Here is a 57,671-nt window from a genome sequence, read left to right on the forward strand (position 1 = left end):
AGAACAGTTGACCTTGGTCACTCTTCAGACGGCCCATCATGGATCGACCTCGCCGAGATTCGCGTCAACACAACGGAATCACGGTTCGTGACTTGTCTCGACTTTTGCAACAAAATCGGCCAGAAGGCGACTTACTGACATCGAGCGGCAGTATGACAATTGCGGGTAATTTGCCACGACGAGCTGTGCAGGAGGTCTATCGCAAAATCGTCACGCGGCCAGCCAGCGCAGGGAGCTGATCAGAAAGGGACCTGAAAGTTCAAGCCGCCGTACACGCCCTTGCCGTAGTTGCTATCCCGCACAAAGCCGAGCGAGACGCCCGTGTTCATACCAAGGATGGTAAACCCAGTAATGTGTCCGCCAAGGCGAACCTGGTTATAGGTCCAGCTGCCCGAGTAGGCTGCTTCGGGCCCCACGAAAACGTTGGGCGCGATTGCAATGCCCGTCTTGCCCTGCACGTAGTAGAACTCCGACGCCGTATTGTAGTGCGCCTGGACATAGACCATCGTTTGGTCGGTCGGCTTGCCGTAGAGAGAGGTTAGACTAGCCAAAAATCCCGTCTCAGTCGGCGGACTCTTTTAGGCGCTTCTAGAATGAATGAAAAGAAGACTCCTGTTCAGTCCGCCGCCTGATTTGGTATGCAGTCTAGCGCGGCTGGCTCGATCTGCACGAGAGCGGTACCTACGTGCGGCTGCTAACACTCGGCGGGATCTGCTGCCAGCCGTAGGAACCTAGCATCACTGCCCGGCTTCTGTCTCGCTAGCTCTCTCCGTCGAGCTGGCGGAGCGGCCCCGGCCCACCTTCCAGCCCCCATGAAGCCGGGGCCCATCTAACCTCCCCAGTGAGGCGGACTTACTTCTGGGTGTTCCGCTTATAAATACACGCTTTTGGAACAAACGAAGATTTATTAAAACCACAATCTGTTCTCGCCCGGAGAACTGCGGGCCCGCCAGCGAGAAGCCGCCCGCTAAGGCGGCCGTAGTTTGTTGAGCTTTTCTTTCATTAGTGAGGGGACACGATAGCCGCCAAGCTGAACGCCAGCACGCAGGCGGCAGCCAATGACCAGAAGGCTATTGCGGTCTCTTTGGGCATGAGGCGCCAACGTGAGCGCTGGTCGAGTTCCTACCGGCGGTTGGTCAACCGGTGGCGGTGTTGTGCAACTCAGCCGCCAAATCGGCTCTGAGTTGGTCCTCCAGCTCGCGGATATGCTTCGCCGTTGGGCCGTCCGGAAAGTCTTTCGCAAGCTGGCGACAGTGTGCCAGCTTCCGCTGAATTGCCAAGATATCCCGGTCGCTTTCCATGGGGTAAAACCGCCTTCGGACTGCCACCTTTCATATGCCAAATGGGACGGGCGACGGCTAAATCAAGCTCGCGGCAAGGCATCCTGCAAAAAGCCGGCCCCGGAGGATGTTTCCTGAGGCCGGAAGTTCTACGCGTCGCTCCGAGATATCCCCGGAGCTGGAGACGAATGCGCCCAGATTGCCGAATGTTCCCGACCCTCATGGGATAGCAGAGCCGGCGCCCTGATGCATGTTAAGCCTTCTGCCGATTGTGAAATAGATCACATTGCGAGCCGGGGATGCTGCGTTACGATCAACGCACCGGGGCTGGCTAAATATTTCACTTAGATCTTTTCACCCGGAACTTTTGACCGCGCTGGGCCGCAGCAGCAGTCCCCTGCTGCGGCCTTCGTGTTCACGGCGCTTAGCGATCAATCTGGCCGCCGTACTTTGTATCAATGAGTTCGGCGTCCTGTGCCATTGGAGAAGGTATTGTGCCCAAGCAAAATTGCCTGATCGTTCGTGCTGCCGGAAGACAACTAGATCTTTTGCGCGGCGAGGCCTCCCGCATCGCGAAAAGCAATAACGTCGATTGGTGGATCGATCGCGCGGAAGTCGGCACTCGCTTCTGCTTCGAGGATGCAAAGGCGAAAGAGTCATTCGCTCTCGCTTGTGACAACTTCGGTATTCCCCGCCAAGACGGTTAGCCCGCGGGCCATCTCACCCAGATCCAACATAAGAAAAGCCCGCCGGCTCCGGTAGCCGACGGGGTTCTCAATGCCCATGCGTACCGCGGTACTCGTCACCAATCCGCGATGGTCAATCGTACCGCGCTACCCATTGACGCCGGGTTACCAGGCGCTGGCAGTCGCGCGTTCGGCGCAGGAACGTCTAGCCTTGCACAATATTTCGTGCCGCCAATTCCTGGTCCAGCTCCTTCAAGCGAACGATTAGATTTTCAACGATCTCCATGCAATCGGAATGCCTCAACGAGTGCACGCCACGCGCTGCCAGCTCGCGCTCCAAGATAGTCGCCACGATGCTTTGGATGCTCACAAATCCCCCCGTAGAAAACATTGCCCCTCAAGGGAAAGGCCGCAGCGTGGTTCCAGCCCCCACTGCGGCCATCCCGGACAACTGCAAATAAATGAGTACTTAAATCTCCCCGGTGTTCTCACAGTAGAACACCCCGTTCCGAAAATGGACTCCGTACAACTACCGGAGGCGCCTTGCCACTTTAGAGCGAACATGGCACGACTGGCTTTCCAGCCCCCAATACTCCTGGCAGCCGATCCAATTGCGGATCAGAGCGCCGGGAATGCCAGCCTAAGGATCTAACAGAGATCGGCCCATCGCCAAACGCGCGTCGGACGATGGGCCGTCCCGGGTGGATGGTGCGGACCTGAACGGATCCAGGCAGCGCGCCACAGACCAATCTCAGAACCTCTCGCGTGGAGAGTCGTTCCCGTCAGACGGAGAGCACGGCGCCACGGTGCGTCACTTACCCTTGATTTTCTTGATTTGCAGGACGTATTCGTTTGCGAGATCAAGAAGCCGTTGAGCCGTACTTTGATCAGTGATTTGGCGAGCTAACCTTCGACATTGCTCCACCTTTGCCAGCAGCTGCAACTGTAGCTGCCAACGATCGTCCAGTGCTTGAACCATGCGGTGTTACTACACCTGCGCGGCACAGAGCGCACGAATGGATAGGCCCGTACTGCTACGGTCCCGCGCGGCAGTTCCAGCTTCAGGGCTCTGCCCTATGGTCCCACGCCTCTTCCAGAGCACGGAGGTCATCCAGCAATGCGGCCTCAAGTGCGCGAATATGTTGGCCGGTCAGACCGTCCGGGAATCTTTCAAGAGCTGCCGACAGCGCTCCAGCCGCTCTTCGATTGCCACTTTGTCCCGCTCGGTATCCACAGGATCGTATGACGACCGGAACGGCAAAGGTTCAACTTATGCAACTTTCAAATTCAAGCATTGATGTCAGACAGCTTAGCGCTGGAAGAGCCTCCCTACTGAGGCGGCGTTACTCTCGCAGCGGGCTTCTATGGCGCGAGCGTTTATCCGCCTCCTCAGCCATTTTCAACCAGATCAGCGGCAAGGCGTACTTGCGAAGCAAAAGACTGGTGTCACGAAGATCGCAAAGAAATTGAAGCGAACGCCGGGCGCGACGGCGGCTAAGGCATTTGTTCTTGGCTTGTCGCTAAGCACGCAATAGCGGGCACCTACTCGGTCATCCGACAGCGCTCTCGCTCCACGTAACCTCGATCTGATAGGATGCCGCGCGATGCGACGCGGGTTTCTGTGCGCCGTTGATCGGGCGCAGTATTTTCGTTAAGCATTTCCGACTATGCGGATATCATGTTTCGCGCGTTGGGGCAGTTGTTGTTGAGAGGTTCGGTGAGCGTGGGAGGCGCCGCTTTGACGACTCTCTGCATCGTCGGAGTCTTATGGTTGGCGGCAACGCACTTTCGGCCCAACAATCCAACTGTCGCCGAAACCATTGCCATCAAAAACGGTTGCATACCTAGCCGCTGCGGCACGAAAGTGAGCGCTGAGCACTAGCGGGGACAGCGATGCTCTCCGGGATCGAATACCCACACTGGTTGATGCTCGCCGGGGCCGTCCTCGTGCTGGCGGGATTGGTCGGATGGGCGTTTCAAAGAAAGCGCCGAGCGGCCGAAGTGCGAGAACCCGCGGCACGCGAAACTGATCAACCGGCCGTCGAGCGGGCGGCGAGTACCAAACTTCCATCAGAAGACCGAACCAACGCCAAGGTTAAACCCGTCCGCCGGCGGGACATGACCGGGTGAACACGCCTTGCTGCTCTATCCGGTCGTAACGAAACGTGCAGCCGTGCCTGAGCGCAGGCGAAGACTTAGGCCTCCGCAAGTGCGAGCCCACCTTTCCCGCCGAACGCGTGTTCGATATACCGGTCCCGAATTATCACCTGCTGGCGCGCGCCGATATCATCGAAAACGCTTGCCAGCCGGAGCAAGTAGTCTTCGCGCGTCTCCATGAACGCGTCGGGGATCAATTGCCGGCTTTCAGCGATTTGGCGGTGTCCAGATGCTTCTGCAACGTATCTATCTGGCCGGAAGCATATTCTCCGGCAGCATCCTTACTCCGTGACGCCTTCTTGTACTCGGCGATATCCTTTTGGTGGTCTGCGACCATGTGAGTCGCGAACATCTTATCGAAGCCCGCGCCGGACAGTTTCGACATCTTGTCATGGTCGGCTTTTTGCTTCGGATTTGGTCCGCTTGGTGAGTTCATTCCAAGTCCTTGGGCGGCATCTAAAGCCTTCTGGTTGGCGGCAGCGTGGTCCGTGGAAAGCATTCTGCCAAATGACTTGACGGCATCGCTTTGACCGTTCTGCTGGGCCAGCTCTCCCATGCTCACTTCAGCGAAATTGCCCTCGATTGCTTTCTTGAGGAACGTCTCGCTTTGCTTATCTTTCGCGGATGCGTTGGCAATTGAGAGCGCCATCAAGGTTGCTGTCCCGAGCGACACAAGCATTCTGTTCATCGGTAAACTCCTATTCTTTGCCGTGAACACGCCAATCCTGGAAGAGGTTCCAATCGAGCGCATGGCCCACGTTGCCTCTAACACTGCGGGCGCAGGTACGAGCGGCGAAGTGAACAGCGGCTCAAATCCTGGAGATGCGGAACGTCCGGCTGGTCCGATAACCGACCACGGGCGCCGGTCTGCTCGGTGCACCAGTCCTTCGAACGTATCCGGTCCCGCCCCCGTCTGCAGACCCGTCTCAATCGCCGCGACATCCTTGTGGGCCTAAGCGATCCACCGCCGAACGCCCCTCCTGGCATTCAGCTCGACGCCACGGTGCCGACCTATCTTTAGATCTCATTCCGTCGCAGTAAGGAGCGGTCAGCAGCAACTGGAACACGGCTCGAGCTGCCATCCTACGGGTCGGCTTCTCTCCGTTCCGACCAGGAGAACGTCACCGCCTGAAGCTGAGACAGACCACCGCCAGCCGCGACCGCGCCGGTGGATCCAAAGATCAAACCAGAGCGAAATCGCCAACGGTCACGGCGCGAGCACCCTGAAACAAGCACCTGGAAATAGACAGGACACATTACAAATCTGACAGACCAACTTTCGGCTAATGTCAGATTTCCAAGGCGTGATACCATTTGGAAATAGTTGAAGCTTAAAGCATCCGCCTCCTCGACGATCTTCGATAGTGATCTATATACATTACGACCGCCTCCGCGTCGCGCGCTCGCGATGCTTTCAACCTAATCCGCGCTGCTTCACCGAAAGCGTGAACTGAATGTCACATTCCTCTACCGACAAGATCGCGCTCTTCATCGATGGAGCCAATCTCTACGCGACGGCAAAAACTCTCGGCTTCGACATCGATTACAAGCGCCTGCTGAAGGAGTTTCAGAGCCGCGGGACGCTGCTTAGGGCGTTCTACTACACCGCGATCATCGAGGATCAGGAATACTCCTCGATCCGGCCGCTGATCGACTGGCTCGACTACAACGGCTACACCGTGGTCACCAAGGCGACCAAGGAGTTCATCGACGCCTCCGGCCGGCGCAAGGTCAAGGGCAACATGGACATCGAGCTCGCCGTGAACGCCATGGAGCTCGCCGAGCACATCGACCAGATGGTGCTGTTCTCGGGTGACGGCGACTTCCGGTCCCTGGTCGAGGCCGTTCAGCGCAGCGGCGTGCGGGTCACCGTGATTTCCACGATCGCGAGCCAGCCGCCGATGATCGCCGACGAGCTGCGCCGCCAGGCCGACGTCTTCACCGACCTCGTCGAGCTGCAGTCCAAGCTCGGCCGCGACCCGTCCGAACGCCCGGCCCTGCGTGATCGCGAACCGCGTGGAAACATGCCAAAATTCTTGCAAGAGCCGAAAGGGAACGACCCTGCCGGCTAGGCTGTTAGCGATCGCCGTCCACTTTGGTACTTAGGGCCTGTGAGCAGCGGGGCGATTCGTGCCTGGCATGATGTTCACTATGGCGGCCATTGCGCTGGGCGCCGATCGGATCGATAGTCACCCTGTTCGAAGTCTGTTCGAAGTTCGTGCGGCAGTGGATCGAAGGCGCTTCAATAGGCCAGCGTCGGGCAACTGAGGCGCCCTACTCTTTGTCCTCGGTCCAAGTTTGCTCACCGCACTGGCACTTGAACATGCGAACGATCCCCCCGGTCTGGGGATTGAGCATCTTCACCGCGAGGGCTGGCCTTTGGCCACAGTGGTTGCAGGGCTTAGTTGGATTTGGCCGATAGCTGGAAAAGACTTCGTTCTTAAAGTCGCGGTCCACGCTACTGCCCTCGCCGAGAGGACTCACTAAGTGCGAAAGTGCACACACGTTCCAATAGCCTAAGTTATAGGCGTTGCCAAAAGAGGGCAGGAGCGGAAATCCGGGGGCGTCTATTCCGGTGGCTGCAGGCCGGGGGATCTCAGCCATTCGCTCATGTGTGATCCGGTTTCGGCTTGGCGGGCTTTGCGGATCATGTCCTCCCGTGCGCTACCATGTGGAAGCGACTTAGCTTCCTCGCGGAGGCGCTTCGCTTCTTCGGCAAGCCGTGTTTCAAGTGGGGATGATTGCACGAGGCGGTGGCGCGATCCCATGGCTTTCTCTCCACGATGATACAACCGCCGATCAAACGCGAAAATTCCGGGCGGGTTCCCTCAAGCCGCTGTGATCGAACTTCGATATTTGGAGTCGCGCTTTGTTCTTTGGGACTAAATTCCTTGATCCATCCCAACCGTCGAGAACGCTCGAGAACAAGCCCGCCAGCCTAGACCGGCGGGCCTCCTGTTTATCGCCGGATGAAGCCATTTCGCACCCCGGCGAAATCTTCTTGAAACATAACAGGTCGAAGCTGACCGCATAAAATACGGGGATACCACATGCTCGTCCTGATGAACCTGATTTGGCGTCGGCTTGCCTACACAATGCTGATCGGTATGCGCTCTAGGCTCGTCCGGCAGTAAGGGTGAGGCGGCTTTCGTCAGGAGGCCACGACCATGGCCAAAAGAGATCGCTATAGCGCTCTGGTCCTTGGCTGCTGCAAGCGTAGTCGCATTCAGTATGGCAGCGCTCGATGCGGCCCACTAGAAGAGACACAGACCCGCGAGCGTGAACCTCGGCAGAAGTGGCGCCGACCGGAGCTGCCTGCTATCTCCCAGCGCCCCTCTCGCTCCCCAGCAAAGGCCCATGTCTCCGGCCAGACGTTTCACCGAAGCGATATACCTTCCAAGCGCGGTGGCTATTCGGTCGCGGTCGAGCCCGCGTTGACCATTTTGATCAGCGTCTGTACCTCGCCCTCTCTGCACCGCTTAGGTTTGTGATTTTGCATGCGCCACGGTCCTTCGCGCGCGAGAATAGCAAAACTGTTCCCGTTCTCGGAACTAAGTGCCCGCAAGATGGATTTCGGTTCCGCAGAAATTGTGTTTGCAAACGGGGCAAAGTTAGCGCAGGATTTTGTCACCGGGGCTGGCTGCATATTTTACTTTCGATTTGACCCGGGCTTTTTTGGCAATGCGCGGGCCGCAGCGGTTTAAACCTCCCGCTGCGGCCTTCGTATTTGCGGTGCGGCTGCCAGCATGAACCGGCACGCGATCAGCCACGAACCTTGTCGCGCCGGTTGCTAAGAACTTATGCGAGGCAATATCCAGACGATGCCACCCACTCCCGTTCGCATCCGTAAGCACGAAGCTGTGCCGTTAACCGGCAGCTATGAAGTCAATTTCGCCGATGGTCGGCCGAGCGTTTACTTCTATTGGGACGATATCGCGGGACGGCGGCTTGCACCGAGCCTATTGACCGGGGCAGAAGCGCTTGAACAGGCCCGGGCACTCGCAAGAGCGGAGCTCGCCCGCTATCGAGACCAGGAAGGATAGAAGAACGCAAGCTCGCGCGACTGGGGATTTTCCGGGTTGACCCAGCTAAGTGGAACCACAAGGAGCGGCGGCGTTTGAGTCATCGCCGGCTCGCCGCCTGAGCTGGCGGAGCGGCCCCGGCCTACCCCACCAGCCCCCCAAGCTGGGGCCGCCTCTCGGCCGTCCGTAGTATCGGAGTAAGTGTATGGGTTCCTCGCCCTCGATCGTGCCAACCGACCGTCTCGACCGAGACATTTACATCGTGTACATCGTGCTCGAAGACTTTGGCGCGCGCGCCGGCTGCGCCTGGCGCGAGACGGACGAACAGCAGACCGATCTCGAAACAGTGCTGCAAGGCCTCCTCTCCGGCCAGTATGTCTATCCGGTCCGTATCGTGTGCTTCAACGCGAGCGAAGGATGGTCGCGCGACGCCACCTCCGACATCGCCGACGCGCTGGCCCAGCGCGCGGTCGACAGCGATGACGAGGTCTCGGCCGCCCTGCAGGGCTTCATCAGCGCCAATGCCACCAGGCGCTTTGACGTACAGCTCGCGCCTGCCGTTGCGGGGAGCTGCGTGATGTTCCGGGAAGGCAAGCCGGAAGGCCCTGCGCCTCAAGGCGAGAGCAACCACTTCATCCGCTGCACGATCTGCGACAAGATGCTGGATATGCGCGACCTCGGTGACGTGCTCGACCATCTGCACGGGCAGGAGATCGAGGAAGAGCCCGCGGCGCATTGATGGAGGACCGGACGTGACATGCGCCCGCTGCGACGGCACCCACTGGGTTTGCGAATACCATCCCGACCGCCCCTGGGAGGGGCCAAAGGCCTGCGGCTGCGGCGGCGCCGGCGACCCCTGCCCGGCCTGCAACGATGCCGCGCCAGACGAGATGCCGCTGCCGTCCGGATTTGAAAACAGCATCACCAGCATCGACGTCATGCGCCCGCTGTTGAGGAACCAGGCTGGAAAGCCACGTCGGAAGCCGCCGAGCTAGGACGTTTACTCAGGAACGTCGGCTTACCGACGCAAAGCGCGCAAGTCCCCCACCTTAGCCGTGATCGGCGGCTCGAAGCGGATATTCGTATCGGCGGGATCTGGCTGGAGCGCGAGAAAGCGATCTTCGTTGCCGAAGAATCTAGGAACGCTGGCGAATTTCATGGTTTACTGAAGCATCACCGGCCGAGGCTTTGTCCGTAGGCGTCGGTGGCTGAGAGAGGTCGCGCTCCCGCCTGCATGTGCAAGGGAGTGATCATGCCGCACCGCAAGTTAATAGCGCGCCTACAGGCAGTCGGCAGTCTATTCGAACGCGATAAGGTTAGACTCGCGCGCATACCATACAAAGTGAAGTCCCTGGCTGATGGCGAATACGCCATGCGCGAGGGAGACAAGCCCAGCAGCTGCATCGTTGTGATCGACGGCTTTCTAGCTCGGCAAAGAGTGGTGAATGATCGAAATCAGATCTCGTCATTCTACCTGGCTGGGGACATGCCCGACTTGCCTACCCTGCATCTGCCGATTGCAGATTGTGATCTGTGCAGCGTAGGCAATTCGACGATAGCCGCTGTGTCTCATTCATCTCTCAGAGAGATGATGACCGAATCTCTCGGACTTACACACGCGTTTTGGCGCGAAACGCTGATACAGGCGGCCATCTATCGCGAATGGGTTGAGAATCTCGGAGCCCGCCAAGCCTTAGGTCGACTCGCGCATCTTCTGTGCGAGCTTACCACTCGCATGGAATTCGTTGGGCTGGCGGACAACGGCAGCTTCCGGATCCCGCTCACCCAGCAAGATGTTGCCGATGCATGTGGGCTTTCGATAGTTCACGTGAACAGGACGATCCAGGAACTCAGGGGTTTGGGCCTCATCGAATGGGAAAACCACACCGTTACTCTGCTCCGCGCCGACGAACTGCAAGCTGTAGCCGAGTTCAGCCCTGAATATCTGCATGAGTTGAACCCAAGCGCAGGATCAACTCTCAGCAAATCTGGCTCAGGGTTTTAGGAACGGCCGGGCATTTACTAACTTAGCGCCAAATGCCGCGTTTTCATTTCGACTATCATGAAGCGGAACGGGTCACTCTCGACGAGTTCGGCCAGGACATGCAGAGCGTTGTTGCAGCTCACAGGATGGCCATGGTTGCCCTGGGCGAGGCCGTGCGCGATTTTACCCTTGCTGCTCGTCCGGGCACCATCGCGATAGTCGTTAGGAATGACGGCGGCGTTCTCCTGACGGTCTCTGCCACTGTTGAGCAGACTGAAAGCTGGTGACCTTCGTGTCCCCCCCTTGCTTCGCCACCCTTTCGTCTGTTGGCCTAAGCCAAAGTCTGCGACCTCGGAGACCATCGGCTCATCGGCCGCTGTTGGCGGTCCGGACAACAGGCGGCCAGCCGCTTAATAGGTACATGGCCTAGCGTGCAAAAAGGACAGCGCCGCGCTCCTATCGCTTGCCGAAGGGTGTGATATCTTGTCGCCTAAAGTTTGACCGATATTTTTTGAAGACGCTGCCAATTTGTTGGTGCCCCGGTGGGGAGTTTTATTCATGCAAAGAGATTTAGCCGAAAAACGTGACGCGGCCAGTGCCGCTGAGGTGGATGAGTTCGCCTCCGAGCCTCGGGCGCCCAGCAGACCCGCAGCTGCAAACGATAACATTGAGGACGGCTCCTGGCTGCTCGTTCCATTTCCTGACGGCTGGTACGCGACGTGTTGAACATGGTCCAAGATCGGGACCTAGCTTCCGAGTGCGCCTAAAATTCCGCTCGGCACTGCGAAGTGGTTCTCCGCTCTTTTCCGCCGTGTCCTTGGCGAACTTGTCCTTACCGCCGATTTTGCGGTTTGATCTGCTTGTCGCCGCCCTTCCTCGTCTCCAGATGCACCGCCTCTAAGCCGCTTTCCGCTTTGCGACCAGCTTACCCCGTTGTGCCGCCGTCAGGTCGCGGCGGATCAGGTCTTCGTCCATCTCAGCGAGCCAAACGACCGCTGACTAACAAGAAGGCACATCGAAATTTGCCGAGAGCAGGAACACTATTCACCGGGGCGAGGTTTGTTTTTCATCGGAGGCTAAGGATCGCGGAGTTCTCTTCCATGGCCACCCAGATCGTAGGGGACAGCTCAGGCGACAGCAGACATTTCTTTGAGCAAGACGACCTCAACGGGCTCGCCGAGGCTGAGCGGCGCTTCAAGAAATTTACCGGCCAAGGATTTACCGCTGCCACTCGGACGCCGGCCGGCGATCTCAAGCTGATACGGTCATTTGATCCAACAGCGGAGGAAACGCTGTTCTATCCGCACTTAGTCGGCGGTTAGAACCGTTACAGCACCAAAGATGTTTTTGTTCGGACGTAACGTCGCCCAGGGCGCGCGTCTGCGTGCCCTCTATCGGAGCTTCAACGAGCAAAATGGCCCGGAAGCGCGTGCACGTCGTCTTTTGCGGGAATGGTTATCTCCAGAACAGCGCGCGCAATTTGATGCCAATGGCTTTTTTGAAGTCGCTGGTTCTCTTACTGGCCGTCGATACCGAATTTATCAGGGCACGATGAGTAATGTTTTGGAGCTGGATGAAAAACTGGAGCCTAAGGTGGGGTGGTGCTTCCTCCCCGAACGGGCGTTGGCGATTGGCGATGTGATGCTCGCCCAGAAGATCGCACTCGAAACTGACGGAGCCGCAGTTCTCGCGATCGCGAAGTCGTTTTCTCCGAGACTGCCGTTTGTGCCCCGAGCAGTAGGGCGCGGTCACTAGAGCTGATCATGGGCGGGGCCGTCGCTTGTGACGGCGGCGACCCCTCGCCGCGAAGGCGCCGTTACGCGAGACGAGGACGACTTCGCGACTGCATCCAGCGTCGGCTCCGCCAGCGGCAGGCGCAAGAACGTCCGTGCGTTAATGTTACTTAGGCTGCTTGCCGGCGTCTGATGGCTTTACTGATGGAGACCGCGAGGCGATCTCTCCAACCTTTTGTAGCGTACGTGCGAACTCAGACCGAAGATGTTGGGAGTGCGCGACGTCCCTCGGCTCTGACAGAAACGCGATCTTCACGAGGAAGCGGTTCAACAACGACGCTATTCGAAAATTGTCGGAATGTTGCGAACGCAGTCCGGTGAGTTGCCGACGCATCTCGACGAGATCAAGCGGTTCGTGGTCCGGCTGGCTTTTCAACGAAATGGCCTGCAATCGAACGAAGCGTCGCGTCGAATATGTTGGCGCGACGACTTCGCCATGGGTGGACCCGGACGGGAGCAATGTCCGATGCGCCAAGATAACCCGCGGAAGGCTCGCCGCAATCTAAGGTTCAAATTAAGCTTGATGTGCAGGCTGGAAGTTAATTCGGGAACCGGGAAAGCCGACCGAAGGTGCTGAACCGGTAAATCCTTAAGGAACGTCTAGGCCCGTGTCGGAATTCTTTGACTGAGCAACAGCTGCAAAAGTTCGATGCGCTGCCATATCTTCACGCTCGACGACTGGGGCAAGACGCTGGACGTGCAGGAGATCGAGTGCGGCAGCGCGGAAGAGGCTCTTCAGCTTGGCTCTGCCGGGGTGGCGAACCAACCGATCGAAGTGTGGTGTGGTCCACGGCGGCTCGGTCGCTTTGAGCCAGAGCGAAGGCAAGGGAGACCGCTGCCGCGCCTCCGCGCACTCTTAGCCTTGGCCGAGCGTCGCCTTCATGAAGGCGAGCAACACATCAGCCAGCAAGAGACGCTGATAAACCGACTCAAGCGCGAGGGGCGCGATCTTGCTCTCGCGTTGTCCGTCCTCGACACTCTGATTGAGACTCAAAAGGCTCATTTACAGGAGCGGGGTTTGATCGTTGCCGAAGTGGCAAAGCGAGTTGGATGAATATGCCCGCAATCACAGATCACGATCACGGCCAAACGCTCTCGACTGCCCTCTGTCCTGTACACCACCCGTCGGGCAGCCCGTCTTACGCCATGCCGCAGGCGACGACTGCCGGCCGTCTTACTGTGAGGATCGCCGATGTCGGATGCGCCAAGCCGGTAATCTTCGCTAACGATTGCTCTGTCGTTGGCGCCGCAATCAAAGCGAACGTCGCGTCGGGATAGCGCGTCCACACTTCGATGTCGTCTGCCGTTCAATGACGACGCTTCTTTCCGTCTGGATTGGGAATAACGTGGCTTGCGTCAGGCTCTTCAATGCCTTGATTTGATTTCGTCGGAGGAATTGCAACCGCACGGATCACCGGCACCACACTGGCAGCCGAGCTCTGCACTCCATGCCCGGTCCCGGTGGTTCTCGCAGACAAAGCCTAAGCCAAAGCAGATGGGACAGTTGGGATCGTCATGGCATGAAAAAGCGCGCGGGCCTTGCTCCAAAGATCGCAAGCATACCGCGCGCCTCGGTTACGCCGCCAATTCTTTGCGAACCGCGGCGGCCGAATTGCCTACCTTGTCGACGGCCTTCTGCAGCTCGTCGCTGGAGACAACCAAGCTCCCTGGTCCAATATTTGACCTCGAAGTCTTCATGCATGTTGATCTTGCTACGGTCGCGCTGGTCCCGTTTGGTGAGATTGTCGCTCATGTTCCTCCCCCATCGCCTGTACAAGCCGTTCATCGTCAAGAACGGTCAGCAGGTCATTGATCGTCTTCTCGCAGTCCCTCGGGCCAGGCTCGACATAGCGAGCCAGGATGGCTTGGGCTTTTTTTACCACTTGGGTTACGCGGTCCGGCATGCCGATACTCCACTCACTGGCAAGGAAAACGCCCGTAAGAACGGTGTGTTCCCAAAAGGAAGGCCTCCGGAAGGGCGGAGGCCTAGTCTGGGGAGGTTACATATAGCTTGGAAAACTTGACCTGCTTCGCCCCGTTCCTACCGCTGCGTATGAAGCTGGCGCCTCTGCGCTGATCGCTTAATCTGCGTTATAGGTGCGCTCGAGCAGGAGCCCTGCTTGGCCCCGTTGTGAGCTTGTCCTGCCTTTGGCAGCAATGGCGAGAGGCTTCAACAGAGCCCGTCTGCTTGGAGCGTTGGCGCTTCAAGGCCACCGCATCTTCATCGCTCACGCAGAGGTATCACTAGCCCGCGTGCTGAGGCGTCAAATGTACATCAGTTATTTCTTGGACAACCCTTTGAATGAACTGGCGCGCAGCAGGCCTTCAGAGGTGATGTCCCGGTATTCGATCTCGGCGTAGAACTTCGGATCGACCCACGTGGCCTTCGGCTTCTTGATGGGCTTTGTGAGCTTCTGCTTCGGGCTAACGACGGTATCCAGGGCCTTGCGGATCTCCGCCGACTTCGTCCGGCTCCAACCCGTGCCGACCTTCCCCATATACCGCAGCTCCTTGCCCTCCTGCTTGCCGAGGTAGAGCGCGGCGACGCCGGACGGGTCCTTGACGAAACCAACAACAGGGAATTTTTCGCGGTGCACCGTCTTGATCTTCTGCCAGGCCTCAACCCGCTCCGACCGGTACGGTGCGTCAACCCGCTTGGACACGATGCCCTCGTAGTTGAGCTTGCTCGCCGCCTCGAACAGCGCCTGCCCATCACCTTCGTGGTGCTCGCTGTAAAAAATGGGCGCTTCCAGCCCGTTTTCTTCTATCAGCTGCTTCAGCAGCTCCTTGCGGGCAAGCTGCGCATGTTTCCGAAGGTCTACGCCGTCCAGCCACAGGAGATCGAAGGCGAAGAAAACGAGGCGGTCCTGGTCGCCTCTGCCGAGGTCTGCCTGGAGTTCGGAGAAGTTGGTGCGCTCTTCGTGGATGACGACCACCTCACCATCGACAATGGCTTGCCCTTCGATGTCGAAGGCGCCCGCAATGACCGAGAACCGGTCGACCCAGTTATGGCCGTTCCTGGTGAAGGCCTTCCGGCTGTTGCCGTCGATGTGGAGCTGGATGCGGTAGCCGTCGTATTTGACTTCGTGAATCCACTGAGCCCCCGAAGGAGCTTTCATCTTCAGGGTCGCAAGCTGGGGACCGATAAAGCCCGGCATGGAAGCTCGCGGCTTCTTGGCCGGTGCTCGGGTACGCTTTGCCACTAACGCAACTCACAAAAAAGCCCGCCGTCGGTGGGGGGAGCCGACGGCGGGGCAGTCTACCTACCTTACTGAGGACTCTCCAACCGCGAGGCTCATGCGCCGTTCCCAGGCGCTCTCACATACAACCGCAATTGAGATTCTAGGTTGTATTTTCAACGTCAACGAGAACGGCCGCCGAACGGTTAGCGAACGCGGTGTGATACAGCGTTCTTCAGGAGGAACGCTCTCAGTACTGGGGCCTCTTCAAAAGCTCCGGCAACCGGGAGATTGCCTTTGCAATCCTTCTCGCCTCGTCTCGGGTAAGGAATTGCTCGGCATATTGATACCGGCTTGGTACCGGCGCCGGTGAAGGTGTTCGCGTTGGGGCACAGAGCAGACGGAGAAGCCGTTTGCGTCCTTCACGCGGAAACATTGCTCCTCCTCCACCGTCACCCACGGCGCCGGAAACCGCCGAAGGTTATCCATCACATCCTTCGGTTTGCCGGAGTGCCTCTTATCGGCTTGCCGGACGCATAGGTCGGGCGTTCCTTCGCCGCCCGCACCTGCCGGTCTCGCTCGGCGCAAAGGTCGTCAACCTTGCTCAGCATGCGCTGAAGCAGGGTCTCAGCCGAAGCGGCTGATACCCCGGCCCGTTGAAGCTGGAGGATTTCCTTGCGCTGGCGGCCGATCTGCGCGCGCATATGCCCGATTTCCGAGCGGAGATATTCGAGTGTGGGCATGAGCAAACCTGGGATGCTGCCCGAATAGAACGAACCAAGAACTCAGAGTCAAGCGCTGCTGAGCGGCCGCGCATCAGACCTTCAAGGTGGTTAACGTTACAAGACTCGGAAGACGTACTGCCTAGGGCCCACCCCGGGGGTGCAGCTGGGGGTCGGTCCGGGTAAATGGAAAATAGTTCAACAGATACAATGATGCATGGCGGAGAGAGTGGGATTCGAACCCACGGTACGGTTTCCCGCACACACGCTTTCCAAGCGTGCGCCTTAAGCCACTCGGCCATCTCTCCGGAGCGCACTCTCTTGAAGGGGCGCCGGTGATTTTGCAAGGGATCGCGGGGAAATCGGATGATTTTTCCGTAAGATATTGTACTTTATAGACAATATCAGGCGCCACGGCGACGCTTGGAACCGGCCGCCCGCTGAACCGGCGGCGGGTTTGGCGCGACGATTCACTCAAGACCGTCAAACACGTCCGGGGGCACCATGACCATCCGCAACACCATTGCCGCGCTGAGCCTGATTTGGGCCCTTGCCGCTGCCTTCGCCGGACCGGCCGCCGCCCAGGTCTGCACCCGGCACGGGGTTGATGTCAGCTGTGACGACGGACGGCGCGGGATGCTTTCGGGCGATGCCATCCTCTGGCCGGACGGCACGCGCTCGAGCGCGACGCCGCATCAAAGCGTCATCATCGGCCACAAGAGCTCAGTGCATGTCGGGCCCGGCGTGTTCGTCGGCCAGGGCAAGGGCATGGTGCCGCTCGACGATCCGAACGCGCCGAACAAGCGGCAGTGTGCGATTCTGGAGGGCGTGTCGTACTGCTATTGAGGCTGTCGTCTTCGCCCCTGCCCTCGCTGTAAAGAACGGGGGAGAAGAAGACTAGATCAACCGCACGCCTGAGATCGCCGACTTGAGCCAGCGCAGCGCTTGCGGCGGCTGGTTGGCGAGCGGCGCGACTGCAGCCTTCTCCGTCCGGCACTTCTCCAGTTCAGCGACGAAATCCGCCGACCATTGCTGGATGGTGTGGCCGCGCAGCTTCTTCATCATCGCATCCCAGCGCATCTTGCGCTCGGTGAGCGGCATCGCCGCCGCGACCGCGATCGCGCGCGCCATGCCGTCGATGTCATGCGGATTGACCAGCAGCGCGGCGTCGAGCTCGTTGGCCGCGCCGGCGAATTTCGACAGCACCAGCACGCCGGGATCAGCCGGATTTTGCGCAGCGACGTATTCCTTGGCGACAAGGTTCATGCCGTCGTGCAGCGGGGTCACCACGCCGATCTGCGCGGTGCGATAGAGGCCCGCGAGCACGGCCTGGCTAAAGCCCTTGTTGAGATAGCGGATCGGTGTCCAGTCGGCCTCGCCGTGGCGGCCGTTGACGTCGGACACGAGCCGCGCGACCTCGTTCTGCAAATTGCCATAGGCTTCGATGGCACCGCGCGAGGGATTTGCGATCTGTAGCAGCGAAATGCTGCGCGCAAAGTGCGGATGCTCGGTCCAGAGCCGATCGAACGCGCTGATGCGGTTGACGAGGCCCTTGGAATAGTCAAGCCGGTCGACGCCGATCGCGAGCCGCTCGCCGTTGAGACTGCGGCGCAGCCGCGACACGTCCGGATGCGACGCCGACTTCGCCGCGTATTGCGCGAACTTCTCGGCGTCGATGCCGATCGGAAACACCTCGCAGCGTGTTCGGCCATGCTGCGAGATCGCAACGCCGTCTTCGACGGCGAGGCCGAGTTCGCCCGCGACATAGCTGAGAAAATTCTGGCAATCGTCATTGGTCTGGAAGCCGATCAGGTCGTAGGCCAGCATCGCCGTGATCAGCTCACGATGATTGGGCACGCCCTGCATCACCGCGGCGACAGGCCATGGCGTATGGAGGAAGAAGCCGATCGGATCGTCGACGCCGAGATCCCGCAGCTCCGCACCGAGCGCGAGGAAATGATAATCCTGCACCCAGAACGCGGTTTGCGCTTTCCGGAAGCGCATCAAGGCGCGCGCCATGAAGGCGTTGACCTCGCGATAGCTGACATAGTCGTCGCGCGAGACGCGGATCAGATCGCTGCGCGAGTGCAGCGCCGGCCACAGCGCCGAATTGGCAAAGCCCTCGTAATAGCCGCCATAGTGCGCCGCCGGCAGGTCCAGCGTCGCAATCGCGCCCGAACCCAGTGCTTCGATCTCGGCAAACGGCTCCTTCTGATGACCGTCACGCACACGGCCCGAGGAACCCACCCAGATCGCGCCCGAATGTTCCACAACGGGTAGCAAGGCCGCCGCGAGACCGCCCGTCATGGGCTCATTGGGCTTGCCGCGCGCGACGCGATTCGAAACGACGACTAAGTTCACAGGTCGTCCCCTCCTGTTTCATTCCACCCCATTTAACTGCCGTTCATCAATATGGTTCCTGATCATCCTTTGCACCAATTGAAACCAAAATCGGGCGTGCGCGTTGGAACCGGTTTACCTCCAGGCAACCTGACGATTTCGCTACACAAAGCCGGATTTGGAACCGTGGCGCGCGCAGCATGAAGCGACGCGCTGGAGGAATTACGCACGCGATATGTGGCTCCGAGATGTCGGTGCCTTATTCCAACCTTGAGTCGTCGAGCAGCCGCGCAAGGAACGTGCGCACATCGTTCGGGGCGTCGAAGTGCCCGTTGACCCCCATAGCGCGGCGACCAACCGAAAAGGCGAGCCCATTCATGTCGGGCATGATCGCGAACACGGTTTCGTCGGTGACGTCATCACCGATGAAGATCGGACGGCGCCCCTTGAAAGGCTCGTGCTTCATCAACTCGCGCACGCCGGTCGCCTTGGTAAAACCGGAATGCTTGATCTCGCAAACGAACTTTCCGGGCAGCACCTCGATCGGCGCATTGGGCAGGTCGGCGCGGATCAGCGAAACGGCTTCGTAGATCGCTTTCTCCGCATGCGGCGCAAGGCGGTAGTGCAGCGCCAGCGAATAGCCCTTGTCTTCGAGCAGAATGCCGGGACTGAGCTTGGCCACCGCCGCGAGCCGCCGCTTCAGCTCCTTATCCAGCGGCGGCGCGCTGACGGCATCGGCTTCGTTGTCAATGGAAAGCCGCATCTCGGCGCCGTGGCCGGCGACGGCGCGAAAGACATCGGGCGCGAAGATCAGGTCGATGTCGTTGAGCGAACGCCCGCTGACCATCGCCAGCGCGCCCGACGTGCGCTCCGTCAGCCGGTTCAGCGTTTCCGACAGGCCTGGCGGCACCCACACCTCACGCGGCGTCGGCATCAGGTCGAGCAGTGTCCCGTCGATGTCGAGCAGGATCGCTGTTTCATTGAGATGCGGCACGAGTGCGTGGGGCACCGGCACCGCATCGGGCGCTTCATCGTCGACCATGGTGCGCTTTAGATCCAATTCAGCCAGTTCCGATTTCATAGTCTACTCCATGGACGCAAGCGGCCGCGCGATTTCTTCGAGCGATCTGCGTTCCGCCGAGATGGCATAGCGCCACGCCACGATCGCGGCCGCGATCATCAGGAACGCCCCCAGCAAATAGCCTGCGAACACGCTCGTGCGTGATCCCGTGTCGATCAGCGCCCCGAACAATGCGGGGCCGATCACGCCGCCGATGCCGGTGCCCACCGCATAGAACACCGCGATCGCGAGCGCGCGGACTTCCAAGGGAAAAGTCTCGCTGACGGTGAGATAGGCGGCGCTCGCGGCGGGCGAGGCAAAGAAGAAGATCACCATCCAGGCGATGGTCTGCCCTTGCGCGCTCAAGGCGCCGATCGAGAACAGATAACCCGACAGCGCCAGCAACACGCCCGACGCGCCGTAGGTGAACATGATCATGGTCCGGCGGCCGAGCGTATCGAACAGGCGGCCGAGCAGCAGCGGACCAAGGAAATTGCCGGCGGCGAAGGGAAGCAGATACCAGCCGACATGATCGGCGCTGATCCCGTAAAAATCGGTCAACACCAGCGCAAAGGTGAAGAAGATGGCGTTGTAGAAGAAGGCCTGCGCGATCATCAGCACGAGGCCGACCATCGCGCGCTGGCGATAGACCGAGAACAGCGTGTGCACCACCTCGCGGATCGGCGTGTGAGTCCGCATTTTCAGGCGGATCCTGGCGAAACGCGCGTGGCTCGTCTCCTGGCCGTGTCCGAGCACCGAGCGCTCGACCTCGTCGACGATCGCGTGGGCCTGGTCGGGACGGCCGTGGATCATCAGCCAGCGTGGACTCTCCGGAATCCACATCCGCATCAAGAGCACGACGAGGCCGATGGCCGCGCCGATGAGATAAGCGAGGCGCCAGCCGAGATCGGGGCCGATCACCGCGGGATCGAGCAGCACGATGGCCGCCACGGCGCCCATGGCGGCACCGATCCAGAAGCTGCCGTTGATGACGAGATCGGTCCAGCCGCGATAGCGCGCCGGCACCAGTTCCTGGATGGTCGAATTGATCGCAGTATATTCGCCGCCGATGCCGGCGCCGGTGAGGAAGCGAAACAGCGCGTAGCTCGCGACATTCCATGACAGAGCGGTCGCGGCCGTCGCCGAGAGATAGAGCGCGAGCGTGATGAAGAACAGCTTCTTGCGACCGATGCGATCGGTCAGCCAGCCGAAGCCGAGCGCGCCGAGCACCGCGCCCGCGAGATAGGCGGAATTGGCAATGCCGAGATCGAGATTGGAGAAATGCAGGGAGGGGCTTTGCTTCAGCGCGCCGGAGAGCGCGCCGGCCAAGGTCACCTCGAGGCCATCCAGAATCCAGGTGATGCCGAGCGCAAGCACGACGCGGGTGTGAAATCCGCTCCACGGCAGCGCGTCAAGCCGTGCAGGAATGCTGGTTTCGATGATGCGATCGGCCGCGGCCACCGTGGAGACCACAGGTCCATCGTTCGGCGCTGGGCTTCGCTGCAATTCCATCGCGTTGTTGCATCTGACCAATGGACATGGCCCCGGTTCACATGGCGTGGATGGGGGCGATCCGATCAAGGGGGTGCGGCATTCCGCCTGCCACCTGCGACAACGTCTGCGGCAGGGGCGGGTTCCAGCAGGAACGACCGCTGACGGCGCTGGTTTTCGGTGGAGCCGCAAGGAGTTGACGCATGGCTCATGCCAGAAAGACGACACATTCTCGCAAAACATCGGCGCGCAAGAGCACCAGACGCGCCGCACCGAAGCGCTGGTCACAGCGCGTGACGAAAGAGAGCGACGCGCTCGACCTCAAACAAGGCGTGTTCAAGCTGACCAGTGCGAAGGAGATCGCGGCTTCGTTGAAGCGCTCGGCCGAGCACAGCGCGCGTCGCAAGACCGGCGCCTACCGCTCGGCGCTGTCGATGCTGACGTTCTACATCAACCGCGCCGGCAAGACGCTGCCGCAGACGCAGCGCACGCGGCTGGAGCGGGCAAAGGTGGAGCTGAAGCGGGCGTTCGGGAGGGAGTGAGCGCCAGGTCGTCCTGGACAAGCGCAGCGCCGATCCAGGACCTATTACCCCAGGGAGCGGTTTGGCGATGACTCGGAGTTGGCAGTTCGCCCGGCAACTCCGCCTTGGGTAATGGGTCCTGGATCGGCGCTGCGCTTGTCCAGGACGACGGCGGAGGCGTGGCGCGAAGGTCGAGCGCTACGCCGCCCGGATATTCCCCATGAAGCGGTCGAGCTCGGCGCGCAGGCGGGTGCTTTCGGACGACAGCGTCTTGGCCGAATGCAGCACCTCTTCCGAGGCCGAGCCGGTTTCGGCGGCGCCGCGGTTGACCTGGCCGATGTCGGTGGCCGCGGTCTGGGTGCCCTGCGCGACGGTCTGGACGCTGCGCGCGATTTCCTGCGTCGCGGCGCCTTGCTGCTCCACCGCGCTCGCAATCGAGGTCGAGATCGACGAGATCTGGCCGATGGTGGCGCCGATCTCCTTGATCGCCGCAACCGACTCGGCCGTGGCGCCTTGCATGCCCGTGATGTGCGAGGAGATCTCGTCGGTGGCCTTCGCGGTCTGGCTCGCGAGCGACTTCACTTCGCTGGCGACCACTGCAAAGCCGCGGCCGGCTTCGCCGGCGCGTGCCGCCTCGATGGTCGCGTTCAGCGCCAGAAGATTGGTCTGCTCGGCGATCGCCGTGATGAGCTTGACGACTTCGCCGATCTGCTGGGCGGCATGCGAGAGCTTGCCGATGCGATTATCGGTCTCCTTTGCCTGCACCACGGCAGCTTCGGCAATGCGGCTGGAATCGCGGACCTGACGGCCGATCTCCTCGACCGAGGCCGAGAGCTCTTCGGTCGCGGTCGCGACCGACTGCATGTTGCTGGAGGCCTGCTCGGAGACGTCGGCGACCTGGCTCGACAGGCTCTGCGTGGTCTCGGCGGTGCGGGTCAGCGTCGAGGCCGCCGATTCCAGCTGCACGGCGGAAGCCGAGACGTTGGAGACGATGGCACCAACCGCGCTCTCGAAATCATCGGCGAAACGAATCAGCTCGGAACGACGGCTTGCGGCCTGCTCCCTGTTCTGAAGTTCGTTGGCGGCGGCATCGCGCTCGGCCTTGGCCACGGCCTGCACCTTGAATTCTTCGACCGCGCCGGCCATCTCGCCGATCTCGTCCCTGCGGCCGAGGCCCGGCAGCACGACGTCGAAATTGCCCGCGGCAAGCTCGCGCATCGCCTTGCACATCGCGATCATCGGACGCGAAATGCCATTGCCCAGCATCAGGGCGAGCGCAGCGCCGACGGCAAGGCCGCCCAGCGCCATCATCAGCATCAGCCGCTCGGTCTCGCCGATGGTGGCATTGGCGTTGACCTCGATGCGCTGCTGATCCGCCGTCAGCTCCGATCGCAGCTCACCCGAGAGCTTGAGAATGGACGCGGCTGTCTTGGTCATCTCGCCGTTCAGCTTGACGATGACCTTCACGTTCTCGGTGAGCTTTGAAAAAGAGGCGCGGTACTGCTTGAGGAGATTGCTGATCTCGGTGACGCGGTCGGTGATCTTCTGGTCGTTGGCATAGATCGAGACCAGCAGGGTCTCCAGGAATTTGATGCGGGCGGTCACGCCGTCGGCGGTCTTCGGCTCCGGCTTGGCGACGAAGGCGCTGACCGAGGTGGAGACCGCCAGATATTGCGATGTGATATCCTTGGCCGTACCCTGAACCGAGTTCAGGCCCGCCAATGCCGCGGTATCGGCAAGATCGTCGAACTTGAACCGGATCTTGTTGCCGACGCTGTTGAGCTCCTCGGTCGCGATCTTGCCGTTCTCGCGCGTCAACGTGATGATCTCGCCGAACACCTTGGTGAAGCTCTTGAAGTCGGCCTCGAGCCTGCCGACCTGCTCGCGGCGGGCTGCGCCCGTGGTGGCCGCCGCCGACTTGGCGATCGCGGCCCTCAAATTCTCTTCAGCTGCTTTGGCTGCGGTCTCATCATCCGCCGCGCCGGTCAGCGTGTAGGCCCGCGCCAAGCCCTGGTAAGCGATCAGCTCGCGATCGACCGTCCGCGCAAGGTCCGCTTCGGCGACGCTGGAGCGGTAGGAGGCCACGGCGGCCTGAATCCGCTCGAAGCCGAAATACGCGAAAGCCATGCTGACGGCGAGGATGGCGAGCACCGCCACGAAGCCGAGGATGATTTTTGCGCGAAAACGCAAGGTGAGCAGCTTCGATCTGGTCGGCTTCGACTTGACGGGCATTCCCCACCCCATTCCATTCGCGGAAAACCAGGCGCAGCCCGGAAGCAGCCCGCTTCCTGACGCGTGAGCACGGTAAATGGCAAAGGATAAGCTGCGGTAAATTTGTGGCGCCGCAACCGGCGGTTACGTGACGCAGGGTCTCGTCGTCCTGGCCTCGTGCGCAATCGCGCACGGGGGGCCGGGACGGCTGAGCGCTTACGCCGCCCGGATATTCCCCATGAAGCGGTCGAGCTCGGCGCGCAGACGGGTGCTTTCGGACGACAGCGTCTTGGCCGAATGCAGCACCTCTTCCGAGGCCGAGCCGGTTTCGGCGGCGCCGCGGTTGACCTGGCCGATGTCGGTGGCGGCGGTCTGAGTGCCCTGTGCGACGGTCTGGACGCTGCGCGCGATTTCCTGCGTCGCGGCGCCTTGCTGCTCCACCGCGCTCGCAATCGAGGTCGAGATCGACGAGATCTGGCCGATGGTGGCGCCGATCTCCTTGATCGCCGCAACCGACTCGGCCGTGGCGCCTTGCATGCCCGTGATGTGCGAGGAGATCTCGTCGGTGGCCTTCGCGGTCTGGCTCGCGAGCGACTTCACTTCGCTGGCGACCACTGCAAAGCCGCGGCCGGCTTCGCCGGCGCGTGCCGCCTCGATGGTCGCGTTCAGCGCCAGAAGATTGGTCTGCTCGGCGATCGCCGTGATGAGCTTGACGACTTCGCCGATCTGCTGGGCGGCATGCGAGAGCTTGCCGATGCGATTATCGGTCTCCTTTGCCTGCACCACGGCAGCTTCGGCAATGCGGCTGGAATCGCGGACCTGACGGCCGATCTCCTCGACCGAGGCCGAGAGCTCTTCGGTCGCGGTCGCGACCGACTGCATGTTGCTGGAGGCCTGCTCGGAGACGTCGGCGACCTGGCTCGACAGGCTCTGCGTGGTCTCGGCGGTGCGGGTCAGCGTCGAGGCCGCCGATTCCAGCTGCACGGCGGAAGCCGAGACGTTGGAGACGATGGCACCAACCGCGCTCTCGAAATCATCGGCGAAACGAATCAGCTCGGAACGACGGCTTGCGGCCTGCTCCCTGTTCTGAAGTTCGTTGGCGGCGGCATCGCGCTCGGCCTTGGCCACGGCCTGCACCTTGAATTCTTCGACCGCGCCGGCCATCTCGCCGATCTCGTCCCTGCGGCCGAGGCCCGGCAGCACGACGTCGAAATTGCCCGCGGCAAGCTCGCGCATCGCCTTGCACATCGCGATCATCGGACGCGAAATGCCGGTGCCGAGCAGGAAAGCGAGGACCGCGCCGAGCAGCGTACCGCCGACGGCCAGCATCAGCACCAGTTGCTCGGTCTTCCCGATGGTCGCTTCCGATTCGGACTCCAACCGCTGCTGCTCGGCAACGAGGTCCGCCTTCATGGTGGTGGCACCCTGAAGGATCGCGCTGGCCGAGCCGCTCATCTCGGTGACGAGCTCGTCGATCATCTTGGCGTTGGCGATCAGTTTCTCCAGCGATTCCCGATAGGCACCGAGCAATCCCTTGGCGTCCTTCAGGCCGGCGACGATCTTGTCGTCCATGGAATAGACCGCGTTGAGCGAGTTCTCGACGAATTTCAACCGCGCCAGCGCGCTGGTCGCGATCGCCTGGTCGGACGTCAGCACGAAATTGGTCGCCGCCCCGCTCGCGGTCTGGAATTGGGCGTTGACCTGCTTGGTCCCGAACTCGATCGCCTGCGCCTCGGAATCGGAGGCATTGTTGCCGATGTCGTCGAGCTTGTATTTCAGGAGGTTGGCGTTGCGCATGAGCTGGTTCTGCACCAGCAGCGCGCTGTCACGCTTGGCCTGGAGGACTTTCGCGAAGGTCGCGGAGAAGTTGGAAAACTCCTTGGCGAGCTTGTCCAGACTTTCCTGCCGCGCCGGCTTCTTGGCGCTCTTGACCGCCTGGTCGATGGCGCTCTTCAGGCCGGTCTCCGCGTCCAGCGCCGTCTTGGCGTCGTCCTCCTTGCCGGTGACGACGAAATATCTGACGGCCGAGCGATAGGCGAGCAGCTCCCGGTCGATGTTACGGGCGAGATCGGCCTCGGTGACACTGGTGCGGTAGGACCCGACCCCGGACGAGACCCGCTCGAAGCCAAAATAGGAGAAGGCCATGCTGCCGGCGGAGATCACCAGCACCGCGGCAAAGCCCAGAATGATCTTGGCGCGGAACCTGAGGGTCGGCATTATTGTGCGCTTCGACGACGACGCGATACGCCCGGACATTCCCACCCCCATTTTCATTCAGCCGAGATCCGGTGGCGCCCCGCCCCCTGACCTGGCTGCGCAAAACTAAGGCAGAATCGATAAGGGGCGGTAAATTCGGTGCGTCCGCAGAGCTTCCGGCTCTATCGGCCAAGGCGGACTGCAAAGGCGAGCCGGATAGGGATATAGAGGCTGGCATCCCAGCTGGCGCCCCGGAGCCGCAACCCGATCCGGCCGACTCGCCCCCCAAACCAATGTTGGGCATTCTGGATCAATGACTTTTCCATGACGCGGGCGGCCAAAATCGTAGTTGCAAAGTTCCGGGTCGCTGTCTCTAATTAGAAACAATCAAAATCGATCCCGGGAGGACTTCAACCGTGTCTACAGTCAAACTGACGGTGAACGGCAAGGCCGTTGCTGTCGACGTCGAGGACCGCACGCTGCTGGTTCAGCTGCTGCGCGACCACCTCAACCTCACCGGAACCCATGTCGGCTGCGACACCAGCCAGTGCGGCGCCTGCGTCGTCCATATGGACGGCAAGGCGATCAAATCCTGCACCATGCTGGCAGGACAGGCCGACGGCGCCAGCATCACCACGATCGAAGGCATCGCCAAGGGCGACGAGCTGCACCCGATGCAGGCGGCCTTCCGCGACAATCACGGCCTGCAGTGCGGCTATTGCACGCCGGGCATGATCATGTCGGCGATCGACATCGTGCACCGCTATGGTGGCCAGCTCGACGAGGCCACCGTCCGCCACGAGCTCGAAGGCAATATCTGTCGCTGCACTGGGTACCACAACATCGTCAAAGCCGTGCTGGATGCGGCAGGCCGCATGAAGGTCTCGCAGGCGGCCGAGTAAGCGGCCCGCCTCGAAACAAGAACGATCGCCGCCGCTTTCGAGGGAAAGCGCGGTCAAGACAAATTCCGGTCGGGAGGACCAGACATGGGCGTTGAAGGCATTGGCGCGAGCGTCGTGCGCAAGGAAGACAAGCGTTTCATTACCGGCAAGGGCCGCTACGTCGACGACATCAAATTGCAGGGCATGACCCATGCCCATTTCATCCGCAGCCCGCACGCGCATGCCAAGGTGAAGGGGATCGATCCCGCCGAGGCGCTGAAGATGCCGGGCGTGGTCGCTGTGCTGACCGGTCAGCAAATCGTCGACGACAAGGTCGGCAACCTGATCTGCGGCTGGGCCATCACCTCCAAGGACGGCAGCCCGATGAAGATGGGCGCATGGCCGGCAATGGCGCCGGAGACGGTGCGCTTCGTCGGTCAGGCCGTCGCAGTCGTGATCGCCGAGACCAAGAATCTCGCACGCGACGCGGCCGAAGCCGTGGTCGTGAACTACGAAGAGCTGCCCGCGGTCGCCGACGTCCACGCCGCGATCAAGTCCGGCGCGCCGCAGCTACATCCCGAAGCTCCAGGCAACCAGGTTTATGACTGGGTGATCGGCGACGAAGGCGCCACCGATGCGGCCTTCGCCAAGGCCGCCAACGTGGTGAAGCTCGACGTCACCAACAACCGTCTCGCGCCGAACGCGATGGAGCCGCGCGCGGCAATTGCCGATTACGATTCGGCGGAAGAGCATTTCACGCTCTACACGACGTCGCAGAATCCGCACGTCGCCCGCCTCGTGCTGTCGGCGTTCTACAACATTGCACCCGAGCACAAGCTGCGCGTGATCGCACCCGACGTCGGCGGCGGCTTCGGCTCCAAGATCTTCATCTATCCCGAAGAGATGGTGGCGCTGTGGGCCTCGAAGAAGGTCGGCCGCCCCGTAAAATGGACCGGCGACCGCACCGAAGCCTTCCTCACCGATGCGCATGGCCGCGACCACGTCACCCATGCCGAGATGGCGTTCGACGCCAACAACAAGATCACCGGGTTGAAGGTGAAGACTTACGCCAATTTCGGCGCCTACATGTCGCTGTTCTCGTCGTCGGTGCCGACCTATCTGTACGCGACGCTGCTGTCGGGCCAGTACAACATCCCGGCGATCCATGCCGAGGTGGTCGGGGTCTACACCAACACCACGCCGGTCGACGCCTATCGCGGCGCCGGCCGCCCCGAGGCGAGCTATCTGATCGAACGTCTGATGGAGACGGCGGCGCGGCAGTTGAAGGTCGATCCGGCCGCGCTGCGCCGGACCAACTTCATCACCCAGTTCCCGCACCAGACGCCGGTGATCATGGCTTATGACACCGGCGACTTTAACGCCTCGCTCGACGCCGCGATGAAGGCGATCGACTATGCCGGCTTTGCCGGGCGCAAGGCCAAGGCGAAGGCCGACGGCAAGCTGCGCGGCATCGGCGTGTCCTGCTACATCGAGGCCTGCGGCATCGCGCCGTCGAAGGCCGTCGGCAGCCTGGGCGCCGGCGTCGGTCTGTGGGAGTCCGCCGAAGTCCGCGTCAACCCGGTCGGCACCATCGAGGTCCTGACGGGATCACACAGCCACGGCCAGGGTCACGAGACCACGTTCTGCCAGCTCGTAGCCGAACGCCTCGGCGTTCCCATCAGTCAGGTCTCGATCGTCCATGGCGACACCGACAAGGTGCAGTTCGGCATGGGCACCTATGGCTCGCGCTCGGCCGCCGTCGGCCTCACCGCGATCCTGAAGGCCATGGAGAAGATGGAATCCAAGGCCAAGAAGATCGCCGCGCATGCGCTGGAAGCCTCGGAAGGCGACATCGTCATCGAGAACGGCGAGTTCAAGGTCGCCGGCACCGACAAGGCGATCGCCTTCCCGATGGTCGCACTCGCGGCCTATACCGCGCACAATCTGCCCGACGGGATGGAGCCGGGCCTGAAGGAAAGCGCCTTCTACGATCCGACCAACTTCACCTTCCCGGCCGGCACATATATCTGCGAGCTCGAGGTCGATCCCGGCACCGGCAAGACCTCCTTCGTCAACTTCGTCGCGGCCGACGATTTCGGCCGTTTGATCAACCCGATGATCGTCGAGGGCCAGGTCCATGGCGGTCTTGTGCAAGGCATCGGACAAGCGTTGCTCGAGCACGCGATCTACGACGCCAACGGGCAGCCGGTCACGGCCTCGTTCATGGACTACGCCATGCCGCGCGCCGACGACGTTCCCTCGTTCAACCTCTCCCACACCACGACGCTGTGCCCGGGCAATCCGCTCGGCATCAAGGGTTGCGGTGAGGCCGGTGCGATCGGGGCGTCAGCGGCCGTGATCAATGCGATCACGGATGCGATCGGCAAGAACAATCTGGAAATGCCCGCAACCCCGGACAGGGTGTGGCGCACGATCCACGCGGCTTAAGGGAGGAACGAAGATGTACCAGACCGTTTATCATCGCGCGTCCTCGGTTGACGAAGCCGTCAGCCTGTTCTCCAAGAGCAGCGAAGCCAAGTTCCTCGCCGGCGGCCAGACGCTGCTGCCGGTGATGAAGCAACGCCTCGCCAGTCCGTCCGACGTCATCGACCTCGGCAAGATCAAGGAGCTGCAGGGCGTCGAGCTCTCGGGCGACGTGCTGACCATCAAGGCCGGCACGACCTATTTCGACATCATGCAGAATGCCGACGTGAAGAAGGCGATTCCCGCAATTGCCTATCTCACTTCGGTGCTCGGCGACCCCGCCGTGCGCTATCGCGGCACGATCGGCGGCTCGATCGCCAACAACGATCCCGCCGCGGATTTTCCCGCCGCACTGCTCGCGCTCGGCGCCACCGTGAAGACCAACAGGCGGTCGATTACGGCGGATGACTTTTTCCAGGGCATGTTCACGACCGCGCTGGAGGAGGGCGAGCTCATCACCGCCGTGTCGTTCCCGGTTCCGGCGAAGGCTGGCTACGAAAAGATGCGCCATCCTGCGTCTCGCTTTGCGCTGACCGGCGTGTTCGTCGCGCAGACGAAGTCGGGCGAGGTTCGGGTGGCCGCCACCGGCGCCTCGCAAAGCGGCGTGATGCGGGTCCCGGCCATCGAAACGGCGCTGAAGGCGAACTGGTCACCGTCGGCGATCGACGGCGTGAGCATTTCGGCGAGCAATCTGCTGGCCGACATCCACGGCACGGCGGAGTACCGCGCCAACCTGATCAAGGTGATGGCGCAGCGCGCGGTGGCTGCCGCTCGCTGACCATCGGGCCTTAGCGCCTCGACGCAATTTTCCACGGCGCGCACTTCGGTGCGCGCCGTTTTATTTTAGCCACGCGACATGAAAACCGCTTGCCTCACTGGCGTGAAGGCGAGAAAAGTTAATCGGCCAATTAACTCGCCCCGCAGAGGAACGCCTTGGCGCTTTCCGACCATCGGCAATATGCGCCTTGGATCCGAGGAAACAAACACGTGCTCGATCAATCAGCCCAAAACTCCTCCGTCCGCACCTCCGGCCCGCTGTCGGGCTTCCGCATCGTTGAATTCGCCGGCATTGGACCGGGCCCGTTTGCCTGCATGATGCTGGCCGACATGGGCGCCGAAATCGTCACGCTCGATCGGGTCGGCGCCAGGAAGAACATGAAGTCGGTCGCAGGCCGCGGCCGCAAGGTGGTCGAGCTCGACCTCAAGGACCAGGCGGCGATCGCGGAGGTACTCGATCTGCTTGCGAATGCCGACGCGCTGGTCGAGGGTTTCCGTCCCGGCGTGATGGAGCGGCTCGGTCTCGGGCCTGACGTGGTGCTCGCGCGCAATCCAAAGCTGGTCTACGGCCGCATGACCGGCTGGGGCCAGCAAGGCCCGCTCGCCAATGCCGCCGGCCACGACATCAACTACATCTCCATCACCGGCGCGCTCGCCGCGATCGGCACGAAGGAAGCGCCGGTGCCGCCGCTCAACCTGGTCGGCGATTTCGGCGGCGGCGCGCTCTATCTCGTGGTCGGCGTGCTCGCGGCGCTGCTGGAGGCCTCGCGGTCAGGCAAGGGCCAGGTCGTCGATGCCGCGATGTGCGACGGCGCGGCATCGCTGATGTCGTTCTTCTTCGACATGACCACGCTCGGCCGCTGGACCGAAGGCCGCAACGAGAACTTTCTCGACGGCGGCGCACATTTCTACGGCGTCTACGAATGCGCCTGCGGCCATTTCGTCTCGATCGGCTCGATCGAGCCGCAATTCTACGCGCTGCTGCGCGAGCACGCCGGCCTGACCGACCCCGATTTCGATGCGCAGATGGACCGCAAGGCTTGGCCCGCGCTGAAGGAAAAACTGAAGACGGTGTTCAAGAGCAAGACGCGCGAGGACTGGTGCAAGATTATGGAAGGCACCGACATCTGCTTCGCGCCGGTGCTGACCATGTCGGAAGCGACCGAGCATCCGCACATGGTCGCCCGCAACGTCTTCGTCGAGCGCCACGGCGTGAAGCAGCCGGCGCCGGCGCCGCGCTTTTCGCGGACTCCATCGGCGGTGCGCGAGCCGGAAGTGGCGGAGATCGGCGCGGTGACCAAAGCCTGGAAGGCGGAGCGTTAAGTCCTCCGCTGTCGCATCACACTCCGGGTCGTCCTGGCCTAGTGCGCAATTGCGCACGGGGGCCAAGACCCATAGCCACCAACGCGGTTTGACGAAGACTCGGAGTTACCAGTTCGCCCAATGACCGCTCCCTGGGGTAATTGGTCCTGGCTTTCGCCAGGACGACGGCGGCACTTAATGCCACCGCGTTCCAGACAACGGCCGCCTACGCCGCATCCACCTTCAGCACCCCGCGCCGGATCTGGTCCTCCTCGATCGATTCGAACAGCGCCTTGAAATTGCCTTCGCCGAAACCGTCGTCGCCCTTGCGCTGGATGAACTCGAAGAAGATCGGGCCGATCGCGTTGGCCGAGAAGATCTGCAGCAGCACCTTGGTCTGGCCGCCGTCGACCACGCCTTCGCCGTCGATCAGGATGCCGTTCTTCTGCAGCCGCGCGATGTCCTCGCCATGCTTCGGCAACCGCGCGTCGATCCGCTCGAAATAGGTCGCGGGCGGCGCTGGCATGAAGGGCAGACCGGCCTCGCGCAAGTCCTCGATGGTGCGGTAGATGTCGCGGCAGCCGCAGGCGATGTGCTGGATGCCCTCGCCGCGATAGATATTGAGATATTCCTCGATCTGCCCGGAATCGCCGGCGTCCTCGTTGATCGGAATCCGGATCTTGCCGTCGGGGCTGGTCAGCGCGCGCGAGAACAGGCCCGAGGCGCGGCCCTCGATGTCGAAGAAGCGGATCTGGCGGAAATTGAAGAGCTTCTCGTAGAAGCCCGTCCACACGTCCATGCGGCCGCGGTGGACGTTGTGGGTGAGGTGATCGAGATAGAACAGGCCGGCGCCGGCAGGACGCGGATCGCGCGCACCCAGCCATTCGAACTCGCTGTCATAGGCCGATCCCTTGGCGCCATAGCGATCAGCGAAATAGAGCAGGCTGCCGCCGATGCCCTTGATCGCGGGGACGTCGAGCGTCTTCTGCGCGGAGGACGCATCGGCAGGTTCGGCACCGAGCGAAATCGCGCGGTCATAGGCCTTCTTCGCATCGACGACGCGAAACGCCATCGACGGCGCACAGCGGCCGTGCGCGGCGACGAAATCGTGACCCTGGGTGCCGGGCTCCTCGTTGACGAGGTAATTGATGTCGCCCTGGCGATAAACCGTGATCTTCTTCGTTCTGTGCCGCGCGACGGGCACATAGCCCATCAGCTTGAACAAGGCGTGCAGCTCTTGCGGATTGGGATGCGCATATTCGACGAACTCGAACCCGTCGGTGCCCATCGGATTCTCGGCGCTGATCGTGGCCGGCGGTGCATCGTGCGGAAACGGACCCATGGTGTTCTCCCAAATTGCTGCTGAGAGGAACTATCCTTCATGGGACGCGCAAGGGGCGTGCAAATGAGACGGCTTTTGATTAACATATGCACAGTTTGTGCATGAAGTGGGTGAAACGCGCATGACTTTGGTGGATGCCTTCGACCTCAAGATCCTGGGCGCGCTCCAGGACGACGGCCGTCTCACCAACCAGGAGCTCGCCGACCTCGCCGGGCTCTCGGCCTCGCAATGCTCGCGGCGACGGATGCGGCTGGAAGAGGAGAAGGTCATTGCGGGCTATCATGCCGATCTCTCCAGCGAGGCGCTCGGCTTCGGCGTGGTCGCCTTCATCCAGGTGACGCTGGCGACCCACTCGCCGGACAATTCCAAGCGGTTTCGGACTCTGGTCAACCGCATCGACGAGATCCAGGAGGCCTACTCGCTGACAGGCGACGCCGACTACGTGCTCAAGGCCGTGCTGCACGACCTCAAGGGCCTCTCCAACCTCGTCAACGACGTGCTGATGCCGCACCAGAGCGTCGCGCATGTGCGCTCCTCGATCGTGCTCGACAGGCTGAAGGAAAGCACGCGTCTGCCGCTGAAGGAAATCAAGCCCGGCTGAAATCGAGGGAAATCCGGCATTCGCGCTGCGCGCGCGATCTGCGATGATCCCGGCCGATCTGCGGAGATTGAGCCATGGCCCTCCAGCTTCGACCGAACTGCGAATATTGCGACCGCGATCTGCCCCCGAACGCAACCGATGCGCGGATCTGTTCCTATGAATGCACGTTCTGTGCGGACTGCGTGGAGACGAAACTCTCCAACGTCTGCCCGAACTGCGGCGGCGGTTTTGCGCCGCGCCCGATCAGGCCCACGCAGGAATGGCGACCGGGCGTGTGCACGACCAACCAGGCGCCGTCGGACAAGCGGGTGCATCTGAAGTACAGTCTGGAGGACGTCGCGACGCATTGCGCGCGGTTACGTGAGGTGCCGCCGGAGAAGCGGTAGACTCTCACCATGTCATTGCGAGGAGCCCTTGCGACGAAGCAATCCAGACTGCCACTGCGGAAAGACTCTGGATTGCTTCGCTACGCTCGCAATGACGGAGAATGTGGATAGAGGTCGCATCGCTTCCCAGCAATCACTCCGCCGGCAAAATCGTCCCCTCGACCTCGCCAAAACCAACGCGATAGCCTTCGCCCTGGCACCAGCCGCGCATGACGAGGCTGTCGCCGTCTTCCAGGAACGACCGCTTGGCGCCGCCGGGCAATTCGATCGGCTCGGTGCCGTTCCAGCTGATCTCCAGCAGGCTGCCGCGCTGGTTCTTCTCCGGACCGGAAATGGTGCCGCTGCCGAGGAGATCGCCGACATTCATGGCGCAGCCGGAGGAGGCGTGGTGCATCAGCTGCTGCACCGACGACCAGTACATGTATTTGAAATTGGTGCGGCTGATGCCGGCGGGCGCGTTGGCTCCGGCGGCGCGCAAGGAGACGTCGAGTTCGAGATCGTAGTTCTGCGGCTTGCCCTGCTTGAGGTAGTCGAGCGGCACCGGCTCCTGCTGCGGCCCGTTGAGGCGGAATGGCTCCAGCGCCTCGCGCGTCACCACCCACGGACTGATCGAGGTCGCGAACGCCTTGGCGAGGAACGGCCCGAGCGGCACATATTCCCATTGCTGGATATCGCGCGCGCTCCAGTCGTTGAGCAGCACGAAGCCGAAGATCATCTCCTCGGCTTGCGGCTCCGTGAGCATGCCGCCCATTGGCGACGGCTGGCCGACCACCACGCCCATCTCCAGCTCGAAATCGAGCCGCTTGCACGGTCCGAAGCTCGGCGCCTCCACATTCGGCGGCTTGAGCTGCCCGCGCGGGCGCTTCACCTTCGTGCCGGAGACCACGACAGTCGAGGCACGGCCGTTGTAAGCGATCGGCATATGCAGCCAATTCGGCTGCAGTGCATTGTCCTTGCCACGGAACATGACGCCGACATTGGTGGCGTGTTCTTTCGACGAATAGAAATCGGTGTAGCCGGAGACCGCAAACGGCAGATGCAATCTTGCGTCGCGTATCGGCACCAAGGCCTGCTTGCGCAACTCCTCGTTGTCGCGCAGCTCGGGATGATCGGCGCGCAGGAGTTCGCTGATCCGCGCCCGCGTCTTCGTCCAGACCTTTGGCCCCAAGGCCATGAAAGCATTGAGCGACGGCGTCGAGAACACGCCGAGCGGCCCCACGTCGAGCCGCGAGTCCTGCTCAAGCTCCCAGAGATCGAGCACATAGTCGCCGATCGCCACGCCGACGCGCGGCGTCGGATTGGCCGCGGTCGAGAACACACCATAAGGCAGGTTCTGGATCGGAAAATCGGAGGCGGGATCGACGCCGATGAAGGAGCGGAGGCTGGGGTCGTTGGGATGGGGCATCACTTGGCTCGGTCTTTCCCTTCTCCCCTTGTGGGAGAAGGTGGCGCGAAGCGCCGGATGAGGGGTATCTGTCCGCGAGTCCGAAGGAGAGGTTCACGCGCGGATAGAACCCCTCACCCGTCTCGCCGCTATGCGGCGAGCCACCCTCTCCCACAAGGGGAGAGGGTAAGAAGCTTACGGCTTGCTCGGATCGAACCGCTTCGCGAGGCCCTTCCAGCAATCCGCGTAGTCATGCTGCAACGTCGCGGAATTCGCGGCGTGCGCGGTGACGCGCTGCGCGTAGCGGGTCTCGAACATGAAGGCCATGGTGCCGGTCAGCTTGACCGGCTTCAGCTCGCCGTTGCTGGCGTGCTCGAAGGCATCGCGATCGGGGCCGTGCGGCAGCATGCAATTGTGCAAACTCATGCCGCCCGGCACAAAACCTTGCGGCTTGGCGTCGTACACGCCGTAGATCAGGCCCATGAACTCGCTCATGATGTTCATGTGATACCACGGCGGGCGGAAGGTGTTGTCGGCGACCATCCAGCGCTCGGGGAAGATCACGAAGTCGATATTCGCCGTGCCCGCGGTCTCCGACGGCGAGGTCAGCACGGTGAAGATCGAGGGATCGGGATGATCGAAGCCGATCGCGCCGACCGGCGAGAAGGTGCGCAGATCATATTTATACGGCGCATAATTGCCGTGCCAGGCGACGACGTCGATCGGCGAGTGGGGCAACTGCGTCCTGAACAACGATCCGCCCCATTTCACGTAAAGCTCGGTCGGTGTGTCCTTGTCCTCGTAGTGCGCGACCGGCGTCAGGAAGTCGCGGGCATTGGCGAGGCAGTTGGCGCCGATCGGTCCGCGCTCCGGCAGCGTGAAGGCGCCGCCGTAGTTTTCGCAGAGATAGCCACGCGCCGGTCCGCTCGGAATCTCCACCCGGAACTTGACGCCGCGCGGGATCACCACGATCTCGCCGGGCTCGGCGTCGATGCGGCCGAACTCCGTGACGATGCGAAGATTGCCCTGCTGCAGCACGAACATCAGCTCGCCGTCGGCATTGTAGAAGTGCTGGTCCACCATCGATTTGGTGATGAGATAGACGTGGGCGGCCATGCCGGCCTGGGTGTTGACGTCACCGGCGGTGGTCATGGTCTGCACGCCCTGAAGGAAGGTCATGTCCTCCTTCGGGATCGGCGCCGGATCCCAGCGCAATTGCGCGATCGGCAGGTCGTTTTCGTGGCACGGTGCCGAACGCCACAGGCCGCCGTCGACCTTCTCGAAACGACCCGAGTGTTTCACCGACGGGCGAATGCGATAGAGCCATGAGCGCTCGTTGCTGCCGCGCGGCGCCGTGAAGGGCGAGCCGGAGAGCTGCTCGGCATAGAGGCCGTAGGCACAGCGCTGCGGCGAGTTGCGTCCGATCGGCAGCGCGCCCGGCAGCGCTTCGGTCTCGAAACTGTTGCCGAAGCCGGACATGTAGCCCGGCGTGACCTGGGCCGTGCTGCGAATGATCTGATCGGGCGAGGTGTTGATGTTCATGATGATCCTCCTCCTTGCAGGGCGGCCCACATCTCCTGGTCGCGCTTGTCGGTCCAGATCACGGGGTCGTCGATCCCCGACGCCTCGTCATAGGCGCGAGATACGTTGAACGGCAGACAGTGCTCGTAGATGGCGAAGCTCGAAAATTTCGGATCCATGACCTCGCGCGTCGCGGCCATCGATTCCTTCAGCGTGCGGCCCTTGGCGACCGAGATTTCGGCGGCGCCGTAGAGCGAGGTGACGAAGTCGCGCGTCATCGCGATGGCTTCGCGCACCGTGGCGACACCCTTCAACGCATCGCCGCGGCCCGGCGCGATCGCCTTGGGATTGAAGTTGCGGATCTCGTTCAGCGTCAGCGGCCATTCGCGCAGGTGTGCGTCGCCACAATAGCAGGCCGAGTGGTATTCGATCAGGTCACCGGAGAACATCACCTCGGCATCCGGCACCCAGGCGACGATGTCGCCCGAGGTATGGCCGGCGCCAAGCTGCATCAGGCGTACCTCGCGCTTGCCGAGATAGATCGACATCTCGCCTTCGAAGGTCAGCGTCGGCCAGGTCAGGCCGGGTATGCTCGATGCGTCCTGAAACAGGCGCGGGAAGCGGCCGTACTCGGAATCCCAATCCTGCTGGCCACGCTCCTCGATGAGGCGATAGGTCTCCTGCGAGGCGACGATGCCCTGCGCCTTGTAGGCGGAGGCGCCGAGCACGCGCACGGCGTGATAATGCGACAGCACGACATATTTGATCGGTTTGTCGGTGACGGCACGGACGCGCTCGATCACCTTGTTGGCCATCGCCGGCGTCGATTGCGCGTCGAACACCAGGCAGCCGTCGTCGCCGACGATGATCGCGGTGTTCGGATCGCCCTCCGCGGTGAAGGCGTAGAGATCGGTGCCAATCTCGGAGAAGGTGATCTTCTTCTCGGAGAGGTCGCCGGTGGATGCGAAGTTCTTCGCCATCAATTCATCCTTCAAGTCTTTGGGGCTATTGTTGTTGCTGTTGCTGCTGCTGGCCGTCGATCATGCGCCGCTTGGCGAGGAGAATCGCCTCCCGCAGCACGACGATATCGCCGATATGGTTGGCGAGGATCAGCACCAGCGCCGCGTCGAAGTCCGCGCTCTGCTCGTCGGTGAAGCCACGATGCGCCTCCACAATGGCGCGAAAGGCGTCGTCGGGTCGCGCGAAGTTGGAGCTGGTGGAGAGCGGCATGCGAATCCTCAATTCAAGCAAATTCTTGATTCAAGCCCTGCGCCCGTGACAGCGCTGCCGCGACGCCAGCGCGCGTGGGGTGGCGGAAGCGCGCCGCAACGTAACCGTCCGGCCTTAATAGGTAGGCTGAGCCTGGTTCCGCATCATAGCGCTTTGCAGTGAGCCCTGCCGGATCTGCGAGCCCGTCCTCACCGCCGATGCAGATGTCCTTCACACCAACAGGCGCATCGATCGCCGCGCCGTTGCCGAACGACAGCAAGGTGAAGTCTGTTCCACCCTTGCGGAATGCATCCGTCAAATAGGCTTGCTCGCCCGCGCGCGTCGTAACGGGAGCATCGAGCATCGAACAACCCGGGAGCGGGCCACCGCGCCACGCATCCGCATCCGGCGATGACAGCGGCGAGTCATAGCTGCACGGCACCGAGAGCCGCCCGCCATTGACCATGCGCTTGCCGAATTCCGTTTCCTTGGCCAGCGACAGCACCGCCTTGCGCAGCCGCGCTTCCTGATGCGAGTTCGGCGCCATGAAATCGGTCGAGCGGGTGGATTCGCGGATGTTCTCGTCGGCCGCCAGACTGCGCTCGACGTGATAGCTCTCGAGCAGGCTCGCGGGTGAGGCGCCGCGCAGCACGCGGTCGAGCTTCCAGGAGAGATTCTCGGCGTCCTCAAGTCCCGAATTGGCGCCGCGCGCGCCGAAGGGCGAGACCTGGTGCGCGGAATCGCCTGCAAAGATCACGCGGCCATGGACGAAGCGATCCATCCGCCGGCACTGGAATTTGTAAAGCGAGATCCACTCGAACTCGAACTTGTCGTGGCCGAGCATGCGCGCAATCCGCGGCCGCACGTTCTCGGGCTTCTTCTCGACGACGGGGTCGGCATAGCGATTGAGCTGAAGGTCGATGCGCCAGACATCGTCGGGCTGTCGGTGCAGCAGCGCCGAACGTCCCGCATGAAACGGCGGATCGAACCAGAACCAGCGCTCGGTCGGGAATTCCGCGGTCATCTTGACATCGGCGATCAGGAACTGGTCCTCGAACACCTGTCCGGCGAAGTCGGCGCCCACCATCTGCCGCAGCGACGAGCGCGCGCCGTCGCAGGCGACGACATATTGCGCGTGCAGGCGATAGGCGCCCTCCGGCGTCTCGATCGTCAGCGCGACGGAAGCGTTGCGGCTCTCCAGCGCCGTCACCTTGTTGCGCCAGCGCAGATTGATCTCGGGCAGCTCGCTGATGCGGTCGACCAGATAGGCTTCGGCGTAATATTGCTGGAGATTGATGAAGGCCGGCCGCTTGTGACCGTCCTCCGGCAGTAGATTGAACTGGTAGAGCTGCTGCTCGCCGTGGAAGATGCGGCCGACGCTCCAGACCACGCCCTTGTCGACCATGCGGTCGCCGACGCCGAGCCGGTCCCAATATTCCAGCGAGCGTTTCGAGAAGCAGATCGCGCGGGAGCCCTCTCCGATGCGGTCGGCGTCATCCAGAAGAACGACGCGCTGGCCGCGTTGGGCAAGGTCGATCGCAAGCGACAGCCCGACCGGGCCAGCGCCCACGATCACCACGGGATGCTCGGCCGAGCTCTGGCCGGGACGATCCTGATCGGGGTGGCGGCGATAGCCGAACTGGGTTTTGGCCTGATGCGTATTGGCCTTCGCCATGCGCTAACCTCGGCTCTGGTCAGGAGAGGCCTGATCTGCTAATAGTCTCACGTGCAACTATTTTGGACCGGAGCCGGCCGGCCGTCAACTGGAATTCGGAGCGCTCTCCTTGGCGAGGACATCCAGCGACATCGCGCTGAAGACACGCGAGGCCGATGAGGCTTCACCGCGGCCAAAAACACGGCTCGACCTGTTCAGGTTCGTGCCGTTCCGCCTCAACCGGCTCGCCGCGGAGGTGAGTTCCGCACTCGCCGTCGAATATCAGGAGCGTCACGGCCTCGACATCCCCGCCTGGCGCGTGATCGCGACGCTCGGCTTCCGCAACGATGCCTGCAGCGCGCAGTACGTCGCGCAATGCACCCGCACGCACAAATCCACGATCAGCCGCGCGGTGACCATGTTGCTGCATCAGGGTTTGATCGAGCGCGTCGAGAACGAAGCCGACCGCCGCGAATTCCGTCTGCGACTGACCAGGAAAGGCCGCACGCTCTACGAGGAGCTGTTTCCGCAATTGCTGCGGCGGGAAGACGAGATCCTCGCCTGCCTCACCGCGCAGGAGCGCAAACAGCTATCGACGCTGCTCGGCAAGATCGAACAGAGCCTCGATTTGATCCAGACCAGCGAAGAGGCCGACGCCAAGCAGGCGTATTGATCACTTCGCAAATGATCGCGACGGCGGCAAATGCAGCGCCCAGACATCGACCTTGTCGCTGGCGCGCGGATAGATCTCCGTCACGATCGGATCATGGCCGGGAATGAACCGGTCAGGATGGCCGGCGAGGCGCTCGATGGTCTCCCAGCCAACCGCCATGTCGCCGACATTGTAGACGATCGGGAATGGGCTTCTGCGCTGGAGATTGGCGTAATAATGCGCGGCATCGGACGCCAGCACCACCGGTCCGCGCGCGGTCTCGACTCTGACCACCTGCAAGCCGTCGGAATGGCCGCCGACGCGGTGCAAGGTGACGCCGGGCGCGACCTCGCCGTCGCCGGAATAGAAATTGACGCGCTCGCCATAGACATGGCGGACCATCTGGGTGACGTGCTCGACCGAGAACGGATGTCGCAGCAGTCCGTTGCACATGCAGCGCCCCGTCGCGTAGGCCATCTCGCGCTCCTGGAGATGGAAGCGGGCGTTCGGGAAGCGGTCGAGATTGCCGGCATGGTCGTAATGCAGATGCGTCACGATGATGTCGCGAATGCTCGCTGCCGCGACACCAAAGCGCTCCAGCGCGTCGACCGGATTGAGCGTCAGCTTGCGCGCCCGCGCGGACGCTTCCTCGGCATTGAAGCCGGTATCGACCAGGATGTCGCGGCCGTTGCCGCGGATCAGCCAGACGAAATAGTCGAGATCCTGCGCCGCGCTGTCATGCGGGTCGGGCGCGAGGAAGTTCATGTGGGGCGTGCGCGGCGACATCGTCGCGTAGCGCAGTGCGTAGATTTCGGAGGCGTTTCCCATAGTTTGATCTTGCTCTTTTTGTGGATGCACCTTCAGGGGCGATCGACCGCACCAAGCCATCGTCCACCGCAAAGGTCAAACACCGCAGGTTGAAGGAGGCCCGTCCGCAATGTGAGACCAATCACATTGTTGTCGCCATGGCTGCCCTAATTTGCAGCCGCAATGACAACCAGCATGACAACCAGAATGCATCGCGTGCAATCATGACCGCCCGTTTATTCCCCCGCAACATGCCCATGCGTCGCGGTCAATTGTCGCGATAGCGCCGAATCCGCAAGCGGTTGACGCCCCCCTCCCCCGGTTTGATAATGCACATTGCGTAAGTTAAGGTCGCCGCGGCGCAAGCTGGAAACGGCGCCTTTTTGGCTGGATCGCGCTAATTATGAAAATTCGCCTGCTTTTCGTTCTATCCTTGCTCGTGTCGCTCATCCCGACCGCTCCGTCACTTGCGGCCGGCGATCGCTTTGCGCTGGTCATCGGCAATGCCAAATATCCGGACGCCGACGCTCCCCTGAAGGAACCGCTCAACGACGCGCGCGACGTCGCCGACGAGCTCAAGCGCGACGGCTTTTCCGTCGAGATCGGTGAGAACCTGACCGGCGACGGCATGCGCCGCGCCTTCGACAAGCTCTACGGCAAGATCAAGCCGGGGTCGGTGGCACTGGTGTTCTTCAGCGGCTTCGGCATCCAGTCCGCGCGGCAGAGCTATTTGCTGCCGATCGATGCGCAGATCTGGACCGAATCCGACGTGCGGCGCGACGGCATCAGCCTCGAAACCGTGCTCGGCGAGCTCAACACCCGCGGCGCCGGCGTCAAGATCGCGCTGGTCGATGCCTCCAGGCGCAACCCGTTCGAGCGCCGGTTCCGCAGCTTCTCGGCCGGCCTCACGCCCGTCATCGCGCCGAACGGCACGCTGGTGATGTATTCGGCGGCACTGGCCTCGGTGGTCTCGGACGCCGGCGGCGAGCACAGCCTGTTCGTCCAGGAACTCCTCAAGGAAATCCGCGTCCCCGACCTGATGGCCGAGGAGACGCTGAACCGCACCAAGATGGGCGTCACCCGCGCCTCCCGGGGCGAGCAGGTGCCGTGGATATCCTCGTCGCTGGCCGAGGATTTCTCCTTCATTCCAGGGGCCGGCGGGTCGCGCCCGACCACCACGCCGCCACCTGCGCCTCCCCCGCCGCCGGTCGTCGCCAACAACCCGCCGCCGACTCCACCCGCACCTTCACCGCCTCCGCCGCCGAAACCGGCCGAGACGGTGGCTGCGCCCGCTCCGTCACCGAAGCCGCAGGTCGAGGCTGCCTTGCCGCCGGCACCGCCGCCGCCTCCGCCTGTGATTCCGGCCGATCCCGCCACCGCTCCGACCATGGAGAGCGGGCCGAGTGCGGCCGCCCTGGCCGAGGACCCCACCATCAAGGGGCTGACCGCCAAGATCGCGGCCAATCCGGATGACGTGAACGCGCTTTACCGGCGCGGTCAGGTCTATGCCAGCAAGGGCGCCTACAGCCTGGCCATCAAGGATTTTGACGAGACGCTCCGGATCAACCCGAAGGACGTCGAGGCGCTGAACAATCGCTGCTGGACCCGCACCGTGGTCGGCGACCTCCAGGGCGCGCTGAAGGATTGCAACGAGGCCCTGCGGCTGCGACCGAACTTCGTCGACGCGCTGGACAGCCGGGGGCTCGTCAATCTGAAATCGGGGGCGGTCAAGAACGCCATCGCCGATTTCGAGGCCGCCCTGAGGATCAATCCGCGCTTGACCTCCTCGCTGTTCGGACGCGGGATCGCCAAGCAGCGCAACGGCTCGGCCCAAGAGGGCGCGCTCGACATCGCCAATGCCAAGGCGATGGACCCGAACATTGTTCAGGAATTCGCAAGCTACGGAGTGCGTTGATATTTTTTTGAATCGGGGCCGATGTGCCTCGAACCCGCGACGGCCCGGCGAAGACTAATCGAACGGATGCCGCAGGCCGTCCTTTCGGGAGGCTTATTGCAGGATTTTCGAACCGCACCAGCTGGCTGCGCAGGAGGGACTGGCTATGAGATTGGCTGCAAAGGGACTTACCGCAATCCTGTCCATCATCACCGTCGGCGCCGCGCTGTCGCTGACGATCCCGCTGGCATTCGCAGCCGACGACGGCAACAGCAAGAACGTCACCGAGGACGAGATCGTCCGCGCGCTGGCGCCGCCGCCGAAGAAGCCGCTGACCCGCGGCCTCTCGATCGCTCCGCAGGCCGATCCCGCACCGAGTGCCACGGAGACCAAGCTGATCCAGTCCGTGCGCGGCCGCTCGACACGGTCGCTGTCGTCGACCGAGCGTGAAGAAATCGCGTCGGCGGCCAAGGACAAGCCGAACATCGATCTGGAAATCACGTTCGACTACAACTCGGCCAATATCAGCGCCAAATCGCTTGCCTCGGTCCAGGCGCTCGGCCGCGCGCTGACCAGCCCCGACCTGAAAGGCTCGACCTTCGTGGTCGCCGGCCATACTGACGCCGCCGGAAGCGAGAGCTATAATCAGGATCTGTCGGAGCGCCGCGCGGATTCGATCAAGCGCTATTTGGTCGACAAATACAGCATCTCCGCGACCGACCTCGTCACGGTCGGCTACGGCAAGAGCAAGCTGAAGGACCCGGCCCAGCCGATGGCGGAAGTCAATCGTCGCGTGCAGGTCGTCAACATGGAAAACAAGACTACCGCATCGAAGTGACCACGACGTAATCCTTTGAAGTGACAAGTCGTGATGTGGTGTAAAGTCTCGCTCCCAGCGCGCGTCCCGCAGCCTTGCGGGACGCTGCTTTATTTCAGGGAAACGCTCTCCATGGGCCGCGCGCGGATGGCCGTGAGCCAGGCCAGGACGATCCGGCAATGAACCTCTCCCAATATCTCAAGCCAGCCGGAACGGTGATCTTCGTCGTCGCGCTCGGCGTCGGCTATTATCTGTTCGAGCACCGGCACCGCGCCGAGCCCAAGGAAACGCCGAGCGAGGCGCTGGTCATCGTGACCAAGTCGACCAATGCCTGCTTCTCCGACCTGGTCCGGGTGACCGGCTTCTTCGTGCCGCGCCGCGAAGCCGTGGTCGTCGCCGACCAGGAGGGATCCCGGGTCACCGACCTCTTCGTCACCGAAGGCACCCTCGTCACCGACAATCAGGAGCTGGCGCGCCTGACCGCACCGCCCCAGATTCCGGGCCAGCCGCCGCGGCCCGGCCCGCAAGGTCCGGTCTCGCTGAAGGCCTCTGCGCCGGGCCTCGTCACCGAGGTCCGCACCATCGTCGGCGCGCCGGCCTCGCCGCAGGCCGGCCCGATGTTCCGTATCGCCGTCAACAACGAGATCGAACTGGACGCGCAGGTGCCCGCGGTGCACATGGCCAAGCTCAGCTCCGGCGCGACCGTGCGCATCAGCCGCGACGACGCGCCCGATTTGATCGGGCGGGTCAGGCTAGTCGCGCCCGAAATCGATCGCGCCACCCAGCTCGGCCGCGTGCGCATCAGCGTCACCAACAATCCCTCGCTGAAAGTCGGCGTGTTCGCCCGCGCCTCGATCGACGCCAAGCGAAGCTGCGGCGTCGCGGTTCCCAAGACCGCGATCGACCATCTCACCGTGCAGGTCGTCAAGAGCAACATTGTCGAGACGCGCAAGGTACGGGTCGGGCTGTCTTCGGACAGCGCGACGGAAATCCTGGAAGGCCTCAATGTCGGCGAGATCGTCGTCGCCGACGCCGGCTCTTCGCTGCATGACGGCGACCAGATCAAGACCATGTTCGCTGATGAACTCGATCGCACGCGGGTACGCTGATGGCTCTCAATATCTCGGCATGGTCGATCCGCAATCCGCTGCCGTCGGTCGTATTTTCCATCATCCTCCTGATCCTCGGCTGGGTGTCCTTCACCAAGCTCGCGGTGACGCGGCTACCCTCGGCCGACATTCCCGTGATCTCGGTCGCGGTATCGCAGTTCGGCGCGGCACCCGCCGAGCTCGAATCCCAGGTCACCAAGACGGTTGAAGACGCCGTCTCCGGTGTCGAAGGGGTCAGGCACATCACCTCGCAGATCACCGACGGCCTGTCGGTGACGACAATCCAGTTCGCGCTGGAAACCAACACCGACCGCGCGCTCAACGACGTCAAGGACGCGGTGACGCGCGTGCGCTCGAACCTGCCGCAGAACGTCACCGAGCCGCTGATCCAGCGCGTCGATGTCATCGGCCTGCCGATCGTCACCTATGCCGCGATCTCGCCCGGCAAGACGCCGGAGCAGCTCTCCTATTTCGTCGACGACGTGGTCAAGCGCGCGCTGCAAGGCGTGCGCGGCGTCGCCCAGGTCGAGCGCATCGGCGGTGTCGAGCGCGAGATCCTGGTCTCGCTCGATCCCGACCGCCTGCAGTCGATGGGGCTGACGGCCGTCAACGTCAGCCAGAGCCTGCGCGGCACCAATGTCGACGTCGCCGGCGGCCGCGCCGAGATCGGCAAGAACGACCAGGCGATCCGCACCCTCGCCGGCGCCAAGACGCTGAGCGATCTCGCCGGCACCATGATTCCGCTGTTCGGCGGCGGCGAGGTCCGGCTCGACGATCTCGGCACCGTCACCGACACCATCGCAGACCGCCGTACCTTCGCCCGCTTCAACGGCGAGCCGATCGTCGCGCTCGGCATCAAGCGCTCCAAGGGTGCCAGCGACGTGAAGGTCGCCGAGGCCGTGCAGAAGCGCATCGACACGCTCAAGGCCACTTATCCCGACGTCGACCTGAAGGTGATCGACACCTCGGTCGAATATACCAATGGCAATTACCACGCGGCGATCTCGACCCTGTTCGAAGGCGCCATCCTCGCCGTCGTCATCGTGCTGTTGTTCCTGCGCGACCTGCGCGCCACCATCATCGCCGCGATCTCGCTGCCGTTGTCGATCTTCCCGGCATTCTGGGCGATGGACCTGCTCGGCTTCTCGCTCAACCTCGTCAGCTTCCTCGCCATCACGCTGTCGACGGGTATTCTGGTCGACGACGCCATCGTCGAGATCGAGAACATCGTCAGGCACATGAACATGGGCAAGTCGCCCTATCGTGCCGCCCTGGAAGCCGCCGACGAGATCGGCCTCGCGGTGATCGCGATCTCGCTGACGATCATCGCAATCTTCGCGCCCGCGAGCTTCATGTCGGGCATCGCCGGACAGTTCTTCAAGCAGTTCGGCATCACCGTCTCGGTACAGGTGTTCTTCTCGCTGCTCGCGGCGCGCTTCGTCACGCCGGTGCTCGCCGCCTACTTCCTCAAACATAGCAATCACCAAGAGCCGCCGCCCGGCCGCGTGCTGCGGTCCTATCACAGGCTCGTGGCCTGGTCGGTGAAGCACTATTTCATTACGGTGCTGGTCGGCTTCGGCGTCTTCGCCGCCTCGATCTGGAGCATTACGCTGCTGCCGCAGGGTTTCCTGCCGGCGCAGGACAGCTCGCGCTCGTTGGTTGCGCTCGAGCTGCCGCCGGGCACGCAGCTCGCCTACACCGAAAAAGTCACCGAAGACATCGTGGCGCGCCTGCGCAAGCGGCCCGAGGTGAAGAGCATCTTCGTCGACGGCGGCCGCGTTCCACCGGGGACCCAGGAAGTCCGGCGCGCCGCCTTGATCATCAATTACACGCCCAAGGACAGCCGCGACATCACCCAGCGCGAGCTCGAATTCTCGATCAGCCAGGAGCTGGAGAACATTCCAGACATCCGCTTCTGGTTCCTCGACGAGAACGGCCTGCGCGCCATCTCGCTGGTCGTGACCGGCGCAGACGCCAACATCGTCAACAACGTCGCCAGCGAACTCGCGACGCAGATGAAGCGGATTCCCACCATCTCCAACGTGATCTCGGAAACCACGCTGGAGCGGCCCGAGCTGCGCGTCGAACCGCGCGCCGATCTCGCCGCACGGCTCGGCGTCTCGACCGAAAGCCTATCGCAGACCATCCGCGTCGCCACCATCGGCGACGTCGGCCCCGCGCTTGCCAAGTTCGACGTTGGCGACCGTCTGGTGCCGATCCGAGTGCAGCTCGAGGATGCCGCGCGCGGCAATCTGAAGACGCTCGAACAGTTGCGCGTGCCGCTCGGCGAGCACGGCGAGAAGGGCGGCGTGCCGCTGTCCGTCATCGCCGACGTCAAGCTCGACCAGGGTCCGACCAGCATCAACCGTTACGATCGCGAGCGACAGGCGACCGTCGCGGCCGATCTCGTCGGCTCCGCCGCGCTCGGCGACGCCACCAAGAAGATCTACGATCTGCCGGTCATGAAGAGCCGACCGAAGGGCGTGAAGGTCTCCCCCTCCGGCGACGCCGAAAGCCTGAACGAACTGTCCGAAGGCTTTGCCACCGCGATCACGGCGGGCCTGATGATGGTCTACGCCGTTCTGGTGCTGCTGTTCGGCACCTTCCTGCAGCCGATCACCATTCTGTTCTCGCTGCCGCTCTCGATCGGCGGCGCGATCGCGGCCCTGCTGATCACCGGCAAGCAGCTCACGACACCGGTGTGGATCGGCATCCTGATGCTGATGGGTATCGTCACCAAGAACGCGATCATGCTGGTGGAATTCGCCATCGAATCCATTCACGCCGGCACACCGCGCGAAGAAGCCATGATCGACGCAGGCATGAAACGCGCTCGCCCGATCGTGATGACCACGATCGCGATGGCCGCGGGCATGATGCCCAGCGCACTCGCGGTCGGCGCGGGCGGCGAGTTCCGCTCGCCGATGGCGCTCGCGGTGATCGGTGGCCTGATCTTCTCGACCATCCTGTCGCTGGTGTTCGTGCCCGCGATGTTCATGGTGATGGACGATCTCGGCGCCCTGATCTGGCGCTTCGCCAAGCGGCTGGTCGTGCACAGCGAAGATGCGGAGGGCGCAAGTCATCACGGAGCTGCGCCGGCCGAAGCGAGGCCGCGGCCGAAGAACATCGTGCACCCTGCGGCGGAGTAGATGTGCACCAGCGTCAAGCACACGAGGCAGTTCAGCGAGCGCCATCCGAGAACCCGACATAGCGGAGGATCGTCTTCGCTACCAGGCATTCAGACGTACCGGTCGTGCTGTGCCGATCGAGGTCGTTAAAGCGTGGGTCGCGAGTTGAGACTCTTCTGACGAACTCCTTCGCCCCGATAGCGACCCAGCCTAACGGCCCCCCTACTCGTTGCGCGCGATCGCCGTCAGCTTGGTCATGTTCCGCAGCAGGATGCGGCCGCGCTGGAGATCGAGGATCGCTTCCTTGCGCCAGGCCTGAAGCTGGCGGTTGACGCTCTCGCGGGCGGCGCCGACGAAGACGCCGAGTTGCTCCTGCGAGATGTGCACCTCCGAGCCGAAATCGGCGGCGAGCGCGCAGAGGCGCCGCGCGAGGCGAACCGGCAGCGGCTGGAGCATGGACTCTTCCATGCGCTCGCTCTGCCAGCGGATGCGCTGGCAGAGCAGCGCGATGATGTTGATCCCGACTTTCGGCTCGCGTTCGAGGAAGGCGAGAAAGTCTTCGCGCCGCAGCACGAACAGCTCGCTGGCTTCGCCCGCGGTGGCGTCCGCAGTGCGGCTCTGGCCATCCAGCACCGCAACCTCGCCGAACAGGTCGCCGGGCCCCATGAAGTTCAGCGTCAGGCGGCTGCCGTCGGAGGCGCCGGTCTCGATACGGACCTGGCCTCGGCGCACGCCGAACAGCGCGTCGCCTGGGTCGCCCTTCTGGAACAGCACCTCGCCATTCCCCAGATGCTGGGTGTGGCAGAGATTCGCCAGCCGCTGGAGTTCGTCTGCGCCGAGATCGGCGAACATCGCATTCATCTTGAGGATGACCGCAAATTCGGCCTGCTTGCTCATTTCAATATCCTTGTGAATTTCGTTGGCAAATCGCTTGGAACCATCAACATCAAGATCGCGTAAAACCGCGCCCGGGAAGTGTGCCATAAGTCACATAACTTTGCAGCACCCCCAGACTATTTTTACGTGCTTGGAGCCGCTTCCCGTCCCGGGATAAACTCAGGAGCCAAGGACGGGTGCAAATGACGGTCATGTGCCGGATTCGACGCCGATCGTCCGCCGCTGGAAAGTCGATATGAGAGCCGTGAAATTCGCCGGCGCGGCGGTGGCCGCAATCGTCATCGTGATCGCACTCCTGCTGGTGGTCGGGATCCCCTCGGGCTTCCTGAGTTCGACGATTGCCTCGCGTGTCGAGAGCGCGACCGGCTATCGCCTGTCGGTCGACGGCACCACTAGAATCAGTTTGTGGCCGACGCTGAACGTGACGCTGAACGACCTCACGCTTGCCGACCCCAAGGACCGCAGCGGCATCACGCGCCTGTCCATCGACAGCGTGCGGGCCGACATGTCGCTCTCAAGCGTCTGGTCGGGCCGCCCGAAGATCAGCGAGCTCGTCGTCACCCATCCCGTGCTCTACCAGCCGCTGCTGCGTGAGCGCCTGCCGAATGCCGGCGGCACGTCGAAGCCGGTCGCGCTCGATCTCGACGGCGCCGCCATCGATCGCATCAAGGTCACCGATGGCGAGATCGCATTCGCGCGCGTGCGCGATCGCGTCGAGAGCCGCATCAGCGCCGTCAATGCCGATGCGATCGTCGGCCGCGACCGCAAGTTCAACATCACCGGCACCGCACGGGTCGGCGAGCATCCGACCAAATTCGACATCAAGGCGACCACGCCAGCGCCGCCGGCCGACCGACCGACCATTCCGGTGGATTTCGCCATCGACATGCCGGACGTGCTGAAGTCCCGGCTCGCGGGCCATGCCGAGATGCGGCTGAGCGGCGATGTCGTGATGATCAACGGCCTGAATGGCACGCTCGGCGATGGCGCGTTCAATGGCTGGGCCTCGGTCGATATCGCGAGCAAGCCTCTCGTCAAGCTCGATCTCGACTTCCAGCGGCTCGCGATCCCGCTGGCGAAATCGCCGGAAGGCGCGTCCGGGCAGCCCTGGAGCGATGCGCCGATCGACGTCTCCGGGCTCAACTATGTCGATGCGCAGATCAGGATCTCCGCGCATGAGGCGGTGATCGGCGAGGCACGCCTCGCGCCGCTGGCGGTCGATGCAAAACTCGCCGGCGGCGTGCTGAAGGCCGGCACCGCCAATCTCGGCGCCTATGGCGGCCAGGTTACGGGCGAATTGATCCTGGATGCGACCAGCGGCGCGCCGAGCTTTGCCATGCATTCCGACCTCGCCGGCGTGCGCGCGCTGCCGCTGCTGCAGGGCCTCGCCGAATTCGACCGGATCGACGGCAAGCTGCAGGCCAAGCTCGCGCTGCGCAGCGCCGGCAGCAGCCAGCGCGCGCTGATGGCGAACATGCAGGGCACGGCCTTCGTCAATTTCCAGGACGGCGCCATTCGCGGCATCAACGTCGCACAGATGATCCGCTCGCTGACATCGGGCACGCTGTCCGGCTGGCAGGAAAACGGAGACAGCAGTCGGGAGCAGAGCACGGATTTGTCGCAGCTCTCGGCGTCGTTCCGGATCGACAAGGGCCAGGCGGTGACCACCGATCTCAACTTGACCGGACCGCTCGTCCGCGTGACCGGTGCCGGCACGATCGCACTCGACACCAAGATGATGGGCTTTCGCGTCGAGCCGAAACTGGTGATGACGACCGAAGGCCAGGGCCGCGCCGCCGAGCCGGTCGGCTTCGGCATTCCCGTGATGATCCAGGGCACCTGGTCGCAGCCGCGAATCTATCCCGACATGGCCGGCATGCTGGACAATCCGGACGCCGCCTATGCCAAGCTGCGCGAGATGGGCAGGGGGCTGTTCGGCGCTGATGGGGCCGGGCTCGGCAATATTTTGGGCAGCCTTGGTCTCGGGGGAGCCACCGCGCCGGGTGGCGGTAATGCCGCCGGCACTGCCAATCCGCAAAGCCAGCAGCCCGCCGGACAGAACAATTTGCTCGGCGGCCCCCTGGGGGAGGCGCTCGGCAATCTGATCCAGCAGGGACTTTCCGGTGGCGCGGGAAACGGCACCGGGACCGGGACTGCCACCGGCCGCAGCCGCAGCCTGCCTGCAGCGCCATCCGCACTGATGCCGCAAGCCTCGCCGGCGTCCCCCGCCCTGGAGGACCCGCCGGCGGCGCAGCAGGACAGCCAGCCGATGAACGACGTGCTGCGGCAGCTCTTTAATCGATGATTGCAGGACCAAAGCGCTGGACTCCAGCCCTCCCTTGCCAAGGCGATCCCCTTACATCGGCGTCCCCGGCCGCGGCTTCCTCCAAACGGATGAGACTGCGACAATTCACCATGCTTCCGCCTGCCAGCATCCAAGGGAGTAACCGAGGCCGGTAACCACGCCGGGTGCTCGGCCGTCCCTTGACCAGTCCCTTCACAGTCCCCTGGGACCAAATTGTGCTAGAAGGCTCGCAGGGTCCGTGCGGCCCGTAGCGCCGGCGCCGATGGCGGCGCGAGAGGATCGGGATGGCAGGAGCGAACGACAAGACACGGTTTCTGCGCGAGGGCCTGTTCGCCAAATACGTCGTCTCTCTCGTCGGCCTCGTCGTGTTCGTGCTTGCCGTCAACGGCGCGATGGAGAGCTGGATCTCCTACCGCGCCACCAAGACACAGCTGACCGACGGTCTCGAGGACAAGGCGCAGGCTGCCGCGCGGCGGATCGAGCAGTCGATCTCGGAACTCGAGCGCCAGATCAGCTGGGTGACGCGGGCGAGCCAGGACACACTCGAGAAGCGCCGCGCCGACTACGCCCAACTGCTGCACCAGGTCTCGGTCGTCACTCAGCTGTTCCAGCTCAACGGCGACGGCCGCGAGGTGCTGCGCGTCTCGCGCCAGTCGACCACGACCGGCAGCAATGCCGACCTCTCCCGCGACATGCGCTTCACCGACACCGTCGCCCGCGGCGTCAGCTACGCGCCGGCCTGGTTCTCCGACCGGACGCCGTTCATGTCGATCTCGGTGGCGCATTCCGGTTTCAACGCCGGCGTCACCGTGGCCGAGCTCGACCTCAGCTTTCTCTCCGAGTACCTCATCGACGCCCAGGTCGGCAAAGCCGCCTTCGCCTATGTGGTTGATCCGCGCGGCCGCGTGCTGGCGACGTCCTCGAAAGGCCCCGAGATCGGTAAGGATTTGTCGAAGCTGCCGCAGGTTGCGGCCGCGGTCGCACCGGGCCACGAGCCCGACAATTCGGGCACCGACTTCAACGGCCATGCGGTGATGAGCGCCGCGAGCACCGTGCCGAAGCTCGGCTGGAGCGTGATGTTCGAGCAGCCGGCCACGCAGGCCTTGATGCCGATCCGCGACCAGCTGGTGCGCATTGCGCTTTTGATCGGCATGGGCCTGCTGGTCGCAATCCTTGCCGGCACGCTTCTGGCGCGCCGCATGATCATTCCGATCACGGCGCTGCGCGACGGCGCGCACAAGCTCGGCGAAGGCGATTTCAGCCATCGCATCGAGGTGCACACCGCGGACGAGCTGGAAGATCTCGCCGGCCAGTTCAACCGCATGGCCGACCAGATCCAGGAGACCTATTCGGACCTGGAGACCAAGGTCGAGGAGCGCACCCGCGATCTCGCGCAGTCGATCAACGAGCTCAAGGTGCTGGAAGAGGTCGGCCGCGCGGTCGCCGCCTCGCTCGATCTCAACGCCGTGCTGCCGACGATCGCGGCGCGCGCGATCGAGATCACCCATGCCGATGCGGTGCTGATCTACGGCTATGACGCTGAGATGCGCCGCTTCAATCTGGTCGAGGCCAACGGCATCGACAAATCCGCCGACGGCGCCCATGTCACCATCGACGAAGGCCAGGATATCCTGAGCGATGCGGCCGGGAGCGGCGAACCGATCGCGATCGCCGATCTCGACCAGGCCTCCGAGCAGCCGCTGCGCGACGTCGCGGTCGAGGCCGGCTTCCATTCGGTGCTGGTGGTGCCGCTGGTGGACCAGCAGGGCACGCTCGGCTCGCTGGTGGTGCTGCGCCGCGCCAGCGGCGAGTTCGCCGCCAGCATCATCGGCCTGATGCGCACGTTCGCCAACCAGGCCGTGCTGGCGATGCGCAATGCGCGGCTGTTCACCGAGGTCGACCACAAGGGCCGCGAACTCGCGGCTGCGCACGAAACCGTGCAGCAGCAGGCCGCAAAGCTCCAGGAGCAGACCGAGCAGCTGCGCAACTGGAATCGCTCGCTGGAAGAGCGGGTCGAGAAGCAGTTGGGGGAGATCGGCCGCATCAAGCGGCTCGAACGTTTCCTCGCGCCGCAAGTCGCGCAACTGATCGCCTCGTCCGACGGCCACGATGCGCTGCTCGACAGCCATCGCCGCGAGGTCACCGTCGTGTTCTGCGATTTGCGCGGCTTCACCTCGTTCACCGAGGCGACCGAGCCGGAAGAGGCGATGAACGTGCTGCGCGAATATCACGCCGCGCTCGGCGAGCTGATCCACCGCTATGAAGGCACGCTCGACCGCTTTGCCGGCGACGGCGTGATGATCCTGTTCAATGCGCCGATTCAGTTCGCCGACCATACCAAGCGCGCCGTGAAGATGGCGGTCGAGATGCGCGACACGATCGGCAAGCTGACCGAGAAATGGAAGAACCGCGGCCACTCGCTCGGCTTCGGCGTCGGCGTCGCCATGGGCTACGCCACGCTCGGCCAGATCGGCTTCGAGCAGCGGCTGGAATATGCCGCGATCGGCAGCGTCACCAATCTCTCCTCCCGCCTCTGCGACGAAGCCAAGGCCGGCCAGGTCGTCGTCAGCCGCCGCGTCTACGGCATGGTCGAGCCCTGGGTCGAAGCCCGCGCGCTCGACGATCTCGTGCTCAAGGGCTTCAACCACCCCGTGCTCGCGATGGAGATCCTGTCGTGGCGCGAGGAGGTGGAGAGCGTGGTGGATGCCGCCGCGGCAAGGCGAAGAGGGTAGCCACAACAAAAAACTGCGAAAACAACCCCATGCACAGTAGCAGGGGCCTGCAAGATCAATGACTTACGCGGGCACGGAATTGGCTGGAGGCGGTGCGGTTGATCACACCCCGCGCTTCGGCCCGATCGCCTCGAAGCCGGCCTTCTGCTCGTCGCTTAAGTCAGCTTCGAAATCGTCGAGCGCGTCACTGACGCCGTTCACCGCTTGCAGCATCGTCTGCAGCCGCGCCTTCACGGCGGTGAGGCGTGCCTGTGGTGTCGGTGGGGCCTGTGACGGACAGGCGCTGAGCGTTTCCATGGTGCGCAGTGTGGTGTCCTGGAGCACGTCGAGGCGGGCGCGGGCGGTGTCGTCGAGCTTGAGCGTGGAGGCGATCTCGGCCGCGGGCCATTGCTGCTGCACGAGCTGCTCGTATTGGCGCTGCAGCTTCTCGTCGTAGCGGGGATCGCTGTCCGCCTGGCAGGCCGACGCCGCCTCGGGATTCTTTTGCTGGATCGACGCGAGCGCGGCGCGGCGCTCCTTGGCCAGGCCATCGAGCTTGGCCTTCTGGTCGTCGTCGAGGAGGTCGAGGAATTTTGCGAGCGAAGGTGCGACGGCGTCCGTTGCCTTGATCATGGCCTCGATGCGCTCGCGCATCAGGCCGAGGCGCTCGATGGCCATCGCGGGGACCTGCGTCGGACAGGCGGCGCGGATGGTGTCGCGCGCGGATGCCCACGCGGTGGCGAGCTCGTCGAGCGCTGTGCGCTGCAATTCATTCGGCTGCACGGCAGCGGCGATGCGATCGACCGGCAGGCCGCCGGTGTCGCTGGCATCGCAGACAGTCTCTGCGGTCGGGACCCGCCGTCCGCGCCGGCCCTGCGGCGTGGTGTAGGCCGCAAGCTCGGTGGCCGCATAGGGCGCGAAGATCGCGGCATAGATGTCGCCATAGCCGTAGAGCGAGAGGCTGGTCGTATCGCCGAGGATGATCGCGGTGGTGAGATCGTCATGCGCGAATGGCCAGAACACCGGGCCGACCCAGCCGTAGCTGCCGTCGGGATGGCGCCACCAGCCCTGCGGACGACGGCCGCCACGCCAGCCCGACAGCGCAGCTTGCGCGGTCATCGCCGCACGGAGCACGTATGGATTCGCAGGCTGGCCGCGCTCTGCGCCGCGAGGATCTTGCGACCTCAACGCTGCGGAGCGGTATCGGCTGCCCCGCACCGCCATGCGGGCATGGCGCAAGCGAGACATGCCGATCATGTGGCCGACGGCAAAGCGCGCAACACCGAGCGGGCCGCCGCGGAAGCCGAACTGCGCCTCGGCGCGACCTGGCAACAGCACGGCCAGAATCACGAGGGTTACGCCTGATAGCGCCAGCCCCAGCCTTGGCCTGAGTGCCAAGCGTGATCTCGACATGACCACTGACCTGTCCACCTTGGCCCTCCTCCGGCGCCAAGCGCACATCGCGTCGCATCACCATGACGCGCGAGGGAACCAAATGTTCCGGAAGCGTACAGGGCAAAGCGTCGCAACGCGCCCCGGCAGAGCCGATGCGGTGTTACTCCGCCTTTTGCGGCAGCACGAAGGTTTGGCCGGGATAGATCAAATTGGGATTGTGGATCTTGGCGCGGTTGGCGTTGTAGATCACCGCAAAGCGGGCGCCGTCGCCGTAAGCGAGCCGGCTGAGCGCCCACAGGCTGTCGCCGCGAGAGATCACCCGGCTGCCGCCTGTTTCCGCCGCTGCTCCGCTGACGGCGTCCGCCGGCGAGGCCGATGCAACGGTCGTGGCCGCGGGCGCCCGCGCCATGACCCCCGATCCGCCCTTCGGTTTCGGTGCGCCCATCAATCTCGGCCGGGCTGCGGGCCTGTCCGACACCGATGCCACGACATCCGACTTGTCGTCGGGCTTCTCGGCCTTCGCCTCTTGTTTCGCCTCTTGCCGCGCGACCGGTGCAGGGCGAGCGGGCGGCGGTGCGGCTTCGGCGATGACGACCGGCATGCTGCGGCCGGATTGCGTGACGGTGCCGTCAGGCGATTTCGCCCGCAAGGTCAGCTCGTAGGAACCGGCGGGAAGCTGCGGCGGCGTCATCACGAATTGGCCCGACGCATCCGCCACGACTGTGTCGATCGGCTTGCCGTCGCGCAGCAGCTCGACCTTGGCACCCGGCGTCGCCCGGCCCGCGATCACCGCCGCCTCGCCGTGATCGTCGACGCGTGCAACGTCGAAGCGGGGGCCGGTATCCGCAATCGCCGGCGGCGGCTTGACCGGTGCAAGATCGGCAAGCGCGGCCGTGACCTGCTTTTGCGTCTCGGCCAGCGCACCCGCCTTCGTTTCAGCGGGGGACGCGGCCGGCACCGGCGGCGCGCTTGCGGCCAGCTTGGGCTCTTCCGGCTTGAGTTCCGGCTTGGGTTCGACCTTCTGTTCGACCTTGGCCTCCGGCTTGGCGGCGACCACGGAATCGGTCTTGGCCCCGATCGGCAGCATGCGACGCAGCTCGGTGGGGCCGATCACCAGCACGGTGCCGCCCACCGCGAGCAGACAGAATGCAATGAAGGCCTTGGTCGCGGTCACCATCGGAAACGAACCTTGATCAGGAAGAACCTAGCAAATCAATCGAGCCGGCAAGGTGCGCCGTTTTGGCCACGGCAGCAAGACGGTCGATGGGATGATGCGCCGGCACGCCGGGATGAACCGGCGCACCCCCGCCGGCGTCAAATGATCGAGGCCGCATCGCGGCATTTTTCTTGAGGAATTTTTTCCGTGACCGCATTTTGCCGTCCCGCACAATGGCTGGTGGTTGCCCTCATCCTGGCCGCAACTCCGGCGCTCGCCGCTTCCGGCCCGCCGTCTGGCTTCGCTCTCACTGACGATGCCGATCTAGCCTTCACCTCGCCCGACAAAGCCACCAAGATCGAGCAGTACATGAAGGACAGCGGAGATTTCGACGTCAAATGGCAGGCCTGGGCGAGGCGTGGCGACCAGATGACGGAGCTGAAGCCCGAGCAGGGCTACGGCGCCGGCTTCCGCTTCACCCCCGACTCGCAATGGCTGGTGCGGATGCAGAAGACCGGCTCCGGCGAGCAGGACCTCTATCTCTACCATGTCGACAAAGGCGCCTTCGTCAGCGTGACGAAGACCTCGTTCAGCGATCTGGCCTGGGCCTATTTCCACAGCCGGCCGGACACGGGGAAGATGAAGCTCGACTACCACATCTCGGCCAATCTCGTGAAAGGCACCGAAGAGGCCTATCGCGGGCTTGGCGTGCACTGGCCGGACAACCGTTACCTTGTGATCTCGGGCGAAATGGACAAGCACCCGAAGAACGTCGCCGTGAAGGGATTGGCCGACTGGCGCTGCCGCTATGATCTCAAGACCGGGACCTTCGACGTGCCGGCGATGTTCGCCAAGACCAATGCGGAAGCGTTGCGATGGGAAATCCGACGCTGAGGGAACCATGGCCCCGCACCTTCAGACAAGCGATGGAACCAACCCTCTGATTCCATTCCGATTCATGTTTTCCTAACCCTCACTGGTAACGTGGTCTTGTCGGTTTTGCCGCATCTTGCATCCCACGGGAGGGCTGCATGGGCACATCGATCCGATGGAGCGCGCGCATGCGCGCGTTGCTGCGCCGTTGGCGCGGCGCGCCGCTGACATGGCTGATCGCAGGGGGCTTCGTGCTGATGGCCGCAATGGCGATCGGCACCGCGCTCACCGTCGACCGCTTCCGGCAGAATGCGATCGAAAGCGGCCGCGACAGCGTGGAGAGCGCGGTCCGGTTGCTCGCGCGCCATTTCGACCGCGAGTTCGAGGACTTCGCGGTGCTGCAGAAGAGCATCATCGCCGAGCTCGAAAGCCATGGTATCGACTCCGCCGACGTCTTCCGCAGCGAGATGGGCACGCTCGCTGTGCACGAGGCGCTGCGCGCCAAAGCCAGCGGCTGGTCGGACGTCGCCGGCGCCAACGTGTTCGACGCCAAGGGCGTGCTGATCAACTCGTCGCGGCGCTGGCCGGTCGCCGATGTTTCAGTTGCCGACCGCGGCTATTTCAATCGCCTCAAGAACGATCCGGCGTCGCAGGAAGAGATCGAGGTCGTGCCGGGACGGTTGGGCAGCGGACCGGCGATCGTGTTCGCGCGCCGCGTCTCCGGTCCCCACGGCGAATTCCTTG

The 57,671-nt window shown here is 63.0% G+C and carries 47 protein-coding genes, 1 tRNA gene and 3 pseudogenes (1 of these 51 running past the window's edge); 27 read left to right on the top strand and 24 right to left on the bottom strand.

Annotation, left to right across the window (positions count from 1 at the left end; translation table 11 throughout):
• Nucleotides 1-239: 239 nt before the first annotated feature.
• Nucleotides 240-551, bottom strand: a complete 312-nt coding sequence (bcsS, locus tag IVB36_RS18855) for a cellulose biosynthesis protein BcsS (protein WP_247392721.1) — start codon at nt 549-551, stop codon at nt 240-242.
• Nucleotides 552-1,774: 1,223 nt separating this feature from the next.
• Here bcsS and IVB36_RS18860 point away from each other — a divergent pair.
• A complete protein-coding gene (locus IVB36_RS18860) occupies nt 1,775-1,987 on the top strand; it encodes a hypothetical protein (protein WP_247392722.1) in 213 nt (70 codons plus the stop codon).
• Between the two features lie 2,329 nt (nt 1,988-4,316).
• Here the strand turns inward: IVB36_RS18860 and IVB36_RS18865 are convergent.
• Nucleotides 4,317-4,811, bottom strand: coding sequence for a DUF4142 domain-containing protein (locus IVB36_RS18865; RefSeq protein ID WP_247298989.1), 495 nt, complete (start codon nt 4,809-4,811; stop codon nt 4,317-4,319).
• Nucleotides 4,812-5,577: 766 nt separating this feature from the next.
• On the opposite strand from IVB36_RS18865, the gene IVB36_RS18870 reads away from it, so the two are divergent.
• Nucleotides 5,578-6,195 carry an NYN domain-containing protein gene (locus IVB36_RS18870; protein WP_247392723.1) on the top strand — a complete coding sequence of 206 codons (618 nt, stop codon included), beginning with the start codon at nt 5,578-5,580 and terminating at the stop codon, nt 6,193-6,195.
• Nucleotides 6,196-6,690: 495 nt separating this feature from the next.
• Here IVB36_RS18870 and IVB36_RS18875 read toward each other — a convergent pair whose 3' ends face one another.
• On the bottom strand, nt 6,691-6,891 hold the full coding sequence (locus IVB36_RS18875) for a hypothetical protein (RefSeq protein WP_247298984.1): 201 nt from the start codon (nt 6,889-6,891) through the stop codon (nt 6,691-6,693).
• Nucleotides 6,892-7,734: 843 nt separating this feature from the next.
• Nucleotides 7,735-7,893 (bottom strand): hypothetical protein, encoded by a 159-nt coding sequence (locus IVB36_RS18880; RefSeq protein WP_247392724.1) that lies wholly within the window; start codon nt 7,891-7,893, stop codon nt 7,735-7,737.
• 457 nt (nt 7,894-8,350) lie between these two features.
• Here IVB36_RS18880 and IVB36_RS18885 point away from each other — a divergent pair.
• The 8 genes and pseudogenes from IVB36_RS18885 (at nt 8,351) to IVB36_RS18920 (ending at nt 12,976) form a co-directional block, all read left to right on the top strand.
• Nucleotides 8,351-8,723 (top strand): annotated as a pseudogene (locus IVB36_RS18885) (hypothetical protein).
• Nucleotides 8,723-8,884 carry a hypothetical protein gene (locus tag IVB36_RS18890; protein ID WP_247392725.1) on the top strand — a complete coding sequence of 54 codons (162 nt, stop codon included), beginning with the start codon at nt 8,723-8,725 and terminating at the stop codon, nt 8,882-8,884. Before IVB36_RS18885 ends, IVB36_RS18890 begins: the two are co-directional and overlap by 1 nt.
• 13 nt (nt 8,885-8,897) lie before the next feature.
• The gene (locus IVB36_RS18895; RefSeq protein ID WP_247392726.1) at nt 8,898-9,140 is read left to right on the top strand and encodes a hypothetical protein; all 243 of its coding nucleotides are present in this window, start codon (nt 8,898-8,900) and stop codon (nt 9,138-9,140) included.
• Nucleotides 9,141-9,397: 257 nt separating this feature from the next.
• Nucleotides 9,398-10,150, top strand: coding sequence for a Crp/Fnr family transcriptional regulator (locus IVB36_RS18900; RefSeq protein ID WP_247392727.1), 753 nt, complete (start codon nt 9,398-9,400; stop codon nt 10,148-10,150).
• Between the two features lie 32 nt (nt 10,151-10,182).
• Nucleotides 10,183-10,416: a hypothetical protein gene (locus tag IVB36_RS18905; RefSeq protein ID WP_247297055.1), complete on the top strand. Its 234-nt coding sequence runs from the start codon at nt 10,183-10,185 to the stop codon at nt 10,414-10,416.
• Between the two features lie 813 nt (nt 10,417-11,229).
• Nucleotides 11,230-11,451, top strand: coding sequence for a hypothetical protein (locus tag IVB36_RS18910; protein ID WP_247392728.1), 222 nt, complete (start codon nt 11,230-11,232; stop codon nt 11,449-11,451).
• A 19-nt stretch (nt 11,452-11,470) separates the two neighbouring features.
• Entirely contained in the window at nt 11,471-11,884 is a 414-nt protein-coding gene (locus tag IVB36_RS18915; RefSeq protein WP_247392729.1) for a hypothetical protein, read from the top strand.
• A 687-nt stretch (nt 11,885-12,571) separates the two neighbouring features.
• A complete protein-coding gene (locus IVB36_RS18920; protein ID WP_247392730.1) occupies nt 12,572-12,976 on the top strand; it encodes a hypothetical protein in 405 nt (134 codons plus the stop codon).
• Nucleotides 12,977-13,435: 459 nt separating this feature from the next.
• Here the strand turns inward: IVB36_RS18920 and IVB36_RS40455 are convergent.
• The 5 genes and pseudogenes from IVB36_RS40455 to IVB36_RS18940 all read right to left on the bottom strand — a co-directional run.
• A pseudogene (locus IVB36_RS40455) lies at nt 13,436-13,546 on the bottom strand (hypothetical protein); the annotation flags it as partial.
• Nucleotides 13,498-13,675, bottom strand: a pseudogene (locus IVB36_RS18925) (DUF3606 domain-containing protein). The pseudogenes IVB36_RS18925 and IVB36_RS40455, both read right to left, overlap by 49 nt.
• 526 nt (nt 13,676-14,201) lie before the next feature.
• The gene (ligD, locus tag IVB36_RS18930) at nt 14,202-15,080 is read right to left on the bottom strand and encodes a non-homologous end-joining DNA ligase (RefSeq protein WP_247392731.1); all 879 of its coding nucleotides are present in this window, start codon (nt 15,078-15,080) and stop codon (nt 14,202-14,204) included.
• A 509-nt stretch (nt 15,081-15,589) separates the two neighbouring features.
• Entirely contained in the window at nt 15,590-15,844 is a 255-nt protein-coding gene (locus IVB36_RS18935; protein WP_247295581.1) for a hypothetical protein, read from the bottom strand.
• 197 nt (nt 15,845-16,041) lie between these two features.
• Nucleotides 16,042-16,131, bottom strand: a tRNA-Ser gene (locus IVB36_RS18940).
• A gap of 196 nt (nt 16,132-16,327) precedes the next feature.
• Here IVB36_RS18940 and IVB36_RS18945 point away from each other — a divergent pair.
• Nucleotides 16,328-16,669: a hypothetical protein gene (locus IVB36_RS18945; protein ID WP_018452861.1), complete on the top strand. Its 342-nt coding sequence runs from the start codon at nt 16,328-16,330 to the stop codon at nt 16,667-16,669.
• 51 nt (nt 16,670-16,720) lie between these two features.
• Here IVB36_RS18945 and IVB36_RS18950 read toward each other — a convergent pair whose 3' ends face one another.
• The 3 genes from IVB36_RS18950 to IVB36_RS18960 all read right to left on the bottom strand — a co-directional run bounded on the left by IVB36_RS18950 (nt 16,721) and on the right by IVB36_RS18960 (nt 20,735).
• A complete protein-coding gene (locus tag IVB36_RS18950) occupies nt 16,721-18,184 on the bottom strand; it encodes a trehalose-6-phosphate synthase (RefSeq protein WP_018452860.1) in 1,464 nt (487 codons plus the stop codon).
• Nucleotides 18,185-18,422: 238 nt separating this feature from the next.
• Nucleotides 18,423-19,244: a trehalose-phosphatase gene (gene otsB, locus IVB36_RS18955; RefSeq protein WP_018452859.1), complete on the bottom strand. Its 822-nt coding sequence runs from the start codon at nt 19,242-19,244 to the stop codon at nt 18,423-18,425.
• A gap of 3 nt (nt 19,245-19,247) precedes the next feature.
• Nucleotides 19,248-20,735 (bottom strand): MFS transporter, encoded by a 1,488-nt coding sequence (locus IVB36_RS18960; RefSeq protein ID WP_026232409.1) that lies wholly within the window; start codon nt 20,733-20,735, stop codon nt 19,248-19,250.
• 182 nt (nt 20,736-20,917) lie between these two features.
• Here IVB36_RS18960 and IVB36_RS18965 point away from each other — a divergent pair, with 182 nt between their 5' ends.
• Nucleotides 20,918-21,256, top strand: a complete 339-nt coding sequence (locus IVB36_RS18965) for a DUF3175 domain-containing protein (RefSeq protein ID WP_018452857.1) — start codon at nt 20,918-20,920, stop codon at nt 21,254-21,256.
• 177 nt (nt 21,257-21,433) lie between these two features.
• On the opposite strand, the gene IVB36_RS18970 is transcribed toward IVB36_RS18965, so the two are convergent.
• Both IVB36_RS18970 and IVB36_RS18975 read right to left on the bottom strand, forming a co-directional pair.
• A complete protein-coding gene (locus tag IVB36_RS18970; RefSeq protein WP_247298112.1) occupies nt 21,434-23,467 on the bottom strand; it encodes a HAMP domain-containing methyl-accepting chemotaxis protein in 2,034 nt (677 codons plus the stop codon).
• Between the two features lie 195 nt (nt 23,468-23,662).
• Nucleotides 23,663-25,702 carry a HAMP domain-containing methyl-accepting chemotaxis protein gene (locus IVB36_RS18975; RefSeq protein ID WP_247338801.1) on the bottom strand — a complete coding sequence of 680 codons (2,040 nt, stop codon included), beginning with the start codon at nt 25,700-25,702 and terminating at the stop codon, nt 23,663-23,665.
• A 356-nt stretch (nt 25,703-26,058) separates the two neighbouring features.
• On the opposite strand from IVB36_RS18975, the gene IVB36_RS18980 reads away from it, so the two are divergent.
• The 4 genes from IVB36_RS18980 to IVB36_RS18995 all read left to right on the top strand — a co-directional run bounded on the left by IVB36_RS18980 (nt 26,059) and on the right by IVB36_RS18995 (nt 31,107).
• On the top strand, nt 26,059-26,544 hold the full coding sequence (locus IVB36_RS18980; RefSeq protein WP_026233199.1) for a (2Fe-2S)-binding protein: 486 nt from the start codon (nt 26,059-26,061) through the stop codon (nt 26,542-26,544).
• An 84-nt stretch (nt 26,545-26,628) separates the two neighbouring features.
• On the top strand, nt 26,629-28,971 hold the full coding sequence (locus tag IVB36_RS18985) for a xanthine dehydrogenase family protein molybdopterin-binding subunit (RefSeq protein WP_018456580.1): 2,343 nt from the start codon (nt 26,629-26,631) through the stop codon (nt 28,969-28,971).
• 13 nt (nt 28,972-28,984) lie between these two features.
• Nucleotides 28,985-29,785, top strand: a complete 801-nt coding sequence (locus IVB36_RS18990; protein ID WP_018456581.1) for a xanthine dehydrogenase family protein subunit M — start codon at nt 28,985-28,987, stop codon at nt 29,783-29,785.
• Between the two features lie 209 nt (nt 29,786-29,994).
• Entirely contained in the window at nt 29,995-31,107 is a 1,113-nt protein-coding gene (locus IVB36_RS18995) for a CaiB/BaiF CoA-transferase family protein (protein WP_026233200.1), read from the top strand.
• 205 nt (nt 31,108-31,312) lie between these two features.
• On the opposite strand, the gene hppD is transcribed toward IVB36_RS18995, so the two are convergent.
• Entirely contained in the window at nt 31,313-32,428 is a 1,116-nt protein-coding gene (gene hppD, locus IVB36_RS19000; RefSeq protein ID WP_247298118.1) for a 4-hydroxyphenylpyruvate dioxygenase, read from the bottom strand.
• 121 nt (nt 32,429-32,549) lie between these two features.
• Between hppD and IVB36_RS19005 the strand changes: the two genes are divergently transcribed.
• Nucleotides 32,550-33,029 (top strand): Lrp/AsnC family transcriptional regulator, encoded by a 480-nt coding sequence (locus tag IVB36_RS19005; RefSeq protein ID WP_018456584.1) that lies wholly within the window; start codon nt 32,550-32,552, stop codon nt 33,027-33,029.
• Nucleotides 33,030-33,103: 74 nt separating this feature from the next.
• Nucleotides 33,104-33,415 (top strand): DUF1272 domain-containing protein, encoded by a 312-nt coding sequence (locus IVB36_RS19010; protein WP_018456585.1) that lies wholly within the window; start codon nt 33,104-33,106, stop codon nt 33,413-33,415.
• 133 nt (nt 33,416-33,548) lie between these two features.
• Here the strand turns inward: IVB36_RS19010 and fahA are convergent, their stop codons facing one another.
• The 5 genes from fahA to IVB36_RS19035 all read right to left on the bottom strand — a co-directional run bounded on the left by fahA (nt 33,549) and on the right by IVB36_RS19035 (nt 39,204).
• A complete protein-coding gene (gene fahA / locus IVB36_RS19015) occupies nt 33,549-34,820 on the bottom strand; it encodes a fumarylacetoacetase (RefSeq protein WP_026233201.1) in 1,272 nt (423 codons plus the stop codon).
• Nucleotides 34,821-34,994: 174 nt separating this feature from the next.
• Entirely contained in the window at nt 34,995-36,341 is a 1,347-nt protein-coding gene (hmgA, locus tag IVB36_RS19020; RefSeq protein WP_018456587.1) for a homogentisate 1,2-dioxygenase, read from the bottom strand.
• Nucleotides 36,338-37,300 (bottom strand): MBL fold metallo-hydrolase, encoded by a 963-nt coding sequence (locus IVB36_RS19025; protein WP_018456588.1) that lies wholly within the window; start codon nt 37,298-37,300, stop codon nt 36,338-36,340. The genes hmgA and IVB36_RS19025 overlap by 4 nt, the downstream gene beginning before the upstream one ends.
• A 25-nt stretch (nt 37,301-37,325) precedes the next feature.
• Complete coding sequence (locus tag IVB36_RS19030; protein ID WP_018456589.1) at nt 37,326-37,550, bottom strand: DUF2783 domain-containing protein; 225 nt, start codon at nt 37,548-37,550, stop codon at nt 37,326-37,328.
• A gap of 13 nt (nt 37,551-37,563) precedes the next feature.
• Nucleotides 37,564-39,204 carry an FAD-dependent oxidoreductase gene (locus IVB36_RS19035; protein WP_247298120.1) on the bottom strand — a complete coding sequence of 547 codons (1,641 nt, stop codon included), beginning with the start codon at nt 39,202-39,204 and terminating at the stop codon, nt 37,564-37,566.
• Nucleotides 39,205-39,313: 109 nt separating this feature from the next.
• Here IVB36_RS19035 and IVB36_RS19040 point away from each other — a divergent pair, with 109 nt between their 5' ends.
• Nucleotides 39,314-39,856 carry a MarR family transcriptional regulator gene (locus IVB36_RS19040; protein ID WP_018456591.1) on the top strand — a complete coding sequence of 181 codons (543 nt, stop codon included), beginning with the start codon at nt 39,314-39,316 and terminating at the stop codon, nt 39,854-39,856.
• On the opposite strand, the gene IVB36_RS19045 is transcribed toward IVB36_RS19040, so the two are convergent.
• Nucleotides 39,857-40,663 carry an N-acyl homoserine lactonase family protein gene (locus IVB36_RS19045; RefSeq protein ID WP_018456592.1) on the bottom strand — a complete coding sequence of 269 codons (807 nt, stop codon included), beginning with the start codon at nt 40,661-40,663 and terminating at the stop codon, nt 39,857-39,859. It lies immediately after the preceding gene.
• A 382-nt stretch (nt 40,664-41,045) separates the two neighbouring features.
• On the opposite strand from IVB36_RS19045, the gene IVB36_RS19050 reads away from it, so the two are divergent.
• The 4 genes from IVB36_RS19050 (at nt 41,046) to IVB36_RS19065 (ending at nt 47,611) form a co-directional block, all read left to right on the top strand.
• The gene (locus tag IVB36_RS19050) at nt 41,046-42,557 is read left to right on the top strand and encodes a caspase family protein (RefSeq protein ID WP_018456593.1); all 1,512 of its coding nucleotides are present in this window, start codon (nt 41,046-41,048) and stop codon (nt 42,555-42,557) included.
• A gap of 145 nt (nt 42,558-42,702) precedes the next feature.
• Entirely contained in the window at nt 42,703-43,374 is a 672-nt protein-coding gene (locus IVB36_RS19055; RefSeq protein WP_026233202.1) for an OmpA family protein, read from the top strand.
• Nucleotides 43,375-43,532: 158 nt separating this feature from the next.
• Nucleotides 43,533-44,462 carry an efflux RND transporter periplasmic adaptor subunit gene (locus tag IVB36_RS19060; RefSeq protein WP_018456595.1) on the top strand — a complete coding sequence of 310 codons (930 nt, stop codon included), beginning with the start codon at nt 43,533-43,535 and terminating at the stop codon, nt 44,460-44,462.
• Nucleotides 44,462-47,611, top strand: a complete 3,150-nt coding sequence (locus IVB36_RS19065) for an efflux RND transporter permease subunit (RefSeq protein WP_018456596.1) — start codon at nt 44,462-44,464, stop codon at nt 47,609-47,611. Before IVB36_RS19060 ends, IVB36_RS19065 begins: the two co-directional genes overlap by 1 nt.
• A 201-nt stretch (nt 47,612-47,812) precedes the next feature.
• On the opposite strand, the gene IVB36_RS19070 is transcribed toward IVB36_RS19065, so the two are convergent.
• Nucleotides 47,813-48,487, bottom strand: a complete 675-nt coding sequence (locus IVB36_RS19070; protein WP_247392732.1) for a Crp/Fnr family transcriptional regulator — start codon at nt 48,485-48,487, stop codon at nt 47,813-47,815.
• A gap of 235 nt (nt 48,488-48,722) precedes the next feature.
• On the opposite strand from IVB36_RS19070, the gene IVB36_RS19075 reads away from it, so the two are divergent.
• Nucleotides 48,723-50,792: an AsmA family protein gene (locus IVB36_RS19075; protein ID WP_026233203.1), complete on the top strand. Its 2,070-nt coding sequence runs from the start codon at nt 48,723-48,725 to the stop codon at nt 50,790-50,792.
• A 284-nt stretch (nt 50,793-51,076) separates the two neighbouring features.
• Nucleotides 51,077-53,524, top strand: a complete 2,448-nt coding sequence (locus tag IVB36_RS19080; protein WP_018456599.1) for an adenylate/guanylate cyclase domain-containing protein — start codon at nt 51,077-51,079, stop codon at nt 53,522-53,524.
• Nucleotides 53,525-53,626: 102 nt separating this feature from the next.
• On the opposite strand, the gene IVB36_RS19085 is transcribed toward IVB36_RS19080, so the two are convergent.
• Nucleotides 53,627-54,916 carry a Spy/CpxP family protein refolding chaperone gene (locus tag IVB36_RS19085; RefSeq protein WP_051113002.1) on the bottom strand — a complete coding sequence of 430 codons (1,290 nt, stop codon included), beginning with the start codon at nt 54,914-54,916 and terminating at the stop codon, nt 53,627-53,629.
• 142 nt (nt 54,917-55,058) lie between these two features.
• Nucleotides 55,059-56,075, bottom strand: coding sequence for a LysM peptidoglycan-binding domain-containing protein (locus IVB36_RS19090; RefSeq protein WP_247392733.1), 1,017 nt, complete (start codon nt 56,073-56,075; stop codon nt 55,059-55,061).
• Between the two features lie 186 nt (nt 56,076-56,261).
• On the opposite strand from IVB36_RS19090, the gene IVB36_RS19095 reads away from it, so the two are divergent.
• Nucleotides 56,262-56,948 (top strand): hypothetical protein, encoded by a 687-nt coding sequence (locus IVB36_RS19095; RefSeq protein WP_026233205.1) that lies wholly within the window; start codon nt 56,262-56,264, stop codon nt 56,946-56,948.
• 137 nt (nt 56,949-57,085) lie between these two features.
• Nucleotides 57,086-57,671, top strand: partial view of an EAL domain-containing protein gene (locus tag IVB36_RS19100; RefSeq protein ID WP_085384019.1) — the 5' portion only. Its footprint extends 2,078 nt past the window's final position; the window shows 586 of its 2,664 coding nt (coding positions 1-586); it begins with the start codon at nt 57,086-57,088; its stop codon lies off the right edge, out of view.

Origin of the sequence: Bradyrhizobium sp. 35 (genome assembly GCF_023073215.1) — a bacterium.
GTDB lineage: Bacteria > Pseudomonadota > Alphaproteobacteria > Rhizobiales > Xanthobacteraceae > Bradyrhizobium > Bradyrhizobium canariense_D.

Coding starts and splice junctions, on each gene's coding strand:
- IVB36_RS18865 (WP_247298989.1), bottom strand. CDS start 4,811: ATGAACAGAATGCTTGTGTCGCTCGGGACAGCAACCTTGATGGCGCTC.
- IVB36_RS18870 (WP_247392723.1), top strand. CDS start 5,578: ATGTCACATTCCTCTACCGACAAGATCGCGCTCTTCATCGATGGAGCC.
- IVB36_RS18875 (WP_247298984.1), bottom strand. CDS start 6,891: ATGGGATCGCGCCACCGCCTCGTGCAATCATCCCCACTTGAAACACGG.
- IVB36_RS18890 (WP_247392725.1), top strand. CDS start 8,723: ATGTTCCGGGAAGGCAAGCCGGAAGGCCCTGCGCCTCAAGGCGAGAGC.
- IVB36_RS18900 (WP_247392727.1), top strand. CDS start 9,398: ATGCCGCACCGCAAGTTAATAGCGCGCCTACAGGCAGTCGGCAGTCTA.
- IVB36_RS18905 (WP_247297055.1), top strand. CDS start 10,183: ATGCCGCGTTTTCATTTCGACTATCATGAAGCGGAACGGGTCACTCTC.
- IVB36_RS18910 (WP_247392728.1), top strand. CDS start 11,230: ATGGCCACCCAGATCGTAGGGGACAGCTCAGGCGACAGCAGACATTTC.
- IVB36_RS18915 (WP_247392729.1), top strand. CDS start 11,471: ATGTTTTTGTTCGGACGTAACGTCGCCCAGGGCGCGCGTCTGCGTGCC.
- IVB36_RS18920 (WP_247392730.1), top strand. CDS start 12,572: ATGCGCTGCCATATCTTCACGCTCGACGACTGGGGCAAGACGCTGGAC.
- ligD (WP_247392731.1), bottom strand. CDS start 15,080: ATGCCGGGCTTTATCGGTCCCCAGCTTGCGACCCTGAAGATGAAAGCT.
- IVB36_RS18935 (WP_247295581.1), bottom strand. CDS start 15,844: ATGCCCACACTCGAATATCTCCGCTCGGAAATCGGGCATATGCGCGCG.
- IVB36_RS18945 (WP_018452861.1), top strand. CDS start 16,328: ATGACCATCCGCAACACCATTGCCGCGCTGAGCCTGATTTGGGCCCTT.
- otsB (WP_018452859.1), bottom strand. CDS start 19,244: ATGAAATCGGAACTGGCTGAATTGGATCTAAAGCGCACCATGGTCGAC.
- IVB36_RS18960 (WP_026232409.1), bottom strand. CDS start 20,735: ATGGAATTGCAGCGAAGCCCAGCGCCGAACGATGGACCTGTGGTCTCC.
- IVB36_RS18965 (WP_018452857.1), top strand. CDS start 20,918: ATGGCTCATGCCAGAAAGACGACACATTCTCGCAAAACATCGGCGCGC.
- IVB36_RS18970 (WP_247298112.1), bottom strand. CDS start 23,467: ATGCCCGTCAAGTCGAAGCCGACCAGATCGAAGCTGCTCACCTTGCGT.
- IVB36_RS18975 (WP_247338801.1), bottom strand. CDS start 25,702: ATGTCCGGGCGTATCGCGTCGTCGTCGAAGCGCACAATAATGCCGACC.
- IVB36_RS18985 (WP_018456580.1), top strand. CDS start 26,629: ATGGGCGTTGAAGGCATTGGCGCGAGCGTCGTGCGCAAGGAAGACAAG.
- IVB36_RS18990 (WP_018456581.1), top strand. CDS start 28,985: ATGTACCAGACCGTTTATCATCGCGCGTCCTCGGTTGACGAAGCCGTC.
- hppD (WP_247298118.1), bottom strand. CDS start 32,428: ATGGGTCCGTTTCCGCACGATGCACCGCCGGCCACGATCAGCGCCGAG.
- IVB36_RS19005 (WP_018456584.1), top strand. CDS start 32,550: ATGACTTTGGTGGATGCCTTCGACCTCAAGATCCTGGGCGCGCTCCAG.
- IVB36_RS19010 (WP_018456585.1), top strand. CDS start 33,104: ATGGCCCTCCAGCTTCGACCGAACTGCGAATATTGCGACCGCGATCTG.
- fahA (WP_026233201.1), bottom strand. CDS start 34,820: ATGCCCCATCCCAACGACCCCAGCCTCCGCTCCTTCATCGGCGTCGAT.
- hmgA (WP_018456587.1), bottom strand. CDS start 36,341: ATGAACATCAACACCTCGCCCGATCAGATCATTCGCAGCACGGCCCAG.
- IVB36_RS19025 (WP_018456588.1), bottom strand. CDS start 37,300: ATGGCGAAGAACTTCGCATCCACCGGCGACCTCTCCGAGAAGAAGATC.
- IVB36_RS19030 (WP_018456589.1), bottom strand. CDS start 37,550: ATGCCGCTCTCCACCAGCTCCAACTTCGCGCGACCCGACGACGCCTTT.
- IVB36_RS19035 (WP_247298120.1), bottom strand. CDS start 39,204: ATGGCGAAGGCCAATACGCATCAGGCCAAAACCCAGTTCGGCTATCGC.
- IVB36_RS19045 (WP_018456592.1), bottom strand. CDS start 40,663: ATGGGAAACGCCTCCGAAATCTACGCACTGCGCTACGCGACGATGTCG.
- IVB36_RS19050 (WP_018456593.1), top strand. CDS start 41,046: ATGAAAATTCGCCTGCTTTTCGTTCTATCCTTGCTCGTGTCGCTCATC.
- IVB36_RS19055 (WP_026233202.1), top strand. CDS start 42,703: ATGAGATTGGCTGCAAAGGGACTTACCGCAATCCTGTCCATCATCACC.
- IVB36_RS19060 (WP_018456595.1), top strand. CDS start 43,533: ATGAACCTCTCCCAATATCTCAAGCCAGCCGGAACGGTGATCTTCGTC.
- IVB36_RS19065 (WP_018456596.1), top strand. CDS start 44,462: ATGGCTCTCAATATCTCGGCATGGTCGATCCGCAATCCGCTGCCGTCG.
- IVB36_RS19070 (WP_247392732.1), bottom strand. CDS start 48,487: ATGAGCAAGCAGGCCGAATTTGCGGTCATCCTCAAGATGAATGCGATG.
- IVB36_RS19075 (WP_026233203.1), top strand. CDS start 48,723: ATGAGAGCCGTGAAATTCGCCGGCGCGGCGGTGGCCGCAATCGTCATC.
- IVB36_RS19080 (WP_018456599.1), top strand. CDS start 51,077: ATGGCAGGAGCGAACGACAAGACACGGTTTCTGCGCGAGGGCCTGTTC.
- IVB36_RS19085 (WP_051113002.1), bottom strand. CDS start 54,916: ATGTCGAGATCACGCTTGGCACTCAGGCCAAGGCTGGGGCTGGCGCTA.
- IVB36_RS19090 (WP_247392733.1), bottom strand. CDS start 56,075: ATGGTGACCGCGACCAAGGCCTTCATTGCATTCTGTCTGCTCGCGGTG.